The 48,810-nt window shown below is 46.6% G+C and carries 38 protein-coding genes; 22 read left to right on the plus strand and 16 right to left on the minus strand.

Annotated elements, in window-relative coordinates:
• The 7 genes from PSI23_RS14450 to PSI23_RS14480 form a co-directional block, all read right to left on the minus strand.
• On the minus strand, window positions 1-699 hold a 699-nt coding region (locus PSI23_RS14450; protein WP_273555746.1), incomplete at its 3' end, for a phage major capsid protein.
• A 136-nt stretch (window positions 700-835) separates the two neighbouring features.
• Window positions 836-1,219: a hypothetical protein gene (locus tag PSI23_RS14455; RefSeq protein WP_273555747.1), complete on the minus strand. Its 384-nt coding sequence runs from the start codon at window positions 1,217-1,219 to the stop codon at window positions 836-838.
• 2 nt (window positions 1,220-1,221) lie between these two features.
• On the minus strand, window positions 1,222-2,424 hold the full coding sequence (locus tag PSI23_RS14460; protein ID WP_273555748.1) for a hypothetical protein: 1,203 nt from the start codon (window positions 2,422-2,424) through the stop codon (window positions 1,222-1,224).
• A 4-nt stretch (window positions 2,425-2,428) separates the two neighbouring features.
• Entirely contained in the window at window positions 2,429-3,172 is a 744-nt protein-coding gene (locus PSI23_RS22775; RefSeq protein ID WP_306309599.1) for an Hcp family type VI secretion system effector, read from the minus strand.
• Window positions 3,173-3,657: 485 nt separating this feature from the next.
• Window positions 3,658-6,078 carry a primase-like DNA-binding domain-containing protein gene (locus PSI23_RS14470; RefSeq protein WP_273555749.1) on the minus strand — a complete coding sequence of 807 codons (2,421 nt, stop codon included), beginning with the start codon at window positions 6,076-6,078 and terminating at the stop codon, window positions 3,658-3,660.
• Complete coding sequence (locus PSI23_RS14475) at window positions 6,075-6,482, minus strand: hypothetical protein (RefSeq protein WP_273555750.1); 408 nt, start codon at window positions 6,480-6,482, stop codon at window positions 6,075-6,077. Before PSI23_RS14475 ends, PSI23_RS14470 begins: the two co-directional genes overlap by 4 nt.
• Window positions 6,472-6,600 (minus strand): hypothetical protein, encoded by a 129-nt coding sequence (locus PSI23_RS14480; protein ID WP_273555751.1) that lies wholly within the window; start codon window positions 6,598-6,600, stop codon window positions 6,472-6,474. Before PSI23_RS14480 ends, PSI23_RS14475 begins: the two co-directional genes overlap by 11 nt.
• Before the next feature lie 136 nt (window positions 6,601-6,736).
• Here PSI23_RS14480 and PSI23_RS14485 point away from each other — a divergent pair, with 136 nt between their 5' ends.
• Window positions 6,737-6,919: a YlcI/YnfO family protein gene (locus PSI23_RS14485; protein ID WP_273555752.1), complete on the plus strand. Its 183-nt coding sequence runs from the start codon at window positions 6,737-6,739 to the stop codon at window positions 6,917-6,919.
• 191 nt (window positions 6,920-7,110) lie between these two features.
• On the opposite strand, the gene PSI23_RS14490 is transcribed toward PSI23_RS14485, so the two are convergent.
• Window positions 7,111-7,395, minus strand: a complete 285-nt coding sequence (locus PSI23_RS14490; protein WP_273555753.1) for a helix-turn-helix transcriptional regulator — start codon at window positions 7,393-7,395, stop codon at window positions 7,111-7,113.
• 127 nt (window positions 7,396-7,522) lie between these two features.
• Window positions 7,523-8,746 (minus strand): tyrosine-type recombinase/integrase, encoded by a 1,224-nt coding sequence (locus PSI23_RS14495; protein WP_273555754.1) that lies wholly within the window; start codon window positions 8,744-8,746, stop codon window positions 7,523-7,525.
• A gap of 404 nt (window positions 8,747-9,150) precedes the next feature.
• Here PSI23_RS14495 and PSI23_RS14500 point away from each other — a divergent pair, with 404 nt between their 5' ends.
• Window positions 9,151-9,516, plus strand: a complete 366-nt coding sequence (locus PSI23_RS14500; RefSeq protein ID WP_273555755.1) for a DUF1090 family protein — start codon at window positions 9,151-9,153, stop codon at window positions 9,514-9,516.
• Between the two features lie 56 nt (window positions 9,517-9,572).
• Here PSI23_RS14500 and PSI23_RS14505 read toward each other — a convergent pair whose 3' ends face one another.
• A complete protein-coding gene (locus PSI23_RS14505; RefSeq protein WP_273555756.1) occupies window positions 9,573-10,109 on the minus strand; it encodes a hypothetical protein in 537 nt (178 codons plus the stop codon).
• A gap of 474 nt (window positions 10,110-10,583) precedes the next feature.
• Between PSI23_RS14505 and PSI23_RS14510 the strand changes: the two genes are divergently transcribed.
• On the plus strand, window positions 10,584-10,748 hold the full coding sequence (locus tag PSI23_RS14510; RefSeq protein ID WP_273555757.1) for a hypothetical protein: 165 nt from the start codon (window positions 10,584-10,586) through the stop codon (window positions 10,746-10,748).
• Between the two features lie 58 nt (window positions 10,749-10,806).
• Here the strand turns inward: PSI23_RS14510 and PSI23_RS14515 are convergent, their stop codons facing one another.
• The 5 genes from PSI23_RS14515 to PSI23_RS14535 form a co-directional block, all read right to left on the minus strand.
• Entirely contained in the window at window positions 10,807-11,013 is a 207-nt protein-coding gene (locus tag PSI23_RS14515; RefSeq protein ID WP_273555758.1) for a 2-hydroxymuconate tautomerase family protein, read from the minus strand.
• A 91-nt stretch (window positions 11,014-11,104) separates the two neighbouring features.
• On the minus strand, window positions 11,105-12,082 hold the full coding sequence (gene yhjD / locus PSI23_RS14520; RefSeq protein ID WP_273555759.1) for an inner membrane protein YhjD: 978 nt from the start codon (window positions 12,080-12,082) through the stop codon (window positions 11,105-11,107).
• 253 nt (window positions 12,083-12,335) lie between these two features.
• Window positions 12,336-16,748, minus strand: coding sequence for a hemagglutinin repeat-containing protein (locus tag PSI23_RS14525; RefSeq protein ID WP_273555760.1), 4,413 nt, complete (start codon window positions 16,746-16,748; stop codon window positions 12,336-12,338).
• 159 nt (window positions 16,749-16,907) lie between these two features.
• Window positions 16,908-18,596, minus strand: a complete 1,689-nt coding sequence (locus tag PSI23_RS14530) for a ShlB/FhaC/HecB family hemolysin secretion/activation protein (protein ID WP_273555761.1) — start codon at window positions 18,594-18,596, stop codon at window positions 16,908-16,910.
• Window positions 18,597-19,235: 639 nt separating this feature from the next.
• A complete protein-coding gene (locus PSI23_RS14535; protein WP_273555762.1) occupies window positions 19,236-19,754 on the minus strand; it encodes an Hcp family type VI secretion system effector in 519 nt (172 codons plus the stop codon).
• Between the two features lie 920 nt (window positions 19,755-20,674).
• Here PSI23_RS14535 and tssB point away from each other — a divergent pair.
• From tssB to PSI23_RS14630, 19 genes are all read left to right on the plus strand, one after another.
• The gene (gene tssB, locus PSI23_RS14540; protein ID WP_092519771.1) at window positions 20,675-21,172 is read left to right on the plus strand and encodes a type VI secretion system contractile sheath small subunit; all 498 of its coding nucleotides are present in this window, start codon (window positions 20,675-20,677) and stop codon (window positions 21,170-21,172) included.
• A 20-nt stretch (window positions 21,173-21,192) separates the two neighbouring features.
• Window positions 21,193-22,671, plus strand: coding sequence for a type VI secretion system contractile sheath large subunit (gene tssC, locus PSI23_RS14545; RefSeq protein WP_273555763.1), 1,479 nt, complete (start codon window positions 21,193-21,195; stop codon window positions 22,669-22,671).
• A 2-nt stretch (window positions 22,672-22,673) separates the two neighbouring features.
• Window positions 22,674-23,114, plus strand: coding sequence for a type VI secretion system baseplate subunit TssE (tssE, locus tag PSI23_RS14550; protein ID WP_092519773.1), 441 nt, complete (start codon window positions 22,674-22,676; stop codon window positions 23,112-23,114).
• On the plus strand, window positions 23,115-24,947 hold the full coding sequence (gene tssF, locus PSI23_RS14555) for a type VI secretion system baseplate subunit TssF (RefSeq protein ID WP_273555764.1): 1,833 nt from the start codon (window positions 23,115-23,117) through the stop codon (window positions 24,945-24,947).
• Window positions 24,911-25,963, plus strand: a complete 1,053-nt coding sequence (tssG, locus tag PSI23_RS14560; RefSeq protein ID WP_273555765.1) for a type VI secretion system baseplate subunit TssG — start codon at window positions 24,911-24,913, stop codon at window positions 25,961-25,963. Before tssF ends, tssG begins: the two co-directional genes overlap by 37 nt.
• A gap of 5 nt (window positions 25,964-25,968) precedes the next feature.
• Window positions 25,969-27,264 (plus strand): type VI secretion system-associated FHA domain protein TagH, encoded by a 1,296-nt coding sequence (tagH, locus tag PSI23_RS14565; RefSeq protein WP_273555766.1) that lies wholly within the window; start codon window positions 25,969-25,971, stop codon window positions 27,262-27,264.
• The gene (gene tssJ / locus PSI23_RS14570) at window positions 27,248-27,802 is read left to right on the plus strand and encodes a type VI secretion system lipoprotein TssJ (protein ID WP_273555767.1); all 555 of its coding nucleotides are present in this window, start codon (window positions 27,248-27,250) and stop codon (window positions 27,800-27,802) included. Before tagH ends, tssJ begins: the two co-directional genes overlap by 17 nt.
• A gap of 2 nt (window positions 27,803-27,804) precedes the next feature.
• A complete protein-coding gene (gene tssK / locus PSI23_RS14575) occupies window positions 27,805-29,157 on the plus strand; it encodes a type VI secretion system baseplate subunit TssK (protein ID WP_273555768.1) in 1,353 nt (450 codons plus the stop codon).
• 2 nt (window positions 29,158-29,159) lie between these two features.
• Complete coding sequence (gene icmH / locus PSI23_RS14580; RefSeq protein WP_273555769.1) at window positions 29,160-29,927, plus strand: type IVB secretion system protein IcmH/DotU; 768 nt, start codon at window positions 29,160-29,162, stop codon at window positions 29,925-29,927.
• A gap of 9 nt (window positions 29,928-29,936) precedes the next feature.
• The gene (gene tssH, locus PSI23_RS14585; protein WP_273555770.1) at window positions 29,937-32,678 is read left to right on the plus strand and encodes a type VI secretion system ATPase TssH; all 2,742 of its coding nucleotides are present in this window, start codon (window positions 29,937-29,939) and stop codon (window positions 32,676-32,678) included.
• Window positions 32,678-33,475: a Fis family transcriptional regulator gene (locus PSI23_RS14590; protein WP_273555771.1), complete on the plus strand. Its 798-nt coding sequence runs from the start codon at window positions 32,678-32,680 to the stop codon at window positions 33,473-33,475. The genes tssH and PSI23_RS14590 overlap by 1 nt, the downstream gene beginning before the upstream one ends.
• Entirely contained in the window at window positions 33,472-34,161 is a 690-nt protein-coding gene (gene vasI / locus PSI23_RS14595) for a type VI secretion system-associated protein VasI (RefSeq protein WP_273555772.1), read from the plus strand. Before PSI23_RS14590 ends, vasI begins: the two co-directional genes overlap by 4 nt.
• Window positions 34,162-34,166: 5 nt before the next feature.
• Window positions 34,167-35,621, plus strand: a complete 1,455-nt coding sequence (tssA, locus tag PSI23_RS14600; protein WP_273555773.1) for a type VI secretion system protein TssA — start codon at window positions 34,167-34,169, stop codon at window positions 35,619-35,621.
• Complete coding sequence (tssM, locus tag PSI23_RS14605; RefSeq protein WP_273555774.1) at window positions 35,618-39,244, plus strand: type VI secretion system membrane subunit TssM; 3,627 nt, start codon at window positions 35,618-35,620, stop codon at window positions 39,242-39,244. Before tssA ends, tssM begins: the two co-directional genes overlap by 4 nt.
• Before the next feature lie 139 nt (window positions 39,245-39,383).
• The gene (locus PSI23_RS14610) at window positions 39,384-40,781 is read left to right on the plus strand and encodes a VasL domain-containing protein (protein ID WP_273555775.1); all 1,398 of its coding nucleotides are present in this window, start codon (window positions 39,384-39,386) and stop codon (window positions 40,779-40,781) included.
• A 15-nt stretch (window positions 40,782-40,796) separates the two neighbouring features.
• The gene (locus PSI23_RS14615; protein ID WP_273555776.1) at window positions 40,797-42,860 is read left to right on the plus strand and encodes a type VI secretion system Vgr family protein; all 2,064 of its coding nucleotides are present in this window, start codon (window positions 40,797-40,799) and stop codon (window positions 42,858-42,860) included.
• Window positions 42,861-42,906: 46 nt separating this feature from the next.
• Window positions 42,907-43,326, plus strand: coding sequence for a DUF1795 domain-containing protein (locus PSI23_RS14620; protein ID WP_273555777.1), 420 nt, complete (start codon window positions 42,907-42,909; stop codon window positions 43,324-43,326).
• 12 nt (window positions 43,327-43,338) lie between these two features.
• Window positions 43,339-47,751: an RHS repeat-associated core domain-containing protein gene (locus tag PSI23_RS14625; protein WP_273555778.1), complete on the plus strand. Its 4,413-nt coding sequence runs from the start codon at window positions 43,339-43,341 to the stop codon at window positions 47,749-47,751.
• 24 nt (window positions 47,752-47,775) lie between these two features.
• Window positions 47,776-48,375, plus strand: a complete 600-nt coding sequence (locus PSI23_RS14630; protein WP_273555779.1) for a hypothetical protein — start codon at window positions 47,776-47,778, stop codon at window positions 48,373-48,375.
• Between the two features lie 71 nt (window positions 48,376-48,446).
• On the opposite strand, the gene PSI23_RS14635 is transcribed toward PSI23_RS14630, so the two are convergent.
• A complete protein-coding gene (locus PSI23_RS14635; protein WP_273555780.1) occupies window positions 48,447-48,767 on the minus strand; it encodes a SymE family type I addiction module toxin in 321 nt (106 codons plus the stop codon).
• Window positions 48,768-48,810 lie beyond the last annotated feature (43 nt).

The following is a 48,810-nucleotide window of genomic DNA, read 5'->3' on the forward strand; positions in this document are numbered from 1 at the left end:
GTCACGGGGATAAGACAGAAAGCCTTTCGCTTTTTTACTGCCGTCACCGCTCACAAGATCCGTTTCTTCGGTATCGACGAAGGTATCGGCAATCTCTGAGGTCAGCCAGCCCAGAACATCTACATCGCTAAAATCGATAATCTCTTGGGTGGTCTTGGGAGAAGCGTAAATGGGGAACAGCTTGATGCTCACTTCTTCCATCTTCGGTGTGGTTGTCTCGCCACGTGCCTTGCCTTCCTCGCCGTGTGCCACCGCCGCACCACCGACCGAAACTAATTGCTTATATTCGTTGCTGCGTGTGGTTTTAATCGTACAGATTTTGCGCATGACAGATTCATCAGCCAATTGCTGCATGATCTGCTTATTCAGTTCAGGGATAACGGTATAGCCGCCCTCTGACGGAACGCCCGTAGACAAAGTGCGGGTTTCTCCGGTCAGAATATAGTGACGCAATTCGTCATTACTGAGGTTCTTGCTGGTCGGCTGGGTTTTACCTGCCTGACTGCGTTCTTCATCAGACAATGCTTCATAACGGGCAATTTCCGCATTCAGGGAATCGGACTGGCTGCGCAGTTCGTCAAACTGTTTGGCTTCATCATTGGTTAGTGAGCATTTTTCATCTCCAGCTTTGGTGAGAAGGGAACGCATTTGCTGGGTTAAATCGGCTTTTTGCTGGCGTAATTCGAGTAGTTTTTTCATGGTGTTTTTCAGAATAGTTATTTTTTCAGTAAATAACTTTTAACATCATGAAAATAATAAGGAAGAATTATAATTCTGTTGAGCAAGCATACAAATATAGAAATGGCGATGTAAATCGCCATTCTAATAATAAAAATCATTCTTTCACTTTTATTGTGTAGGTTTTATTAAATTTACCTACTTTTGTAAACATATTGCCATAAACACCACCAGATATTTTTATAGTTATTTCTCCAGCATGTATAGGCATTCCTTGAATTTGAATACGGCTATAGTCTTTTTCTGTTGCTGGCAGAACAGGGGTTGTATAATCGCTAGGATTCCATGTTAGACCTGAGTTTGAAGGTGTTATTTTGGCTGAAAAACCCATATCTATAACACCCGGTATTTTTATTATTTCATTATATGGAACTCCTACCTGAGCATCTTTTAAATAGTTTCCATTAGGATAAATGGAAACAGTTTGTCTTGTACAAGCAGAAACAAGTAAGATGGATATAATGAAAAAAATATTTCTCATTTTTATTTTATTGGTTTAAAAACCAACCCTCCAAATGTATGTTTTAAAAAATAATTTAAATTATTATTAGGTTTAACCCGCTCACTAATCCCTCCCCAAGTAAACATATTTAAATTAACTATTTCATTTTCACTATCTAGGTTTATTGACTTTCCTTTTGAGCTAACTTCACCTTCCCATACAATCCAATGATTTTTACCTGAAGTTTCACCAGCTGATCCGTTTAGCATTCCAACCGATATTAAACTTACAACAATATACCCTTTTCTTATATAATCGTTTAAAGTTATTATATCATTGATATTACTATGGGAAAAAATACTTATATTATCAAAAATTTTCTCATAACCTGCTTTCTCAAACCATTCGGTTAATTTCCCCCACATTGTAACTCCCGCTGTTTCAGCTTCAACTTGATTATAGCCAAAAATAGCATTTTCTGAGTCTCTTAAGCTCGCTAATGTTATCCAATCTAAACCTGAAATTGTTGGTGCTCCATTATTATAGAAAGAACCGTTAGGGTGGCGGCAACCATCACCCGGTTTAATTTCTAATCTACCTATTTTAGTCTTGCCATATTTCCATAGCTCACGGGCAGATTGCTCATAAATATCTGGCCTATCCTTCTGTAAGCAATAAAAAAATGCCGCTGGGCCACATAAACTAGCCCATCCTTGTCTTGGATAAGTTTTTTTTGCAATTCTATCCTGAATTTCCGATTCAATTTTACTTTTTTCAAATGGATCTTTTTCGTGACCAACTGGATATTCTTTTGCAATAAATACTCTTTCAGGTATAGTAATTTTTAATTCAATCGTATTATCGCCATCGCTGACGGGTTTTGTTTCAGCCGTACTTTCAAAATAGCAGACATTTTCTCGTTTGTTATCCGAACATGCTTTACCTGCTACAAATTCACCCAGCGTATACATTTTTTTAAACGGGGCTTGCAATGCCTGAATAGTATTCGAACCGTGTTTACGGTAAAGCATAAATTGCATAATATAAATTACAGAAAGATCATCATCTGTTTCCTGAGTAATATGTTTTTGAGTTTCATAATTACTCTGCAATTGCGCTTTTTCAACATCCAGTAATATATGATGATTTCCTTCTGCATCCTGACGAGAAATAATTAAATCGTAAAACAATTTTTCAGCAGGTACATTCGATTTAATTTGAGTGTAAACGCTATAAGTTGGCATGGTATTAATCCTTTACAATATGAAAGCTCAGGTTATTTTTGTCATCCGTAAGATGCCATTGGGTATAACCTTGTTTATCAGTCTTTCCTTCTTTTATCTGACCATCCGGCAGGCAAACCCGATACTTGCATTCGGTTAAAAGATTGCCGTCATCATCTACACAACGATAGCGGGCATGATGTTTAGCGGGTTTTACCGGAGCCTCTTCAACCAGCGGCTTCTTAAGTGGCTTCACATTCGAAAACCCGGATAAAAGCGGCCTGCCTTCTTCACGTCCGGCTAATTGCGTAATGCTGTAACCCGAAGTCCCCGCGGCAATATGGTTACATGATATCGATTTGTAATCGAGCATCACCACTTCATGGGGGATTGCACCGTTATCATTAATGGAATGGGGATAATTATAGGCCAGATCGACAATCGTTGCGCCTGTCAGTTTAATTTCGTAAAAGAGTTCCAGTTGTCCCATCGGACTTGTCCGGTAGTGCATAAAGCGCGCTTCCAGCAATTCGTTTCCGTCGATTGCCATTGCTAACAGTGGTGAGGATTTATCAATGGGTTTGGTAAAGCTGACCGGGTGATGATGCGCGTTCTGGTCGCGACTCACTGAATGGCTGACACTCAGTACCTGTATTTCATCTTCCCGGCCTGTCTGATAGCGATTTCCTATCGATTCAGGTGTTGAACAGCCAGCCGAAATTAATCCCTGTTTCTTGCCCTTTAACGACAAGTAGATGATGTGTGACATCTTGTCTCCTGTGATCTGGTTTCCGATAAATATCGAATGAAACAGGATACAACAGGAATATTTATCTATTCCAGTCAGAGTATAAGCGCAGCAATGAATTTGTGATTAATCTCTGTTTTTAAAGTAAATCAGAAGATTACATCGCTTAAATTTCTGGCAGCACCAAATCAGCCTGATACCTTATTTTACGTCTTTTGATTTATCTGGCTTTTATTTACCTGCCAGAGATCCCCCCCTATAAATCTTTTTTCCCCTCTCAGTTATACACCCTCTGCACAGTCCCCTGAAAGCCTTGCTACATCTGGGTTTGTCGTAATTAATATGATATTCATTGACTGTATCCTCTATTCACCCCTTTTTTATCCTAATGAAGAGAATGTATAGTTGATGTATAGCTAAAAAATAACTATACATCTATTATTTTCTTTTAAATACAGGTAGATATTTAAAATGGTGTATGGAATGCAGACTAAAACCTAAAAGGTTTATAGCGGGGATTTAAAATCCCGGCACTCAGGCACAGACGGCAACCACTCTTCGGCTTCTTCCGACAACTCAACGTTATAAGAGTAACCTTTCTTGGTTCGTACTTTCCGATACTCCTTTTTGTATTCCAGCATAATTTTGGGGAGTGATTCGCCAAACTTAGTCAGTGTGAGCGGTCGTTCAAAGCCGTGTGCTTCCATAAAAGAGAGATAAGCGTGATACAAATACAACCTCGGTGCGCGTGGGCTGATGTTCTTATTTCCCATCTTCATCCCAGTGGCCTCATTGACGATTACCAGATAACCACAAAAGCGATACAACGGATCGGAATTGCTTTTCACCGTTAATGCTTCGTTAGAATCGCGTTGCGCTTGTAGCAGTTTTTTCGCCTTATTCTGGTCGGCAAATTCGTTTAATAAATGGCGAATTATAACGGGCAGTTCCCGACTGATTTTCTCCGGCAAGTGTGGATCTTTCTCTGACTCTTTGACCGGAATGTTAAACGGGAATATCACCCGCCGCCGTGCAATACCGCCATTACGTTCTGTAAAGCTCATCGGTTCGTTATTAGTCGCTAACACCACAGCTTTAATAACGGTAGAGAATTGTTTCTCATACTTCCCGTCAACTTCAATTAGGTCGCCGCCTGTAACAGCCTTAATGCCTGCCCCTTCACCGACATATTTAACCTGATCGGGCAGCGTAATCAGGCTTTTCCCGACAAACTGATAACGGCCTCTTGCCTCATCCAGTGCTCTCATATTGCCACTGGCGGTATTGTGTTCGCCCGCCAATAAGGTCGCAATATACGTAAAGATGCTCTTGCCGCTGCCACCTTCACCCGTCACTTCAATAAATAGCTGCCAGTCATAGCGGTTTGCCAGGATCATAAACAGGGCGGCTTTAATGCGATTCATCTTATTTTCATTGCTTCCCGCCGCATGGGATAACCAGCGATAAAAATCTGGGGCATGGTCTGGTAAATTTTCACCGACAGCAGGCGGGGTGAATGCAATACCGTTATGGTTCATTAACCAGTGTTCCGGCTGGTGCGGGGTAAACTGTTGAACCGATAAATCATACACACCATTACGGAACCCAATTAAATCCTGCCGCTGCTCCCCGATAACCGGCACTTGTAATTTCATGGCATAGATAGCGTTATTAATCCCGTTCGGGCTGTAAGGGGTTTCGTGCTGGTCAAAAATTGCCACCATTGTGCGGCGCAGCTCATTATCCGACACGGTTTCCCATGTTGTACCGTTATAGTAGTAAACCATTTCGCTATCAGGGTTAACCGCCACTTTGCCGTACCGCTCAACCAATAGTGCCCCGCGCTGACTGGCTGCCATTTGTGCCAGATTATTATTGGTCTTCTTTGGCTTCGTTTCGTGAATAACCACCGCTTCTGCTTCCATGAGTTTTTTCTCCCCAACCTGATATAACCCGTTACTGAATGCCTGCTTTGCTGCCTTAATGCCGTGATGCTGGCGATAATCATCCCAATCAGATTTTAATTCCGTAGGCGGTAGTGTTACCCAGCCGTTAATCGCTATAGCGGTCTTTTCTGCCGCTATCTTGCCGACATTCTTTTTTAGCCTACCGTTTTTGTCCTGTTCTCCTTGCTCATGCCAGTCATTATCAGCAGCAATGATGATTCTGGCGTTTGGCCACCGCTCTCTCACCAGTCCGGCTACCACCGATAAATTACTTTCATCAATGGCCGCCAGTACCACGCCCTTATGCAATTGGCGAACAGTTAAGGCTGTGGCGTAACCCTCGGTAATGATGATTGTGTCCGGTGTTCTGGTAATTTTGGAGACGGGGATAAAACTGCCTTTTTTCTGAGTACTTGCAACAAGGCGCTTTTCACCGTTCGGCTTAATGGTTTGTGCGCCCGTAATTGTGCCGTCCAGCGCCTGAACCACCAGCAATAACGAACCATCTTTCAATAACCGTTGATTGGGGCATTGCAGCCCCTTTTTCACCAGATATTGAGATTCACCTGTAACAGTAGTGGCAACCAGTGCCGCAATGCGTTCAGCAATCGGCTTTGCTGCTCGTGGCTGTTCTTTGACGTGTTTAGGTTCGGGCAAAGGTATTGCCAGCACATCCGCCACCAGTTTAGCCGCTGCAAAGACGGTGATCCCTTTGGTTCTTGCCACCAAATCCAGCCCGTCACCGTGATTTGGCTCATCACACTGGCGGCAATGCCAGTCGCCGTTATGGTTATCATCTATAAAATGAAAGCGATCAGTGCCGCCGCATATCGGGCAAGCGCCATGCTTTCCCCTAGCCGGAACGTGGATGCCACAAGCTGGCAACAGATTTTGCCAATTATTGACAGCGGATTGCTTCACAGCTCGGATTATGTCAATCGGGAGGCTTTTGGGGTTATGATTTCCCTGACCCATGATCATTCTTCCTCACCATTAACCACCGCATAAAGCGAATAGTAAGCTTCCTGATTGATATCACAGGCCAGCGAAAGCAAATCATGTAACTCTTCTGAACAATGTTGGCTGGCCTGCTCAAGAATCACTTCGTATAAAGAAGTGCATAAACCCGCACGAAACGCGGCCTGATCTAATGAGCCGGATTGTCTATGTATCACGGAATTTAATAATTTATTCGCAAGAGGCTGCGGGGCATGTTTCAACAGAGCGCGGTGAACTTCCTGATTGATATCGCACGCCAGTGCAATCAGGTTATTTAAGTTGGTTTCGCACTCGTCGTTCGCTTTTTTGATAATGAACGTGAAGAGTGAAGTGCTCAAACCTACGCGATACAGTGCCTGCTTTAGTGAGATAGGTTTATTGCTCATGGTGTGCCTCCTGACGTGATACGAAGATCAGCGAGAACATACCAGCCAGCCGCTGAGTGCCGGATGCAATTAGGAATGTAAATTTTAGGCGAGTTTGGTTAGACTGTGTGTCAGCCATGATCGTTACCTCGATTAACGGTTTGGTTAGATGCCTCGTCAGTGTTCCACCACTACGGGGCATTGCTTTTTTATGGCGCTCATCTTTATAATGGTTCGCACCACTGTTTAATAAACTAACATAATGGTTCGAACCGATGCAAGATGAAAAAAGCAAAAAATCATATGAACGAAATAACAGCACACGTCGAACAATTCGCTTTGAAGACGATCTGCTTGAGCAAATTGAAGAGATAGCTGATAAAGGTAATTTCAGTTCATGGGTTAAAGATGCTTGCCGCGAAAAACTCCTGACTTTAGGAATAAAGCCTAAAATCTGAACCAACCAGTAATAACTGTGATTGTTAACTAACCCTCTTAAAGAGGGTTGTTTATCAAATTGATAATTGCTTAATCTCAAAGAATCTCTATAGCTATTTACCATCACACCACCTATTCCCCAAAATCAAACTATTTTTAGAGTGAGTTTGACCGCTGCCAATCAAGGCAGTAATTTTTTTCCATGATGTTATTAGTTAGCAGGTTTACGGCTATATGGGTTATTTACATTGTCTACAGTGGGCGGGTTACGTACCCAGTGCAATAGATCACTGAGCAGCCACGCACAAGAATTGCGGCCTAGTGGCTTACGGGCAGGAAAGCGGCCTTCATTTTCCAATTTCCATGCTGACGTTCTGGAAATAGAGGTAATGTGCTGGCGTTCCTTTTCACGTATAAGACGATCATAAGGTTCGCCATACTCAGAAAGGATTGAGCGGCGTTCTTCAGGTGTAGGAGTACTGTATTGAATGGTCATGTTACCCTCACTGTTTAATTGTTTTTATGAGGGTATTTTACTTAAATGAAATCATTACAAAAGAAAGCAACATTGTTGCGTGTCTATCACAATTATCCTGCTTATTCATCAAATCAATTAAACCCTATTATTGAACTGCCTTTAATATAACCACATTCTCATAATTACCCGCCAATACATCCAGTCTCTCGCACCATTTGTTTAAAGCATCTAGCTTCTCTGGTAGGTATTGGCTCCGGTTATAAACCGCTAGCACACCACCTAAAGTATGCCCTAACAGCAATTCAACAATGTGTGGGGCGATTCCCGCATCACTTAGCATGGTTGCAAATGTACGCCTAAAGTCATGAAGAACCCATTTTTCATTATGTTTTAATCTTTCCCATACTCTGTTCCCAGTTGAACTAACAGCCGTATTTTCTTTATATTCTCCTAATAAATATTCAGAATGTTTATTTTGGGATTTTAATCTATGTATTTTCGTTACCATAGCATCGGGGATAGGCCTTACTATTTTCTCTCTCGTTTTACTGTTAATTTCAGGAACAATCCATAACCTTTGCTCCAAATCCCACTCATTCATTTTAGAACGACGAACTTCGACAGTTCTGGCACCAAACACAATTAATAAATAAAAAAGATCTGAATAATAAGGAATAAAAAAATCACTATGTACCGCTCTAACTACATCAGATAATTCTTTTTCAGTTAAAACTTTTTTTCGCTTATTTAATTTTACGCCTATATCCTGCTTCGTAATACCTTCCAAAACATGGGAAACAGCAAAGTCCCTGACTCGGCAAAACTTAAGAGCCTGCTGTGACATTTGCAAAAGCATTCCTGCCACACTGGGGGCTACCTTTTTCACTTGGTCAAAGCGTCGAAGCCAATAAGGTGTATCACAATCAGAAAGTGCCATATCACCAATATAAGGGAACAAATGTTTATTAAAGCGTTCTCTATATCTATCGGAATTCACTAAATTATTATCAGCATATTCAGTTAACCAATATTCAATAGCGTCCTGAACAGTGACTGGTTTTAATGTCTCTTCCCTATCCAGCTTTATCATTCGTTGGGGATCTTTGCCACCTGCTAGCCATGCTCGGCATTGAGTGCGCATCTCTCGGGCTTTTGCTAAAGACAAATCAGGGTATCTTCCAAGAGTCAGTAATTTTGCTTCGGTATTCCTTCCACCCAATCGATACTTATAAATCCAGCTAATGGAACCTGCCTTTGTGATGCGAATCATCAACCCAGCACCATCAGATATTTTTCTCACTTTGTCAGAGTGAGTTCCCAGCAATGCTTTGAGTTTTTTATCTGATAATCGATTTATTCCAGTAGTCATTTGAATCTCTAATTCAAGATATTTTGTTACCCCACCGATTACCCCACAGTGTGATGTAAAAGTGGAAAAACGTCAATAAGCACTGGAACAATATACAGTACAAATATCAGCATAATGATTTGATATATAAGTAAATTTAGTAAAAATACGGTAACACCAGAACACCAAATCTCATTGGTGGCGATAACTTAGCATTCGATTTAACCCCGAGAGCAGAATATTGATAACTTGCCTGATGCCCTACCAGACAACTAAAGAGGCATTATAGCCTCATTCTCAGCAAAAAAGATAAAAGCCTCCTTCTGCACCCTCTTCGTTGTGAATCCAGAGGAATTTTCAGGATTAAATCAAGATCAGAGTATAAAATTTTGGATAAGTAACCTCAATGATCTTAGGAATAATCCATGATGTCGAAAACCGTGATCTTATCTGTATTGATCGTTTTCAGTATGAGTGCAGCCTATGCAAACCAAGGTAAAGCGGGATGTGAGATTAAGAAAACAACGTTGGAAAAACAGCTCGAGTATGCTCAGGCGGATAAAAATGAGCGTCTGATAAAAGGATTAACTCGCACTTTGGAAAATATCAAGATCACCTGTGCTCTGGAAAAGCGCCTAAAAGAGCAAAACAATAACCCAGAAACCGTAAAAAATAATTTGACCGATGGTTCTCCGCCATTAAAGCAGAAAAACAACAAAAACCAATTTCGCAAATCCACCAAAAGCAGCACAATAAAGACAAAAAAAGAAGTGCAGGCCAATAAAAAATAGCAAACCTGCACTCAATCTTGTAATTTTTCTTATTTTCTTAAAGAAGCCGGAGAAATTTACAAATTTCCCCCTCTAATTTGCTGCACATTAGAAGGGGAAATTTTGTAGTAAACTTTATCGCTTATAAATGGATTATGTTTAATTTCTATTGAAATAATAGAATTATTTTTTGAGATAGCATAGTGGCTAAAATAATTTTCTTTTCTTTCATATGGATAATGAAAGCTAGGCTTAATAAATTTTTTCTCGTAAGATTTATCCGAAGAATTATACTCATCTGAATAAACCACCTTATTATCTCTGACAAAGATAATTTTATAAAAAAGACTGGCTTTCTTATTAAATGTCGCACCGATAATGTCCTCTATCTCTTTAGGTTCCATTTCTTTATCGATGATATACATTTTATCCCAGTCAAAAGGAGTGATTTCGTTCATATCAATAAAACAGGCTGTATTTTTCTGACAATGCTTATCAGCGTAACCAACAATCCTCACTCGACTGTTATCAAAAGATAAAAATAAAATGACAACCCCCAATATTAAAGTAAATACGATAATATTATTTTTGTTGATAACATGGAAAAACATCATTCCCCCCTTCATAATCAAACCTGATATGAGAAAACGGCTATGGAATTTTAACCTTGAAAATCAACCAACTAACGTAAATCCTGCAACTTAAGCTTTATCACTATTCCCTTATGTCATGAAGGTATATCTTGAGTTTTGAAGACAACTTAACATCACTTATTAGTTATAAGCGATTGTTATACAATTGCTATTTGATATCGCAAGTGAGGTTTACAAGATAAAAAATTGACACTTATTTCTGTTTTTCATCCCTAAGACACGATAAACAGAGACTCTGGACAGTGAAAAAGTACAGTAATTGTACTAGCAATTTTTTTGATTTCAAATAGAAAAATATGGTCAACAAATAATAAATGAATTAAATAGTTGCTAACGTGATTTAATGATCCATATGTTAAGGCACTGGAAATGCTATAACAAAAATAAAGAATTTTTCAATGCTGTGTTTGATGAATTTGTGGAAGAGTTAGGTACATGAAAAGAATACAATTTTCTGGATTATTGGCAAAGATGGCAATGTATCTATTGCAAAGCCTTATTATAAGTCTTAGCTCAACTTCATTTATCCTTGCAGGTATGGGCGTCATGATTCGCAGTTTAGAGATAGTCATATTCCATAACAAAAAATCAGCTAGTTAAATGAACTAGCTGATTTTAATATGATTATTCTTATCTAATACTAACTGGATTTTTCAGCTTACTTCTTCGCCGCAGCCCTTAATTCAGTGACGTTCTTACCGCCAACTCCCCAATTGTCCGTTTCAACTTCATCAATGATCACAAAGGTCGTTGCGGGATTTTTTCCGAGCACATCCACCAGCAGCTGGGTTGCACCTTCGATCAGTTGTTTTTTCTGCTCAGCGGTGGCACCTTCTCGGGTAATTTTGATGTTCACAAATGGCATAAAAATGACTCCTTTTTTGGTTTTTATATAACTAGTTATATGACAAGTAGGTACAGCAAAAAAACAGCCTTACTTATTAATATATGGATATTTACTCGGTTTTCTTCTCTTCTGCGGTAGCGATCCACGCGGCGCAAAACAGCGTCAGGCGGGCGAAGAAATAGAAGAAAGCCATTAAGCCAATCACCGAGCCAAAAGCAGCGCCAGAGGGTGAACTGGCAAGGCGTGGCAGCATCATGGTCATAATGTATTTGATGACTTCAAATCCAATGGCAGCCATTAAAGTTCCTTTGAACAGCGCTTTTCTTTCAGGGCGATGACGCGGCAAGATCCACAATATCCATAGAAATAACAAATAATTGGCAGAAATGGAAATGGTCATGCCAATCGATGTCCATGCTGGGCGCAACCATTCTATGCCTTCCAATCCAAGGGCATGGACGATGGAAGCTTGGGCTGAACCAGCAATGGAAGTCAGTGAAAGGGTCATTACCAACGCAAAAAGCAGACCGAATAGAGAGAAAAAATCGCGAATATACTGAAAATAGATTTTCTCTTTATCTTCATGATTGAGTTCCCAGATATCCCGGGATTGGGCAAGTATCGCTTCGCGTAAATTACCGACCCAATTCAAACCTGAATAAAGAGCAATCGCCAAACCTGTCAATCCTACAGTCGTTCTTTGGTTGACCGCAGTGTCTACGCTGTTTTTCAATGTGTTGGCGAGAGCGGGATCACTGATGCTATTGGCGATACCATTGATCAAGCGAGCCAGCAAATCAGGATTGGAAGCCAGCACAAAACCCGCGATGGCAAAAGAGAGCATCAGGATTGGGATTAAGGATAGAAATGAGAAATAGGTGATTGCAGCCCCAAATTGGCTGCCCATTCGGTCGTTGAAACGTTGTGCCGCCCTAATTAAGTGAGCGATAAAAGGAATGCGGCGGATGACATTGCCCATACGAATTGTTATGGAAAGCGCTTTTTTACTGCCATGTAGCCCTTTCTCTAACGATGTGAAACTCTTCCCCATATTGGGTTGTTCCCTTTTTTCATGGTCACTTGGCATTACATCCCCCTTAAATCTGGTCGTGCCTGATGTTACTCGTTATATCACTTTTAAAGATAGCACTTAAGATATATGCCCTGAACGCTGTTCGATAATGTTGTTCGCTATATATAAGCGAAATATAAGCGAAAAAATACGTAAGTGAAAAAAGAGTAACAGGCAAAATGGAAAAGGCAACTGATGAGAGGATTTGAAAAAGTACGGTAGCCAATATAAGGCTACCGTACAGAAGATCAATCGTTGATCATGATGATCAATCTAATTGACGACCCTTGATTTCACTGTGGACAGTTGGGATCTCAGTATTGTGGCTCTCATTTTTCACAAAAGGTACTTTACCGGAGAAAATATCTTTTTGTGCAGAGACTGCCAGACTTGCCATGGAATCTGGCACGTTAACCCCTAAGTTTTTGCCCTTGTCGTATCCCGCAACAGATTGTTGATTAATTTGCGGGGTATTCAGTGAGACAGCTCCTTGGGTGCTGTCAATTTTACTGCCCACCAAATACGTTGTTCCAGAAGCATCCAGATTAACCCCTTGAGCACCAGTCAATGTTGTTTGCTTGCTGACAGCTTCTTGGTCGATAGTATCGTAATTGCCTTTGAATTTGCCATTGAAGCCCTTGAACGCGGCTTTCAGTTGATCTTTCAAACTTGGTGCTTCACCGTCAGTTTTGGCATTACCGGTAGCCACTGCGTTTTCTGACAAGCCTTCCGTTGCGGTAGGAACACTTTCTTTAGAAGGAGCATCTCCTTTGACGGTTTTGCTGTAACCCAAGCCAGCATCCAGACCTACATTCAGGCTATGGGTGCTGTCTTTGCGGCTTTCGACATTGAAATTACCACCGACTTTGCCCGTTACCTGATCAGCAACCACATTCGCGCCTTTGAGTGAGGTGTCTCCCGCACTGGTCAGCGTAACATTGCCGCCGGAAACATGGGTATTACGGTGAGTGGTTTGATCCAGATGGTTGACACCAAATTTCAATTCACCGCCAATGTTATATTTGCTATCGATGATTTTGTTAGCCGAATCGTCTGCCGCGCCATCACCTCCTTCATTTTTGCGGGCTGTGGAAGACATGCCACCTTTCGCTTTCGCACCGACATTCCAACCATTGGCGTTGGCAGTATCCTGAGCCGAAGTCAGTTCTATTTTTCCACGCTGTGCGGTTAAATCTACCTGCTTGCCAGAAACGTTGGCACCTTGTAACGCCAGATTATTACCCGCATTCAGGTTTACACCTTGCCCACCAGTAAGATTGCTGGTTTGAGCTGTAGTATTGTTTTGATTGTCGGTGTTATAACCGCCACCAAGGCTACCACTGAAATTCTTACCATCAGGGTTGGTTCCTACGGTCAGGGAAATCTCTCCATTGTAGCCATTGCTTTGTTTCTCATTGCGATTGGTGGCTTGATTGAACTGAATATTTCCACCTGCATTAACATTGGCTGAACCTTTGCCCGCATCCATTGAGGTGCCTTGGTAGCGTGCGTCTCTGGTCACCTGGACATTGATGCCGTTTTGGGCTTTGATGCTACTGGTGGCTGCGCTGGTAGTATTGTTGGATGTTTCCTGATAGCTGCCATTGCCTTTGCCACTGACGGAAATATCTGCGCCTGTTGTGGTGTAGACACGCAAGCTTGCATTGCCAGTGGTATCAGAGGAATGAGTGTTTTGGCGGTTGAGTGCCGCTTCACTGGTATGGCTGCCAGCGGTCAGGGAAACACCGCCTTTCTTGGCTTCATATTGCGTACCTTGATCGTAGACATCACCGTTCGTTGTGACTTTGATATCGCCAGCCTTGACGGTAGTCACTACGGCATTGGACTGGTGGTTATTGGTGTAATGGCTTTTACCATCCATCGCCAGTTCAATACCCGCATTAGGCAGGCCAGTCTTTGTGATCGCAGTATCCAGTTTCTTATCTGCGGCGGCTTTGGCCGTTTTTTCCACAGGACGGGTAGTTGCACTGTAATCGGCGGTTCCGCTGATCTCACCACCAACCTGTAATTGATTGGTTGAGCTGGATTCTGTATTGGCTGTTGCTACATTCTTAATACTGCCAGCATTGGCCTGATAGGAGCCTTGCACCTGATGGTGCGTGCCCTGTTGCTTCAACTCACCCATTGCGTTCAGCTCAAGGTTGCCAGTGACCCGAGTTTTTGCCACTTCTGCGGTTGTTTGGCCTTGGGATTTCCCACCATTATTGTAATTTCCGTCAACGCCACTGCCGAGCTTGTCCATACCACCAGTGACAAACACGCTGCTACGCAGTTTCTCTTGTGAGGTTGACGTTGATGTGCTGTTTTCTCCGGCCAGTAAGGCAATATTATCCCCAGTGATTCTTGCGTCTCCCTGAGTTGTAACCAATTTTAAGCCAGTCACGGTGACATTTTGGCCGGCATTTATAGTGAGATTGCCACCACTCAATTCTGATGGACGTTGTGTTGTGCTTTCATCCTTCTGTTTATCGGTAACATGCTCAAAACCTACACCAGCACGATATTGTTTATCTTTCATATCCTTGGCGTAGTACAGCCAGTCAAGGTTGGTTTTTTCCCGTTGGTACTGATTTTTCTCACCATAATTCAGGATATTGATGTTACCCGAAGTATCCAGTTGCAATTCTTTGGCGCTTTTCACCAGGCTATCAACAACAGTGATATCTTTATTGCTGAATAATTTCAGGTCTGTATCAGAAATCAAATGACTGCCGGAAGATTTTTGCTGCTGGTTGTGTTCTTGGTTAGTATTTTTGGTGATATTGAAAATTGTTCCTTTTCTTTCATCCACCTCTTTATAAGTATGGCTGACCGCGTTATCGATAGTTAATTGTCCATCATTGGCTTCAACATAGGCACCTTTTTGGGCTTTGATTTTACTACCCGTAATGGTGACACCATTCATGCTGTTCAGCAGCACATACCCACCAGCCGTAACTTCGGAAATATGATGAGTTTCTGATTTATCGCGATTATCTTTCTTGCTACCACCAGCAATGCCGCCCCAATAAGTTTTATCCTTGACAAGGCTTTGATCATCAACAAGGGATTGAACAGTAATATTGGTTTGTTGTCCCGCCAAAACCATCAGGTTTTCGCCTGAATTAATGTGCGTTCCGGTAATGTCAACATTTCCACCTGCCCGGATGACCAAATCTCCGCCTGAGCTTAATTCATTGCCAGTGCTTCTTTGCGTGGTATTGACCTCGTTCCAGTGACCCGTCTGCAATGATGCAGAATGGCGCTTTTTATATCCCTTCTCTGAGGTCATTTCTGATTCAGCCAGTCCAGCCAGCTTCACATCTTTCTCAGCAGATACGAACAACTTATTTCCGGCTTTGATCTTACTGGCAAACACTTCTGCATTGCCTTCACTGGTAGTCAGCTGAACCTTTTCATGAGCGTTGATGGTATTGCCTTCGTACTGATATTTTTCATTCTCATTGGTGACATCATACCGCCAAACTACTTTCCCTTGATTATTGATGCTACGGTAAAGTTGATGAAGTTTTTGCCCATCCAGTTTCAGATTGGCACCAGTCAGTTCGACATTGTTCCCTTCAATATCGGTTGCCATTACTTGATTGTTTTGTTTGGCAACCAGCATGATGTTCTTGCCTGCCAATTGGGTACGGGCAACAGATTCACTGATTTGCTTTTTTTCGGTATAAATGTCACTGAAGATACTGTCGTGATTATCACTGCCTTTTTTGTTTGATAAAGATTGATGCAGGCGTCCTTGAGACAGCACATTATTGCCTGTCAAGTTGATATCCCCGCCTTTTAGAACCGCAGCTTCCAACTTCACATCGCCGTAAGATTCAATATCAATGCCATCATCAGCCGTCATTTTGCCCCGTAAATTGACGCCGCTTCCTTCCGCCGTATTCAGCAGACGGATACGCCCAGCCTGCATACTGCCAAAATAATAGCTGTCGAGTGCACCAGTATTCGCTTGCTGAGAATCCAAAATGTGGCCATCGGCGGAGATTTTGTTATTCCCCGTCGTGATATTGAGGTTTTTTGAGGTAATCACCTGACCATTGATATCAACTTTAGGCGCGATCAGATTCAACACATCATTATGAGATAATCCCTTGTTTCTGATATCCAAAGCCTTTTGGTTATCAAATGTGCTAAAACCTTGGAGGATACCATTTTCCACCAGCGGGTTACCGACAACCAATGACGCCTGATTAGTATTGATAAAACCACAGCCGTTACAGGTGATGCCGTTAGGGTTTGCCAGTATATAATCAGCAGCTATGCCAAACACTTCCTGTTCTCCGAGCAAAAATGAAGGGTTACGGCTAATAACCTCATTTAAGATCACGCTTGCAGCTTGCCCATTTAGGTTACTGTTGGCAGATAATTCGCCTGCCAGTTGTGATTGCCCATTCTCCAGGGAGTTATTGAACACCGCCCCCATTTGGTCAACGTTGAAATCCTGATATTGGTTATGTGATAGCCCTGAGTCCGAAGGTGCAACAATATTTATTACCGTTGCACCGGTGTCAGCCTGGATAACACCCGGGCTGTGTGCAGCATCGCCTCCGGGAGTAATTCCATTGGCGAAACTGGCTGAACAGGTTGCCAAAATAATTGCCATGGATACCGCGAGTTTTCCCGTAGGAGATAACTTAAATTTTTTACTTTTCATATAATTACCCTTATTTACTTCTTTATTGCCATATGCAGTGCCCTGGGGACCATTGTTCTAAAAACAAGAGTTCTAGAGACAAGTGTTTTAGAGACAATCGTTCTAGGATTAATCCCCACAACTGACTGCGGTTAAAAAAACATCAAATGGTTCAAAAAACTAAAAAGTATAAGAAAAGCGGGTTAACAGTTGCATAGGCTCATCCGTGATCCTATTTTGGTGAGAAAGAAATTTGCCCCGGCTGACTTCAACATCCGCAAACAAGCTCTGATAGCGCAGCGTCAGACCGGCGCTCAAGCCGGCATTGCTTTTCCAGTCATCCTGACTGAGATAACTTTTAACTTGACCGATATCCACACCAGCCCGCAGTGCAAGTGAGCCTTTGGGAATGGGGATTGAGTGGGAGAGTGTATTTCTCCAGTACCAGCCGTTATCAGCCGATGACACATTTTTGCTGAATCCTCGTACGGCATTACGGTCGGTCACATTGAGCCACTCAATACCCGGTAACCCACTTCGACTGTACTGAGCATAAAATTGGCTATTAAACCGGTAAGGCATATCAAAGAGGGTGAAACGCTGCTGTAAATTTGCCGAAAATTTCCCTTTGGTAAATTGTTTATTCAGGCTGGCTGTTGCTGCTTGGGCACTAAACCACGGCATTCCCCGCTCAATACTTATATTGAGGGAGATCAGCCCTGAAGGAATGAGTTGTAAATGGTTAATACCCAGTTCGAGAACACTCAATGTCTGGCTACTGACATCGATTCTGTTGTCTGCGGCATAGTTGTTGTAATTCTTATAAACAAACTGGGTGTTTAATGTGCTGATTTGCGATTGATTACGATGAAAGACCCAATCAGTACGAATTCCTGTTTGCTGTGAATTCCCGTGCAATTTGATTGACTTTATCTGTAAATGGGGATGGCTGGCGTATTGGGAATAGCTGTTGAATCCGCTGAACGTCATTGCCCCATAAGGGAGGGAATAGAGCAGGGTATAGGCACGATTGTATTGAGTATCGGGCTTATCAATGGTACTGCTGCCGCTAAGGCTGACAAAATCAGATAACCCCAATGGGCTATCAACGCTGGCATTGAGTCGGGTGATCCATTTTCCTGTACTTTTTTGCCCATAATTATCGGTGGTCGTGGTTATTCTCCACGGAGAAGAATGCCGATTATATAGCTTGACGATGGAACCACCATTGACTGTACCGGGTAGAATATCGAGAGTCGTTTTGTTTGATTGCAGGCGATTTGCCTGATCCAATCCTTGATCAAGCTGATTCAGGTTGAGTGGTTGCTTTGTCAAACGTGGGAATAGTGTTTGGCTATTGATCCAGCGGTCACTCCCTTCTATTGCCTCGACAAAACCTTCAACAACATTAATCCCCAGTTCACCATTCGCGTTGGGAGGAATAAATTGTACCCGCGCCGTAATGTAACCTTTCGCTATATAAAGGTTAGTGATTTCCGCCGACAGCTTGTTGATGTCATTGCTGGTGATACAGTTATCGGACAAGGCACTGAGTGTATTCAGGTCACCCAGAGAGAGTAGGGTAATACCTTGTAGATAAACTCCTTTGACAGCCAAACAAGATGGTGCTTCTTCCAGCACAGGTGAAACAGTTTGTGGCGAAACACTGTCTGCACGATTAATCAACCCTTGATGGCGGCGCTCTTCAATTAATTGGTCTATTTCCCGTGAACTATCCTGTAAGGTTCTTCTTATTTCATTTGTAGAGAAAGTTTCATCCATAGGTAAAGTAGGGTTAAGCGCGTCAGACGAAGCGCTTACCTGAAATGCAGTACATAATAAGATGAAGATTGTCGTCCTTTTAAGCATGGGAATACCCAAATGATAATAGTTGATGGGAAATGTATCGTGTTGGGTTATGGTTAAACTTCCTAGTTTATTAATTCAGCATTAAAGCATAGAAAATATTTTATGTTGCTCTGATTAACGATCACTTTTTGTTCGATAATATAATTTTCAATTATAAATTTACCTTAGTGATTTATGATTATTCATTTTAGTTATGTATTAATCCAATGTGTGGAGGTAAGTGAAATTCAATTTTGGTTTGGTCAATATTAAGCAAAATAATGAAACAGAATTAGGGATCTTGCTCTATTTTATTTTTTTATTTAAAAATTTTACTTATTGCATCTTGATGTAATGTATTGAATAGAAGGGAAGGTAAAACATAAGAAAGGCATTTTTTAATCAATTGGTTAATTGAGTATTAATCATGCATGTAATTATGAATACATTTATCTTTATTTATTATGAATAATAATTACTATATGAAAATCTGACAGCGGGAAAAAAGCAGAAAAACAAATATAAAAAAGAAAAATGGGAATTAAAGTAAATTGGCAGGAGTTTTAAGAAATATCCGATTGATTCATCCAGTATTGATTCAGCCAATGAATAATATTCATTGGCTGAAAGATTATTACTTAATACTTAATGAATAAGATATTAAGCAACAATTGGCGCACGCCAGTCGTCAGAACCAGAAGTACCAGCAGTAGTGTGTTCCCACTCAATCTTACGGTAAGAAAGAGAAACACGAATCAACTGAGTGAATTCAGATTTTGCTGGATCTTGGCAATGTGGCATTTTGCAGTCGATATCAACGATAGTTGCATCTACCAGTTTAGTAGTGAAGAAATGCTCTTGTTTACCTTCGATTGAAGTACGGTACCATTTCAATTCTACAGTAGTCAGCATCTCGCCAGAAGCCAGTGCGTTGTAAAGCAGAGGAACTGCTTTATTTAATGCAACGGTAAAGCGGAATGGCTTATGCGCACGCTGGCCAGAAGGTTGTCCTGACTGTGGATCAGTTGGAACAGTTACAATGTGGTCAAATTCTTGAACCAGCATTTCGTCTTCGTGACCTTGAACAAAGATATTACCTACGGATTCAGCAGTGAATGCGCTAGCAGTAATATTGCCCTGAGTTTTACCATTGATAGAAATATAACATGGAGTTGGCATATGAATATCCTATAAAAATTTACCAATATTTAGTGTAAGTGTTCATTCCTTGCGTGATAATTCCATTTATTCATCAAAATGAAATTTTAGCTTGCCAAACACTCGGAGCGAATAATAAAGCTGAAATTGTCTGATGCAAAGTCATTTGAAAAAAGCAACACACGCTTTAATTCAATGACAAATAAAAATTTTATAATTATTGCCGTTGTGAACGTTATGGCTGACTTTTTATAAAAAATCAGCCTCTTTAACTGGTCTAAAAATGAGCACCGATATTTATACAACCCTAATGAATTGATATATAACGTCTTTTATTTTTTTATTTACATGTTTTCTATGATCATTTAAAAAGTGTTACCTAGATCAAGAAAATGAAAATAATTTAGATTGTTGTGATACATAACTAATCAAAATAGAATAATAAATGACATTGATGCTGATTATTAATATAGATTTTGATGGTTATATTTTATTCAGAAGGAAATGAAAAATATTTATTTTTATGCAATTTATAGGTAATGGGGTTACATACTCTTACAAAGAGTAAAACCAAACTTTTCCCTACTTTGAGAGAAAAAAATATTTATAATTTGCTATGCGTTGAGATAAATAGATTAAAAGCTTGAATAGAGGACTTTATCAATTTGTGTTTTGGCTTTACATCAAAAAAATAAAATGTCAAACTCTAACTTGACGATTTTTCATATCGATGTTACTTCCTCGATTGGATAGGATATATCTGATTATTTAACTATATGTTGATATAAAACTATTCGTACCTACAAATATAGTTATCTTCTGTTGCCTATTTTTTTAGGGAGATTCACTGTATTTGTTATATGAGTAAACATTGGAATCATTCTCTCACCAATAATGGGTTGTTAGACAGTTCATGGTTGTATTAGCCAAAGGATTAAAATATGAGTAAGAATAGTCCAGGTAGCGTAGCTCCAAAAGAAAGAATTAATATTAAGTACGTCCCTAATACCGGTGACCAGACCGCAGAAGTTGAATTACCTCTGAATCTTCTAGTTGTTGGTGACTTGAAAGGCAAAAGCGAAGATACACCAATTGAAGAACGGCAAACAGTTTCTATCAATAAAAATAACTTCAATGCCGTAATGAATGAAGCGAACATCAACCTGACTTTTAACGTCCCTAATCGCCTTGATGAAAAAAGCGAAGAAGATCTGCCAGTTAATCTGGAAATAAAATCACTGAGCGATTTTTCACCAGATAATATCGCGAAGAAAGTACCTGAATTAAATAAACTTCTCGAACTTCGTGAGGCATTGGTTGCATTAAAAGGCCCATTGGGAAATATCCCGGCATTTCGTGCTCGCTTGCAGTCACTGCTGGAAGATGAATCCGTTCGTGAGCAACTCCTGAAAGAACTTGAAATCGTCAATAAAAAATAACTGGTTAAAGGAATTTTTAAATGGCTCAGCACGAAGAAAACAGCACAGCTATTGCTTCTGGCGCAACGACCTCCTTGCTTGATGAGATTATGTCTCAAGCGAGAATGACTCCGGAAAATGACGGCTACTACATTGCAAAACAAGGTGTTGCTGCGTTTATCGGTAGCATTCTGGATACTGGCTCTAACGAAGAACCAATCAACAAACTACTTGTTGATAAAATGATCGTTGAGTTAGATAAAAAGCTCAGCGAGCAGATGGATGAAATTATGCACGCTAAGCAGTTCCAGGAATTGGAATCTTCTTGGCGTTCACTGAAAATTTTGGTGGATCGCACTGATTTCCGTGAAAACATCAAAATCAACATTATTCATGCCACTAAAGATGAAATGCTGGAAGATTTTGAATTCTCCCCTGAAATTATTCAGTCCGGCTTCTACAAGCACGTTTATTCCACAGGCTACGGTCAGTTCGGTGGTGAGCCTGTTGCTGCTGTCATCGGTAACTACGCGTTCAGCAACACGACGCCTGATATTAAATTGATGCAGTATGTCAGTTCAGTAGGTGCAATGGCTCATGCGCCATTCTTGTCTTCCGTTTCACCAGAATTCTTTGGTGTTAACAGCTTTACTGACCTGCCAGCCATTAAAGATCTGAAATCTGTCTTCGAAGGCCCTTCACATACTAAATGGCGTGCGCTGCGTGAGTCTGAAGATTCACGTTACTTAGGTCTGACCGCACCACGTTTCTTGCTGCGTCTGCCTTATTCCAACGTTGAAAATCCAATCAAAAACTTCAACTATCAGGAAAATGTCAGCCGTGACCATGAACATTTCTTATGGGGCAACACTGCGTACTTGCTGGCTAGCTGCCTGACTGACAGCTTCGCTAAATATCGCTGGTGTCCAAACATCATCGGTCCACAGAGCGGTGGTGCAGTAAGCGATCTGCCGGTTCACCTGTACGAAGCAATGGGCCAGGTTCAGGCTAAGATCCCAACAGAAGTTCTGATCACTGACCGTCGTGAATTCGAACTGGCAGAAGAAGGCTTCATTACTCTGACCATGCGTAAGGGTAGCGATAACGCAGCATTCTTCTCTGCAAACTCGGTTCAGAAACCAAAAGTATTTCCAAATACCCGTGAAGGGAACATTGCAGAAACCAACTATAAGTTGGGCACGCAACTTCCATACATGTTCATCATCAACCGTCTGGCTCACTACATCAAAGTGTTGCAGCGTGAACAGATCGGCTCTTGGAAAGAGCGCCAGGATCTGGAACGCGAACTGAACATGTGGCTGAAACAGTACATTGCTGATCAGGAAAACCCACCAACTGACGTTCGTAGCCGTCGTCCTCTGCGTGCAGCTGAAATCAAGGTTCTGGATGTTGAAGGCGATCCAGGCTGGTATCAGGTTGCGATGCAGGTTCGCCCGCACTTCAAGTACATGGGTGCAAGCTTCGAACTGTCTCTGGTTGGACGTTTGGATAAGGAATAATCATGGCTGCGCTGTACAGTTGGAACAGAGGCAGCTCTGCCAGTCTGTTCGAGCGCATTCAAGGGAAGAGCTCCGGCTCTTCCCGTCAGTCAAGGATGCGTTCACTGCTTGATTCTATCAGGAAGCATTTGAATGAAGTGCTGAATTCCCGTCCCGGTGCCTGCCAAAGTGCTGTTGAATTAGGGGTCATTGATCTCAATGATGCGACCGCGACATCGGTGGATTTCAAGCAAAGTATCGAATGGGCGATTGAAGAGTGCATCAGAAATTATGAACCCAGGATATCAGCGGTTTCTGTCAGCGCCATCAATGATGACTCAGATCCGTTGCTGTTGAGCTTTCATATCAGCGCTGAAATCTCTCTGGATGATATCAACGACCTTGTGGAATTTAGCATCCAGTTGGATAACAACCGGCGCTATTGCCTGGAGCGAACTCAATAAATGTCATTTGAAAAATATTTCAGAGATGAGTTGAACTATCTGCGACAACTGGGGAAAGAAGCCGCAGTTGAGCGCCCTCATCTTGCCGCATTTCTGTCAGAACAAGGCTCTGACCCCGACGTTGAGCGTTTGCTTGAAGGTTTTGCCTTCCTGACAGGCAACCTGCGGGCAAAGATTGATGATCAGTTCCCTGAATTGACCCACGGCCTGCTCAATATGCTTTGGCCGAACTATCTGCGTCCAACCCCCAGCATGACCATCATCGAGTATACCCCCGATGAGAGCGTTGTGACGAAAGCGACACAGGTCAAGCGTGGCACACAGATTATGAGCCATACGCTGTCAACTCAAGATGATATTTATTCGAGCGAAAAATCGGGTGGCAAAAAAGACGATCATGGTCGCTGTACCTTCACGCTCTGCCGTGATGTGTGGTTGTTTCCGCTTTCTATCCGTGACATCTCCGTCAATAACAGTAATGAGACCGGGATTATCGGCCTGAATTTTGCGTCGAAAACGGAGCTGAACCTGCATGAGTTAGAACTGGGCAAACTGCGCTTTTATCTGAGTGGTGATGACTATACCACTTCCCAGCTCTATTTCTGGCTCTGTTATTACTTCAGAAAAGCAGAATTGGTGGTAGGAGATACCGTGATCCCTCTGCCAGATTTTGATTTTGTTCCCGTAGGATTTGAGCGGGAAGATGCATTACTGCCATACCCGAAAAACGCCTATATGGGGTATCGCATTTTGCAGGAATATTTCTGTTTTGCAGAAAGCTTCCTGTTCTTTGATGTGAAAGGCTTCCCAGAACTGCCTGAAGATCTCAAGACCAAAGATTTCAAACTGAATTTACATTTTTCTCAGGCACTGCCACCCGAAGCTAAGGTTCGTCATGACACTTTCCGTCTGCACTGCACACCCGCAATCAACCTGTTCCCAATGGACAGTGAAGCGATTGAACTCAATGGCAGCCAGACTGAATATCCGTTGAAAGCCAGTTACAGCTTTCCTGATAACTACGACATTTTCTCTGTCGATGGCGTAGAAAGCTGGCTGACAGGAGAAAATGGTGAACGCAGCCGTGCCCGTATTGGTGAGCGAGTTTATACCCCGTTTGAAAGTTTCAATCACCAAATTGATAACGAAGACGAACGCTCAATGCGTTATTACCGTCTTCGGGTGAAAGAGTCACCTTTCCGCAGGGGGCTGGAACATTTCATCTCATTTGTCCGGGGAGATGAATCAGATTTGCTCAGACTCAAACTGAAAGAAAATGTTTCGATCAGATTGACCTGTACCAACCGTGAATTGCCTTTAGAGCTACGCGTTGGCGACATTAATTACCCTTCAATCGGCAGCCCGTCATTTGCGACATTCCGCAATATCACGCGCCCATCAGTGCCTCTCTATCCTCTGCTGGATGGCGGTTTGCACTGGTCACTGCTGTCAAATATGTCGCTTAACTATATGTCATTACTGGATAGGGACGCGCTGAAACAGGTGCTGCGTACCTACGATTTCCCAAGTATTCATAACCGACAGTCCAAGCGTTCATCGCAGAAACGGCTTGATGCCATTGAGAAGATTGAAACAGAACCGACAGATCGTCTGTTCCGTGGGCAACCTGTACGTGGGTTGCGCTCAACACTGTATATCCGGCAACAGGCATTCAGCTCGGAAGGCGAGCTTTATCTGTTCAGTACGGTTCTGTCACGGTTTTTCTCACTGTATGCCAGCGTCAATGCTTTTCATATGTTGAAGGTAATCAATTTAGATAATCAGGAATGTTATGAATGGCCGGTACAGATAGGTCAACACTCGTTGATGTAACCATTGAGCAGGACCCTGCCACATCGTTGGCATTGGACATCTCACAGTACAACTTTTACCAGTTGGTTGAGCTACTTAACCAGCTGGCGGTAGCGTGGGATAAAACAGGGGAGACAGATCGTCCCGATCTGGAATCTATCCGTTTCCGTTCCAGTGCCAGTCTGGCATTTCCGACTCGTGATGTCATCTCGCTTGCGCAATCTAAAAAGGGGTACTTCGAACTGGAAGTTTCCTTTATGGGGTTGCACGGAAGCCAGTCTCCGATGCCGGGCTATTATCTCGATTCTCTGGCATGGGAAGATGCTCAAGGGGAAAACCGCCTGACGGATTTTCTCAACCTTTTTAACCATCGTTTAATTACGCTCCTGCATCAGATTTGGCGGAAATACCGCTATTACATCTGTTTCAAGAAAGGTGGGGAAGATAATTTTTCCCAGCGTATGTTCTCTCTCGTTGGGCTGGGCAGTGATGTCAACCGCCGGATGCTGAACATCAATCACAGCAAAATGCTGGCGTATGCCGGATTGCTGGCAAGCCCCGGGCGCTCACCAGAAGTGATATGCAGCCTTGTTTCCCACTGTTTTGATTTGCAGGACGTTACGCTGCTCGGTTGGCAATTCAGGAAAGTCACCATTCCGGTGGATCAGCAGAATCGGCTGGGGGGAACCAATAAAGGCCAAAAAATCGGTGATACCGAGCTGTCCGTATTGGGACAAAACTTCACCATCGGCTCTTGGGTTGGGGATTATAGCGGGAAATTTCTACTCAGTATCAACGACCTGACCCGCGATCGGTTTCTCTCATTCCTGCCTGATGGCAAGAACTATCTCCCGTTGGTGATGTTCATTTCTTTTGTCATGCGCAGCCAGTTCGCTTGGGAGCTGCGCCTTGGTCTGGCTGAGAATCAGGTCAGCGGCATGGTATTGGGGGCGAAGCAGAATAACCATCTGGGGTGGACCAGTTTTCTCGGCGAACCGGAAAAGAAACCCTTTGTCACAATTTCAGTTATGGAATAACGACTATGGAAAAACATCAACCAATCCTTTCATTGCGGGTTCTTAACAGTGAACAGCTAGAAAGTGGTAAAGCCGCCAATTGCCAGTTCTCGACACAGGGCGGTACGGTCGGTAGCAGTGAAAGCCATCTTTGGTCTGTACAGGATCAGCAGGGCAATATCCACCCGTCACAATTCAGCATTAAGTGGCAGGATGGGGCATTTTGTCTGCAAGTACTTGCTGAACCAGTGCAGGTCAATAATGCAATGTTGACGCCTGAGTCGAGTTTGATCCTGTTACAGCAAGGCGATCAAATCAAGGTCGGCAATTTGTCGATCAAAAGTCACATCAGTCTTTCTGAGACAGATCGCGTTGATCCTTCAACGGTATCACCTGAATCGCTGGTTTCCAGCTACAGCAATCCGCTGGATGCCATGATGGAAGGCGCACCCGCACAAAAATCTGTATTTGCTCACGATGAAAGCATTGCTCCGACGGTTATGCACCGTTTCAGTGATGATCCACTGCGGGTACTTGATAGCGAGAGCCTGACCACATTGAAACCTCAGGTTGAGGCTGATGATACGGAACAACTTTTGCCACCGGATCATTACCAATCCCCCCCATTTGCTAACCCTATTTCTGATAACCGAGGCAGTGTTATGGATCAGGAGTTCCTTGATTTACCGGATATCGATTCCGATAGGCAGTACGAAAATATGGATGTTGACCATGTAGCCATTACTCCTCTTATGCGTGGGCTGGAAGCTCGCTTGCCTCTGCAAGACAGCCAGCAGGCGAATGATTTTCTGCAAGAGATGGGCAAAACCATGAAAGCCGCCATTGCAGGGCTATTGGCTCTTCAGCGTGAACAACATGGATTGCGTGATAAACAACTTCGTCCTATCGAAGATAACCCGCTGCGCCTGAACATGGATTATGACACGACCATGCAGGTGATGTTCTCTGATCAGAAAAGCCCGGTTCATCTCTCCGCTCCGGCAGCGGTAGCGGAAAGCCTGCAAAACCTGCAATTGCACTATCAGGCCAACCGGGTTGCCATTTCTGCCGCACTGGACACCATGCTGGAAGCCTTTTCCCCAGAACAATTGCTCCGGCGTTTCTCACATTATCGTCGTAGCAACGAAGTCAGGAATAAAGATTCATCCTGGGCCTGGGAAATGTATACCAACTATTACCGTGAATTAGCGTCCAGCCGCCAGCAAGGATTTGAAAAGCTATTCCGCGAGGTATATGAACAGGCCTATGACCGCGCATTACGTCAGGGCTTGGAGGAATCCGGCAATGACACATTCCGCTAGTCGCCGTATATGGGCTGTAGGGATTTTATTGCTGTCAGTGATGTTGCTGAACGGCTGTAGCAGTGCATGGAACGCAACAAAAAAAGTAGGTCAGGTCATCTGGGATCCTTCCACACCGGTAGGTACACCCGATGAGCAGGCTTCTGTTGCCAACATTACATTGCTGGCCGAATCCGACATCAACCCCAATGAAAGTGGTGAAGCGGTCCCTGTTGAAATGAATTTGGTTTATCTCAGTGAAGATTCACGTTTTCTGGCTGCCGACTATGACCAACTTGAAAGCGACAAACTCGAAAAGGCACTGGGGAAAAACTACATCGATCATCAGGATTACACCCTGTTGCCGGGGCAATATAAGCCTCTGGAAGCAATCACATTGGAAAAGAAAAACCGTTACATCGGTGTCATCGTTCACTATGCAGATGCTAATCAATCTGAATGGAAAAAGATCATCCGAGTCAAAGACATCGGCCGCCATTATCACATCTTGGTGCATGTCAGAAACAACGACGTCGAACTTAGAAAAGAGGAGGAGTAATCATGCCAGGTAAAAATCGGGTGATTTGGCACGAAGGGTTATTCATCAAACCACAACATTTTCAGCAACAACAAAAACACATAGATTATCTGGCACATAGCCTTGTTTCAGTATTGACACCTTATGCTCATGGTTTCAGCTCCCTGAGCATCAATGATGATTTGCTCAAACTGGGGCGTATCGGGATTACCGAAGCCAGCGGCATCATGCCTGATGGCACCATTTTTTCTGCGCCCAGCCAGGATTTGCTGCCAAAACCGTTGGATATCGAAAATATCAATGACCTGAAAAGCAAGGATATTTATCTGGCGTTGCCAATGTCCAGCGATACCATTCGGGAAATTGCTGATCGGGATGCAGAAACCCAAAGTGCGGTGCGTTATCGGGAACTTCCTGCTGATGTCCGTGACCTCCACACCAAAGGTGGTGATGCCTTTGCCCTTAACCTTGCCCAACTGACGCCAGTTCTGATGCAAGGCTCCGAGGACATGAGTGCTTACACCGCCATTCCGCTGTGCCGCATCAAAGAAAAGCAAAAAGATGGCACTATCATTCTGGATAACGAATTTATCCCGACGTGTTTGTCGATCTTCGTGGCCGACAAACTCAAGCGTTTCATGGTGGAAATAGATGGCCTGCTGACCGAGCGTTCAAGAACATTGGCTAAACGCATCGGTTCACCGGGTCAGCAAGGGGTGGCAGATGTCGCAGAATTTATGATGCTGCAATTGCTCAACCGCGTTCAGCCGTTGTTCAACCATTATGCAAAACAAACCGTTCTGCACCCACTGTATTTATATACCGAGCTACTCCAGACTTGTGGTGAGTTGAGAACGTTCACCGATGCAAGCCGCCTGCCAGGGAATGTCTTGGCGTATGACCACAATAACCTGACAGATACCTTCCAGGATGCGATGCACGCAATTCGTGATGCGTTGAACGTCGTTCTGACCCCGCGTGCAACTTCGATTGCACTGAAACTGAACGAAGGTGGTATTCGTGTGGCAACGCTCCACGACAACGATCTGCTGCGCAAAGCCGAATTCGTACTGGCAATCAGCGCCAGCACACCGCAGGAACAGCTGCGTCGTCAGTTCGTCCAGCAAACCAAAGTTACCTCGATGGAAAGAATCCGCGATCTGGTCAGCGTTCAGTTGCCGGGCGTGCCACTGATTGCATTGTCCGCAGCACCTCGCCAATTGCCGTACCACTCTGGATATACCTACTTCCGTCTGGATCAGAAGAGTCCGGCATGGAAAGAAATCCAGCAAGGAAATTCCATCGCGTTCCACGTATCAGGGGATTTCCCTGACTTAGATATGCAGCTCTGGGCTATCAGGGGTGGTAAGGAATAATCATGAGTGATATCAATGTTGACAGTCTGTCGCTGGAAAAATCTGAAACGCTGAAAGCATTTCAGCGTCAGTACCAGCTACCGTTGCGTGGTGAAAGTCTCAACCCAATGATCGATGCCGCCACCCCCTTGCTGGGGATGGTTTTGCGTTTACAGGACATGAATGATCAGGCACTGCCGGACAAGCTTTACCAACAAGTTGTCACTGATATTCGAGCCATTGAGCAGTACCTGCAAACCAAAGGTTATGAGCCGGGCGCGATTGTTTCATTCCGTTACGTACTGTGCACCTTCATTGATGAAACCGCGTTGGGGCACGGCTGGAACAGTCAGAATGGCTGGTTGAAGCAATCACTGTTGGTGCACTTCCACAATGAAACCTGGGGAGGTGAGAAAGTCTTCGTATTGCTTGAACGTTTGATGGGAGAGTCCCAGCGCTATCAGCACCTGCTGGAATTTATTTACCTCTGCCTCTGTCTGGGATATCGCGGACGCTACAAAGTCAGCGCCCAGAAAAGCGATGACTTTGAGCGCCTGTTCCGTCGCCTACAGCAACAGCTTCACTCACTGCGCGGAGATGCTCCGCCGACCACGTTGTATGTCAACATCAACGAAAGTGATGCGCGTTATCGCCTGAGCAGACGATGGACGATCAAACACCTGTTCGCTATCAGCGTGGGCTTGATTGTGGCTATTTACAGCTTTTATGCCATTCGCCTCGGTGATCAGAGCCAAGACATATTAAAGCAGCTAAGTAACTTATTAAGATAGGAAGTCGCCATGATCCAGATTGATCTGCCTACCCTTGTAAATCGTTTAAACCCGATGACCCGCCATGCACTGGAAGCGGTGGCGGCATCTTGCGTCAGTCAGCAACAACCTGAAATCACCGTTGCGCAGCTACTGCTTCAAATGATCGATACGCCACTCAGTGATATGCGACTGATCCTAAATAAAGTAGACATTGATAAAGATCTGCTGAAAGAACAACTCGATCAGGTAATGATGCACCATCAATCGATTGTGCAGACTTACCCGAATTTTTCCCCGATGCTGGTGGAATGGTTACAGGATAGCTGGCTACTGGCTTCCACAGAGATGCAGCACAGCGAATTGCGCAGTGGCGTTATGCTGATTACGTTGCTGTTCAGTCCGCTGCGTTATCTGGCACCACAAACCGCGCGTCTGTTGGCAGGTATCAACCGAGAATTATTGCGTCAGAATTTTGCGGAATGGACAAATGGCTCGGCAGAGCAGCCTTTTGCTGTCAGCGATAAAGATGGGCAGAGCGTACATCCAGCAAACAGCGATAGCCTGCTGGCACGCTTTACCCAGAACATGACCGAGCAGGCGCGTCAGGGCAAACTTGATCCGGTTTTGTGTCGCGATAATGAAATCGATCTGATGATCGATATTCTTTGTCGTCGCCGCAAAAACAATCCAATCGTCGTTGGTGAAGCAGGTGTGGGTAAAAGTGCCCTGATTGAAGGTCTGGCACTGCGCATTATTAACAATCGTGTACCGGATAAATTGCGCAACAGCGAACTGATGACACTGGATCTGGGGGCATTGCAGGCAGGGGCAGCGGTTAAAGGTGAATTTGAAAAACGTTTCAAAGGCATCATGGCGGAAATCAGCCAATCCCCAAAACCAATCATCCTGTTTATTGATGAAGCCCATACCCTGATCGGTGCAGGCAACCAGGCAGGTGGTCTGGATATCTCCAACCTGCTTAAACCCGCTCTGGCTCGTGGCGAACTAAAAACCATCGCAGCCACCACATGGAGCGAGTACAAAAAGTATTTCGAAAAAGATGCTGCGCTCTCCCGCCGTTTCCAACTGGTGAAAGTCTCTGAGCCGACAGCGGATGAAGCAACAGTCATCATGCGTGGCTTGCGTGCCATTTATGAGCAGGCGCATGGCGTACTGATTGATGATGAAGCACTGAAAGCTTCTGCGGTATTGAGTGACCGTTATCTTTCTGGCCGCCAATTGCCGGACAAAGCCATTGACGTACTGGATACCGCCTGTGCTCGTGTTGCTATTAACCTGACTTCACCCCCGCGCCAAATTTCCTCGTTGACGACCGAATTGCACCAGATGCAAATGGAAATCGACGTGCTGAAAAGAGAGCAACGCATGGGGCTGAACGTTCATGCTGAGCGATTGGATGAATTGCAGAACCAGCAGACCGAAGTTCAGGAACAGCTCACCGTGTTGGAAAGTAGCTGGCAACAACAGCAGGAGTTGGTGAAACAAATCATCGAACTGCGTAGCCAATTGCTGGCTGATGATGCCCCAGTTGAAACAGAATCCGAAACTGCTGAAAAAGTGGTAGAGGAGATCGTGGAAGAAAAGCCTGAACAGGCGGCTGAAAATGCTGAAGAAAATGAAACCATTGAGCAAGCTGAATCTACAGTCAATGGCGAACGATCTTTGGAAGAGCAATCTTTGATCGAAAAGCTGGCAGATCTCAATGCACAGTTAGCAGAACTACAGCAGAAGCAAACACTGGTTTCCCCGCACGTGGACAAAACCCAGATTGCAGCGGTAATTGCCGAGTGGACTGGCGTGCCATTGAACCGCTTATCACAAAGTGAACTGTCCATCGTTACTGAATTGCCTACCCACTTGGGACAGAGCATCAAAGGGCAGGAAATGGCGATCCAGTGCTTACACAAACACTTACTGACCGCTCGTGCCGATTTGCGTCGTCCGGGACGTCCTCTTGGTGCATTCCTGTTGGTAGGGCCAAGTGGCGTCGGTAAAACCGAAACCGTCCTGCAAATTGCGGAACTCATGTTTGGCGGTCGTCAATACCTTACCACCATTAACATGTCTGAGTTTCAGGAGAAACACACGGTTTCCCGCCTGATTGGTTCACCTCCGGGCTATGTGGGATACGGCGAGGGCGGTGTACTGACCGAAGCCATTCGTCAGAAGTCATACTCTGTCGTCTTGTTGGATGAAGTGGAAAAAGCGCACCCTGACGTACTGAACCTGTTCTATCAGGCTTTCGACAAAGGGGAACTGGCGGATGGAGAAGGGCGCATCATCGACTGTAAAAACGTCGTGTTCTTCCTGACTTCAAACTTGGGCTATCAAACCATCGTAGACAATGCCGGGCAGCCAGAGCAGATCAACGACTTGCTGTATCCAGAACTGGCGGCATTCTTCAAGCCGGCACTGTTGGCGCGTATGGAAGTGATCCCTTACCTGCCGCTGGGCCATGAAACGCTGAAAACCATCATTCAGGGCAAACTGGCGCGACTGGATACCCTGCTGACTCAGCGTTTCAATGCAGAAGTCACCATCAGTGATGGAGTATCCGAAGAGATCCTGCAACGCGCTACCCGTGCGGAAAATGGCGCCCGTATGTTGGAATCCATCATTGATGGTGCACTGTTACCACCAGTTTCATTATTGCTGTTGCAGAAAATGGCTGCGGGTACACCAATCAAAGCTATTCGCTTAACTGTAGCTGAACATGAATTCCATGCAGAGGTTGAGGAGGCAGAATAATGAAACAGCGGCTGAAAAGCGCGTTAGCGTTATTGGAAGATGACACTATAGGACAACTGGTTGACCATTTTTTGCAGGTCAGCCATAGCTCGCGTTTTGATGCCCTGTTAGTTTTCCTGCTTAACATCAATGAAAACAGGCTGGAATGCTACAACTTGCCGGAGCCTCAGCAAACCAATTCGCGCCGATTGCAAGTGGACATTGATGACGTCAATAACCCATTGATACAGGTATTACGCAAGGGAACCCCAATTGTTTGGGATTCCCTTAATCACGGGGCACGCATTGACGATCCACATTTCCGCTCGTTCATTGCAGAGCTGCCGCATAACTGTGGGTTATACGGCACGCCTCTGTTTGACTGCAATGGGCAGGCTTGCGGTGTCATCGCCATCTTTGCCGAAAATGTCTTCCCTTTCACCAACAATGAAAACATGTTCGGCATTTATTGCCATGTTATGCAGCATCGCCTGAAAAAATTGCAGGAACTCGAACAACTGCGCGGACAGTTACGCCAAATCCGTCAGGTATTTCAGGTTCAACGCCAAAAAGAAAAACAATTGGATGAACTGCTTGCTTCCCTGAGTGAATCGAAAAACCCGGCGGCGGTCAGCAGTATCTCCGTGGATTACAGTCATATCGATAATCTGCCAAAGGCCATAGAAGAATTTGAAAGCGCCGTGTTGATTCAACGTCAGCGTCAGTTTGGCAACGACACCAGATTGATCGCACAAAGTTTGGGAATTCCCCAGAGGACGTTGGTTTACAAACTGGCTAAATACGGGTGTAGATTATGAATATTGTTTTAATTATCAGTTCATTGCTCGCTTCATTGACAGGGAACCTCAAGCTTACAGAGATGGTAAAACCAACGGAAATGGTAAACACAACGGAAGCAGCCGCGGTAGTAAAGGAAGAGCAAAATTTAGATGAATTGCATAAATGCCGCTTTGAGCCGTCTCCTCTTATTCGGCTGGCATGCTATGACAGGGCGTTGAATAACCTTCAGTTCAAAACTGTACAAATTCCTATCGAAAATATGGGGCCTTCATGGCGGAAAGCGATGGAACAGGAGATGAAACGCACCGATTACTCCACCAGCTTTATGATGACGCAGGGAGAGAACGGCGCAGCACCGATTATTCTGACCACGCCCGCAATTGGGGTTCCTCCCCCACGTCCTGTATTAATGCTGAGTTGCATTGACAGTATCACCCGCTTGCAGGTGGCACTGCCTAAGCCCGTGGAATCAGGGGTAGTTACCGTGGCAACAGACAGAACCGAGTATCGTACTGAATGGTTCGTACGGGAACATGGTTACTTATGGGAATCCAGCCGTGGCTTACCGGGCATTGAGGAAATCAAGCGCCTGATGGACAGCGACCGGATGAGCATTACCGGCAGTAATGGTAGTCAAGTAACCTTTAACATTTCTCAGTTGGAACAGGCAGCGAAGCCATTACGCTCTGCCTGTCGTTGGTAATCGACATGGACATCAGAACACAATTCGATTGGTTCGGCTCTCTGCTGGCCCCCCTGTCTGATGAACAGATCGGCAAAGGGCTGGGAGACAATGAACCTGCATGGGAATACATTGACAGCGAGATGATCAAATTTGGCTCACTGTCGCATGGCTCGCTGGATGTTGAAGAGATCCAGCGGCAGGCCTTGCAACTGCTGAGTGAAAAGAGCAAGGACTTCCGGCTGATGGTGCATTTGTTACGTACATTGCAACATGCCAGCAATTCTGCTGAGTTGATCCTTGCCATGGAACTACTGACCGAATATGTCAAAAATTACTGGGAAAAGGCCTGGCCAACCAAGCCACAGTTAAAGCGTCGACTGGCACAGCAAGTACTCAAGCGTTTTGAATCATCCCAAGGCAGTTTTACTGAACAGGCGAGCAAAAGTGAACGGGATGATGCACAAGGCGCATTTGCACATCTCGCCCAATGCTGGCATGCCAATGAACCTGATCTTGCCAAAGAAGTTGACCAACTGCGCATTCGTTATAACCGTCAGCCAAAAGCTGTGTCCGTGGAGACAAAACCTGCTCCAGTCGCGGCATCAGCATCCACAGCCGAATCTCTGACGCAAGTGCCCCAGAACTATGAAGCTGTGCCAATGCCAGAAGTAGACGTCAACAGCTCGAGCGAAAAAGCATGGAAACAGACCCTGATGACCGTCGCGGATTTGCTGTGTGAACGGCATCCCGAATCGTCAGTGGGGTATTCTCTGCGCCGCCACGCGGTATGGCACACCATCACCACGGCACCGATGGCGAACGCAACAGGTAAAACCCCGTTAGCACCAACTTCCGCAGATCGCACTGCTGACTATTTGGCAAGATTGCCGATGGCAGACAACAAATTGCTCCAACAAATCGAGCAAAGCCTGACGTTTGCCCCTTACTGGCTGGATGGTCATGCCATCGCAGCTCAAGCGGCATTGCAATTGGGTTACGTAAACGTCTCGTTGGCCATTCGCGACGAACTGAATGCTTTTCTGGAACGATTGCCCGTACTGAAAACCTTAAGTTTTTCTGACATGAGTCCGTTTATTTCTCCTGAAACTCTCGACTGGCTCGCACCTGAACCAGTGGCAACGGGCAATGGTTCCGTTTCTGCTGATCAGGAGGTTATCTGGCAATGTTTCCAGCAACAAGGATTGGAAGCAGCCCTGAAAATGCTGGAAGAACATCAGCAACAGTTAACTGAGCCACGGGATCAATTCTATGGCCAACTGCTCAATGCTCAATTGCTTGCAGAAGCTGGCATGACAGCGCTGGCTCAACAGCATTACCGGAATTTGTTACACACGGGGCAACACATGCAACTTACTCAATGGGAGCCGGGCCTATTGGCTTTATTGGCTGAAAAATTAGCTGAAAAACTCCCTTCTCCTTCTAAGGATACGGCTTCAAACAGGAGCGTTAACCCATGAAATGGCCCTCTTTGTCATCTTTGGCACCATTGAAATCAGCCTTGCCGGCGCTGGCGAAGTTTAAGTCCCTGCCACGCCTCAAGGCATTGATGACTCTGATTCTGGCGCTTATCCCCTGCTTGCTCTTGATTGCAATCTGGTGGTGGGGGCCAGAATGGAAACTCCGCAGCGACTATCCGCTGGAGAGCCTCGCGGCACGCTGGTTGGCAACCGCCATCATCATCATGGTGGTGTTGTTCTGGATCGGCATGAAAGCGTGGCGTCGCTTGCGGACACTGGAAAAACTTAACCTTGACGTTGAACTGAAAGTGGTTGATCCGGTACGGGTAGATATTGAACATCAAGATCGCTACCTCGACCACTGGAAATCCCAGCTGCAACGCCATCTGGACACCTATAATTACCTGTATGATCGTCCGTGGTACATGGTCATTGGTAGCCAGAAAAGCGGTAAAACCTCACTGATAAAGGAAGGTTATAAACTATCCGAGATCGCGGCACCGGAATATTTGCGTCAGGACGGAGAATTGCCCCTGATGCTGCGTTGCTGGTTGGGGGAAAAAGCGGTCATTATCGATCCGAAAGGTCAGTTGATTGACCAGCCAGTCCCGCTTAACAGCGATAAACCACAAATCAACAGCCGTCTGTGGGAATCGTTGCTGAACTGGCTGACTGAAAACCGCCAGCGCCAGCCACTCAACGGGATTATTCTGACCGTGGATACCCTGCGCCTGCTGACCGATAATCGCGAACAACGCGAACGTTACGTGAGGGAGATCCACCAGCGCCTGCAAGACATTCGCCTGACCTTCCACAGTCAGTTGCCGCTCTATCTGGTGATGACCAAAATCGACCTGCTGCACGGCTTTGAGGCGATGTACCAGTCACTGGATCGCAAACTGCGTGACCAAATTTTGGGTGTGACATTCAGTCTCAATAACCGCGATGAGAAAGCGTGGCACAGTGAACTGGAGCAGTTCTGGAAACAGTGGATGAACAACCTGAATACCGCGATGCCGGACATGATGCTGAACAATGTGGATGCCAACCAGCGCAGCGCCCTGTTTAGTTTCACCCGTCAGGTTCAGGGCTTGTACAGCTACATTGTCCAGATGCTGGAAGATATTCTGTATAACGACGAACATCAACGTTCGACCCTGCGTGGCGTTTATTTGACGTCGGCGCATCAGGTGGGACAGATGGATGACCTGTTCACCCAATCGGCTTCGGCTCAGTACCACTTGGGTTCTCAGGCGTTCCCAACCTGGCCGGCGGGCGACACCCTACCGTACTTCACCCACTCCCTGTTTGAAAATGTCTTGCTGGCAGAGCCGAATCTGGCGGCTGAAAACCGGATCTGGTTGAGCCGGAACCGCCGCCAGTTGTATACCTTCTCCACCATCAGTGCGTTGGTCATCGTGGCGATGTGGGGCGGCTGGCATTATTTCTACCAGAAAAACTATCGGGCGGGTGAGGAAGTATTAGCACAGGTGAAAAACTTCCTGTCTGTCCCACCACCGAAAGGTGATGACCACTATGGCAATCTCCAGCTGCCACTGATGAACCCGATCCGTGATGCGACATTGGCTTACGGTAACTATCACGAGAACAAATCCTTCCTGACGGATATGGCACTGTACCAAGGCGATCGCGTCGGGCCGTATGTGGCAAAGACCTACCTGAAATTGCTGGAACAGCGTTTCCTGCCGTCCCTGATGCAGGGGTTGCTGGATGACCTGAATCAGGCAGCGGTGGGCAGTGAGGAAAAACTCGAGATCCTGCGTGTGATGCGCATGATGGAAGATAAAAGCAAGCGTAACAACGGGCTGGTAGCACAGTATATGCGTGAGCGTTGGAGCAAGGAGTTCATGGGTCAGCGTGGTGTACAGGATGCGTTACTGACCCATCTGGATTACGCCCTGGATAGTACCGACTGGAAAGCAAAACGTGATAAAGGCGAACAGGATGCCATCGATCGCTTCGCACCGTTTGTTAAGCCAATCCATCAAGCCCAGCAGGAGCTGAAAACACTTTCCGTCAAGCAGCGGGTATACCAGAACCTACGTATCAAAGCACAGGATGCGTTGGCAGCACCGATCAATCTGCGTGATCAGATTGGTCCAAGCTTTGACAGCGTGTTTGTTGTCAGCAACGAAAAACGGCTGGTTATTCCACAGTTCCTGACCCGTCACGGCTTGATGGATTACTTTGTCCGGCAAGGCGAGCAGTTGGTGGAACTAACCGCGATGGACAGTTGGGTATTGAATATAGAACAGAGTAACAAAGAGAAGTACAGCGAGGCAGGGGCGTCACAGAATAACGACAAGAACAAGAGTCACGACGATTATAGTCAAGCAGATCAGAATATGATCAAGGATGAAATCACCGAACTGTACCAAGCAGAATACACCGCAACATGGCGGGCGGCGATGAACAACCTCGAAGTGCGTGACTTTGATGATCTGCCGCAGGCTATCAGTGCCATCGAACAGGTGATTAGTGGGGAGCAACCTATCAAGCGAGCGCTGCAAATCCTGAGTGATAACACTAATCCGCCGATGATAAACAATTCGCTGAGCAGCAAGGAAAAAGGGCTGTTGCTGGATAAAGAAGACTACAAATTGTTGAACAGGATCAGCCATGGCTTTGCCGCGGAAACCGGCGTACTGATTGAACATGGTGACAAAGGCAGCACGCTGCAAAGCGTCTACCAGAAACTGATGGCGTTGCACCGTTACCTGCTGGCGATCCAGAACTCGCCTGTACCGGGTAAGGCCGCACTGCAAGCAGTACAGATGCGTCTGGACAAGAATAACAGTGATGCCATTTTTGAAGTACAGCAGATGGCGAAAAACCTGCCAGAGCCACTGAACCGTTGGATTGGTGATTTGGCTGAGCAGGCATGGCGCGTTGTGATGATGGAAGCCGTGCGTTCACTGGAAGTGGAATGGCAAGACACCGTAGTCAAACAGTACAAGACCTATCTGGCGGGTCGCTATCCATTCAACCCCAATGCCCGCGAAGAAGTGCCATTGAGCGAATTTGACCGCTTCTTCCGGCCGGGTGGGACACTGGATGCCTTCTATCAACAGAGCCTGAAACCGTTTGTAGCAAATAACCTGACCATAGGCACTGACGGTAAGATGCTGATCCGTCCGGACGTGATGAAACAGTTGGAAGTGGCAAACCGCATTCGCACTACCTTCTTTACACCACAAAACGGCCTCGGTGCCCAGTTCGCCATCGAACCGATGAGCCTGACCGGCAATAAACGCCGTGCCTTGCTGAACCTTGACGGTCAGCTGGTGGATTACTCCCACGGGCGCAGCAATATAGCGCGTCTGATCTGGCCAAACTCAATGCGTACAGGCACAGAAAGCAAACTGACCTTGATGCCGGCGAAAAGCAACCAGGCACCGCGTTCCACCAGCTTTAGCGGCCCATGGGCACAGTTGCGGCTGATTAACAGCGGCAAACTGACCAACGTCCAGCCGGGCTTCTTTGACGTACGTTTCAGTGTCGATGGCGGTGAGGTGACCTACCGCATCTATATGGATGAATCGGACAATCCATTTGCGGGCGGACTGTTCAGCCAGTTCAAACTGCCGGACACCCTTTATTGAACAGAACATGAAGACCTTCTATTGAAGGAAAGCTATTGAAGGGAAGTACCTCCAATTGAGGAGAAGGTAGCAGGTCAATCTTGAAAACAAACCACCCCCTGCCTTCGGGCGGGGTTTTTTTTAAGGAGAAAAACCAGATATGAGCGGGCACCCTGAAAATCTTATCATCCGGGCGGGCGGCAGTCCGCTGAATCTGCCGGAATTTGCCGTTATCCGCGATGAAATCAACAAAACCAGCCATCCAGCGCAACCGGAAGTGAACTGGCCGCTGGTGGAATCCCTGTCCCTGACGATATTCAAAACCAATGGCGTCGATTTACAGACAGCGATTTACTACACATTGGCGCGGATGCAACTGAACGGACTGGCAGGGTTCACTGAGGGTTGTGAACTGCTGGCGGGGGTTATCGTCAGTGAATGGGATGCCCTGTGGCCGCCCCAGCCGCAAGTGCGTACTGACTTGCTGGAATGGTTTCATTCCCGCACCGGCAGTGTGTTGCGTCAACAGGATTTTGCCGCCAGCGACCTGCGGATGATTTACCGTGCCGAACGGGCACTCCAGCTGATTATCGACCGGTTGCAGCAATCCGACCTGAAGCGCCTGCCGCGCGTGGAAAATCTGTTGTGGTTCTTCCAGAACGCAGCGAAAAAACTGGAAAAACCACGACAGGCCGCCAAACCGGCATCGCAGCCGGTGCAGATGCCGCCACTGGTTTATCTCTCCCAGTCGGAAGCAGAGTCGGAAATGCCTCCTCCTCCGCCACCGCGTCATGATCCTCAACCAGCGGCCGATAATAACCAACAGAGGGTAAGAGTACAGTTTCCCGAACAGCCGCCGAAGGGGTTAAGTGCGTGGCAGGGCTTTGGCCTCGGCGTCCTGTTGGGTGGGTTGGTGTTGGTAGGGAGCTGGCTGCTATTCTACAAGCCGTTGCAACAACAACTTAATGCCATCACCGACCAATCGGCTGGAGCCCGGCTGGCGTGGCTGTACCAGCCCGAACTGGCACGCTATCAGAATCAGTTGGATCGGTTGGCGGAAACCTCGCCACTCGCGACATGGGAAACCGCCCGCACGGTGACCGGAACGGCGAAGCAACTTTGGCCCACGTCACCGGACCAGCGGAATATCACCCGTCAGTGGGAGCAGGAGATGAGCGCCCGTATTGACAGCGTACCCTTAAAAGGCAGCTGGAATGCGACCCGCGACCAACTTCAGCAACTGGCGGACAAAATTCTGTTGCAGGAGCGTACCCGTGGCAGCTTCACGCTGTCCTACCTGAAAACAGCCATCTATGACATCCAGCGCAGCCACGGCAGTGAAGTGCCACTGGAAGAACTGCTGCGCCAGCTGGGCGTCTATGCAGCAAAAGGGGACACGGCGCCTCCGGTGCTGCTGAAAAGCATTGATGAGCGCTTTAATGCCCTGCTCGGCCGTTATGACCGGCTGCGGCAAGCGACAGAAAACCAGAGCAAAAACGAGACCGAACGCCAGGCCAAAGATCATCAACAAACCGTCACCCTTGACGGTGGGCATTAATCAGGGAGACACCTCATGTCAGTAAAAAAGAGCATTGCGAAACTTCAGAAAGGGCAGGCACTTGTCCAGCAGGGACAGCAGGCAGCCCAAATGGCTCAACAAACCGCCGGTATGTTGGGCGGATTAGGGGGGGCGGTTCCACAAGGCGGTAGTGGCGGTCAGGGGCTGGCAGAGCGGGCTGCGAGCGGCCAGCATGCTGCTGCCAAGGCGCTGCAAAAAGCCAGCCAGATGTTGGGCGGTGGGGGCGGTGTCAGCACACCGAGCGGACTGCAATTTATCCTGACGGCGGGTGGTTTGCCACCGCAGACCTTTGTCGTCACCGACTTCACCCTGACGGAAGGCTTTTCCCAGCCGTTCCACCTGAATGTGGCGCTGGCCAGTGCCGACCCGGCTATCGATTTTCCGGCGGTACTCGACCGCACCGCCACCCTGACCATCCTGCAAGAAGGGGTTGAGCAGCGCAGCATCACCGGCATGGTGGCTCGCTTCGAGCAGGGTAACACCGGGTTGCACCAGACCACCTACCAGATGACCATTCGCCCTGACCTGTGGCGTACGACCTTGCGCCAAAACTCACGCATCTTCCAGCAGCAGGACATCGCCACGATTGTCACCACCATCCTGAAAGAGCACGGCATCCGTGATGTGGTGTTCAGCCTGCGCCATCCGCATCCTGAACGGGAATTCTGCGTCCAATATCAGGAAAGCGACTTTGTGTTCCTGCAACGGCTGACAGCCGAAGAGGGCATCTTCTACTTCTTTGAATGCGGCCGCGGGCGTAACACACTGGTGTTTGCCGATGATGCCGGCTCCGTTCCGCCGGGCATTGTTGTCCCGTATCAGCCGGGGGAAACCAGCACATTGGGCGAACCTTCCGTGAGCAGCCTGACATGCAGCGCGCAGGTGCGTCCGGCACAGGTAGAGCTTAAGGATTACACCTTCAAAAATCCGGCCTGGGCGGCGGAATTCCGCGCGCAAATGAAGGAAGAAACCTTGCAAGAGATGTACTACGAGCACTACGACTATCCGGGGCGCTTTAAGGACGAAGCCCACGGGGAAGCCTTTACCCGCTACCGCCTCGAAGCCCTGCGTAACGACGCTGTGATGGGACAGGGCAGCGGGCATGCCATCGCCGTGCAACCGGGCCGGTTGTTCACCCTGACCCAGCACCCGCGTCCTGACCTGAACCAGCCATGGCAGGTAGTGGGCGCGAACCACACCGGCAGCCAGCCGCAGGCACGGGAAACCGCGTCCGGCGACAGCGGCACCACGCTGCACAGCCATTTCAGCTTTATCCGCCATAACCAGAGCTGGCGCCCGACCCCGCTGCCGAAACCGACCATTGACGGCCCGCAAATCGCCAAAGTCGTGGGTCCGGCGGGGGAGGAAATCTTCTGTGACCAGTACGGCCGCATCCGCCTCCAGTTCCCGTGGGACCGCTACGGCCGCAGCGATGACCATAGCTCCTGCTGGATACGGGTGACCCAACCGTGGGCCGGTCAGGGCTGGGGCATGCTCGCCATCCCGCGTATCGGCCAGGAAGTGGTGGTGGACTTCCTGCACGGCGACCCGGACCAGCCCATCGTCACCGGCCGCACCTACCACGCTAGCAACATCCCGCCGGGTGCCCTGCCGGGCAGCAAAACCCAGATGGCCTTCCGCTCCAAGACCCACAAGGGAGAGGGGTATAACGAATTGCTGTTTGAAGATTCCAAAGGCAGTGAAAAGCTATCAATGCATGCGCAGAAAGATATGAGTACAGAAGTCCTCAATGACAGGTCAACCCGCGTGGTGCATGACCACACAGAAAGTGTCGGTAACAATCAGGCCATTACAGTGCGTAAAGACCGGCATAAGGAAATCATCGGCACGGAAGTCAGCAGCATCGGGACACGACAGGTGACCGTGGAGAAAACCAGTGTGCTCAGTGCCAAGGGCGCCATCACTATCCAGTCCACCGAAGAGGGTATCCATATCGGCAATACCAAAGGCAGCATTTCGATCGATAAGGAAGGCAACATCCATATTACCGGCGACACCGTCATTATCAATGGCCAGAAAGTGATCACCCTGAACTGATCCCGTTAACCATTTTAAAAAAGTGAAAAGTGAAAAAGGAAACACGATGAGCGCACAACCTTACCGGATGAATGAAGGCACCCTGACTCTCCCTGCCAACTGGCGCGATGAAACCATGCAGGTTTTTGTCCTGCCGGATGACAGCGGGGTCAATCTGGTGATTAACCGGACACCTGTACCGCTGGGAACCGATGCGGCAACGTATTACGAACAAACGCTGGCACAATTTGCCACCCACCTGCCGGGTTATCAGGAGCATCAGCGTTTACCAATGGCACTCAGTGGCGAAGACGCGTGGCGGCTGGATTACCACTGGCAAAGCCCGGAAGGGGAAATGCACCAGATGGTGGTATTGCAAATCCGGGGCAGCCAGTTACTGGCCTTTAACCTGACGTCACCACAACCTTTTGAAGAAGGGCAACGCACTGCGTTACTGGCGGTGATCACCAGTTTTCAGGCCGCGTGACAGGAGATCATCATGGGACTGGGTGACGAAATCGTAACACGGATTGCCCGTGTGGGGGCGACTCATGCGGTGGGCAGAGTCATGCCACCTTCACAGCCACGCGGCCCGGCGGCGGCACGTGAAGGGGATATTATTCAGCACTCGAGCTTTTTGGGTGCGTTGGCGGGGGCTGTTGTCGGCGCATTAATTGGCGCCGCTGTCTTTGCGGCAGCATCGGCCGTGATCGTGGGCACGGGTGGGTTAGCCACAGCAGCGGTATTGGCATTAGGCACAGCGGGTACCCTCGCACTGGGCGGGTTTATCAGCGATGTCAGTTCGGCGGTAGCCAATATGGTAGACAGCATCGGGCCGCCGGATGGCGCAATCAGCAAAGGTTCACCGAATGTATTGATTGAGGGGAAACCTGCTGCCCGGGCGACCGTGGATTTAGCCGCGTGCAGTAAACATCCGCCACCGCTGATAGCACAGGGCAGTGAATCGGTGTTTATCAATGGCGAACCCGCCGCGCGGAAGGATGATAAGCTAGTGTGCGGCTCCACCATCAAAAGCGGGGCGAGCAAGGTCTTTATCGGCTCCGGTCAAGGCTCGTATCTGGAAATCGAGGAAGAATTTTCCGGCTGGCAACGGGCATTACTGATCGCCGTGGAATTTATCGTTCCACCTTCGCGCGGGCTGGCAAAAGGTATAGGAAAGCTCTTTACCAAAGCCGGACAGAAAGCGGTTGTAAGGGGCGCATTTAAAGGCGCGAAAAAAGTCGGGGAGATTGTCCGAGGCAAAACACTCAAGTGCGCCAAAACAGCCTTTAAAGAAACCAAAGGATTAAAACGTTACTGGGCCAGTACGAAAAAATTCTTTAGCGGTGACCCGATTGATGTCACCACCGGGGCGCTGTTTGATCAACGTACCGATATTGAGCTGGGACAGACGCTGCCGCTGCTGTTTACCCGTAGCTGGTCACCGGGGTTGCGGGGATATCTGGGCGAGAACTGGTTCGACAACTTCTCAGAATGTGCCATTGTCACAGGAGACAGGATAGAAATCCTGACCACCGAAGGGGCTTCCCTGCATTTTGCCCTGCCACAAAGCGTTAACCACAGCATTAACCCGGAGCATCCCGACTTTACCTTAAGCCGGGAAAAGTCCGGCTTTGTTCTGGCAGAACGAAATAACCCGGTACGCAAATACTTCACCCGATTGGCGTCCACTGGGGAGAAAACGATACAGCGCTGGTTACTCACCGAACACCGTGACCACAATGGCAATGCCGTACGTTTTCAGCATAACGATGCACATCAACTGGAAAAAGTGACCCACAGCGATGGTTCGGAACTGAGGCTGTTCTACCGGGAAGAGGGCCTGCTGGAAGCGATCCATCGCACTGACAATGGGCTGAATGACGTGATGGCACGCTATGCCTATCATGACAATGGCTGGCTGGCAGAAGCGGACAGTACCCAGCAATTTCACCTGTTCTATGACTATAACGAACAGGGGCTGATTAGCCGCTGGTCAGATGGTGACCAGACTGCTGTTGATTATACCTATGATGCACAAGGTCGTTGTATCCACAGTATCGGCAGTGGCGGGTTCTACCCGGTGCAACTGACCTATGAACCGGGCATCACCCGTTCAACGACGCCACAAGGGCACACCACAAGCTGGCATTACAATGACCAACAACAGGTGACTCAGGTTGAAACCCCGTGTGGCCATATCACGCGTTATGAATATGATGAATGGGGTAACCTGCGCCACCAGATTTTACCGGAAGGGCAAACCCTGACGTTAGATTATCTGGCGGATACCGGGCTGGTGACCGCCTTTACTGATGCCACCGGTGCGGCATGGCAGTATCACTACGATGATTCAGACCGGCTTATCAGCATGACCGATCCGCTGGGACGAGTCTGGTGGCAGCAATATGACGATAATGGCAATGCGGAGTGCTTTATTGCACCGGATGGCAACAAAACCACGCTGACGCGCAATGAGTTCGGGCTGGTGATTGCGGCAGAGGACACAGAGGGATACAAACGGTCGTGGGAATATGACCCACAGAAACGGCTGACCAGACTGTTTGATGAAGAGCACCGCAGCCTGCGGCTGGGCTACGACAGCCATGACCGCTTGCAACGGCTGGCCTCGGGTGGCGGTGCACTGTGGCTTTGGGAATACGATCGCCATCATCGCGTATCTTTAAGCGATCGCCCGAACAACAGCCTGGAACGATTTCGCCATGACCGCCACGGCAACCTGACCGAGTGGACGGATGCCCGTGGCGTGCAATGGCATATCGAATACGGCCCGTTCGACCTGCCAGTAGGACGCATCGATGGGGAAGGCCACCGTTGGCAGTACCGTTATGACCCCGATAGCCTGCAATTACTGGAAGTCATTAATCCGCAGGGTGAAAGCTACCGTTATACACTGGATGCAGACGGACGGGTTATCACTGAAACCGATTATGCGGGCACGCAGTGGCACTATGCGTATGACGGTAACGGCAACTGTATTGAAAAACGGGATGCGTTGAGCAATATCACACGCTTTGAGTATGATGCTGCCAGCCGCATGACCGCCATGCACACCCCTGAAGGCACCACTACCTACTGTTACGATATTCTGGGGCGTTTACTAGAAATCGCGACTCCTGACAGTACACCGCTGACGTTCGAATATGATGATAAAGACCGCATCGTGAAAGAAACGCAGGTACACGGCGACATCCAGCGTGATTACCCGGATAATAAAACCGTGGCAAGAACACTGAAAACATCGGAGGATCAATGCTGGCAGGTAAAATCCGAAGCCAATAAGGTGGGTGAACTTCGGCGATTTAATCTCAACGGTGAACACACGCTCAAGATTGAGCGGGATGACGACGGCCATGAATGGCATCGCCAGTCAGATAAAGGTTTCATCCTGCGCCAAGAACATTCCCTGATGGGACAGCTGACTGCACAACGTGCCGGGCGTAACACTGAGTTTTTTGCCGCCCATGAAGTGGCAGATATTCCCCAGCCGACACTGGCTGGACTGGATAGGGAATATCGCTACGATGCGGCACTCAATCTGGTGGCCGCAAACGATGAGCGGCAATGGCTGCGTTATGTCGTGAACGGCAACGGGCAGGTCACCTCGGTCAGTGACGGTGAACACCTGCGCGAACACTATCAATATGATGCCTCCGGCTACCCTGCCCGCCGTTTTGACGGCCTCAATGAGATAGACGGGGAACGGCTGTACCAGAAAGGCCACCGCTTACGGCAGCTTGGGCAGCACCTGTTTGAATATGATGATGCGGGGCGGATGACCGCGATGCAGTTGTGGGAAGACGGTCACCGTCCACAACTGACCAAGTTTCGCTGGAACAGCCAGAACCAGCTTATTGGGGTACAAACCCCGGGCGGCCAGCAGTGGGCCTATCGTTATGATGCCTTCGGCCGGCGCACGGAAAAAGTGTGTGAGCGGGCGGGAATGCGTACCACCTATCTGTGGGATGGCGATGTTCCGGCGGAAATTCGCGAGTACCGGCACAACCGCTTGTACAGTATCCGCCATCTGGTGTTCGACGGCTGGCAGTTGCTGGCGCAGCAGGTGCAGTTCTTTAGCCTGAACCCGGAAAACCGGCATGAACTTATCGCCGGAAAAGTTCAGACGCAGTACGCGGTGTGTGCCCCGACCGGGGAGCCGCTGGCGTTGTTTGATGCCGCCGGACACCGGGTCTGGCGCCAGCCGCCGCAGAGCCTGTACGGGCTGCGCCTGGGGGTTCTGGGTGAAAATGCGGAACTGAATCCGGGGCTGCAATACGCCGGGCAGTGGCTGGATGAGGAGAGCGGGCTGGTCTATAATCGGTTCCGGTACTATTCACCAATAATCGGTATGTACCTGACGCCGGATCCCATTGGGCTAATGGGGGGAACTAATCCGTATGCCTACGTTCATAACCCCACAGGGCAGATCGACCCACTGGGATTAAATCCAAAAGATTTAATGCGGTACAAAGTTCGTGACACTATAAGCCCTCAACGAGGAGCGAGGGGAACAGCAATCAATAGAGCATGGGGGCAAGAAAGAGTTCTTGTTGAAGCAGGCGGTGGTTCTCGCAATTGGTCTGATGAAGAAATTAAAATAATCAAAGAGACGAAAAGTAATGGCAAATTGTCTTCCATCATGTCTCAGAGAGGATATACAGGACACCATATAAACAGTGTTAAGGGTAATGGTGCCTTGGGAGGAGCTTGGAAAGGAGACCCTAGAAATATTGTTTTTCTACAGAATGGTAAACACCCTAGTGGTATTGATGAACACTTATATAGTAATCAAGGACATAGGGGAGTTTATGAAAATTCAGGAAAAGGTCGCCTCATTGATAGAGAAGAAACAGCAAGACAATTGCAGTTGAAAAAATGTAAAGCTAAATAAATTCTACTATTCCAAGAGATTAACATGAATAAATTAGAAAAGGCGTTAAATGAACTAGTTAACGTTCATAACAAATTTAATCTTCAAGGCAAATTTGAAGAACGATACGGCATTGAGCAAGAATGGCCTGATTATATTAAAAAATCTGACGATATATTATTCTTGTTTGAAAAGTTTTCGCCTGTCGATATGGTAATAGAAACTGGTTTTACTCCAATCAAATTTTGTAATTTTGATGAAATAGAGGAGGCTCAATATGGCTATGGTTGGATAAAAAATCCAGATGGGATAATAAAAAATCCTAATTGGCCGGATAATAATTTAGTATTCATGGATGATATTGGTGGAGGAAAACCAATTATTGCTTTATTAGATAATCAAGATATACCTGTTTATGCTAATTATGATGCTGGAAAACCATTTAAAATATCTGATTCATTAGCTGATTTTTTCATCTCATTATCAAAACTAATAGAGATAGTATATGGTGAATTTGATATTTTTGAAATTTGTGATGAAGATGATGAATTGAAACCAGAGTTTGTTGAAATGATTGCCAAGGAAATTGAGCCATTAATAGGTTCAGATAATTTTGGGAATTTCTTTGACTATTTCTATGGTTAATAAGCGCACTTTCGCACAATAGCCATATTAAAAAGCCGGAAAGATCCTTGTGATCTTCCGGCTTTTTATCATCATCCTGCCTGATAATCCCCAATCAGTTCCCGCATTCGCAGCTTAATCTCACTGAGCTGGTCTTGCTGGCGTTGATACTGTTGCTTGATGGTGCAGGTGTCGTCGCTGTCAGGAATAAGCACCAGACAGCCGTCCATAATCTTGACGGTGAGTGTGCCGCCAATCTCGAATCCTGCCTGTTTAAGCCATCGTCCCGTTAAATTTATCGCGGGCCGGGGGTTCGGTCTGCCATTTTGCGGCACGTATCCCACAGTGTAATAACGTTCTGTTTTGGCGGCTTTATTTACCGCCCGGTTTTGCTTAGAATGCGCCTTAGCCATAGTCACTACTCCTAATAGTTGGTTATGGTCAGCGGGGTTAAGG

The sequence above is a fragment of the Xenorhabdus yunnanensis genome (assembly GCF_028598805.1).
Classification (GTDB): Bacteria; Pseudomonadota; Gammaproteobacteria; order Enterobacterales; family Enterobacteriaceae; genus Xenorhabdus; species Xenorhabdus yunnanensis.

What these genes read in the sequence shown, in the direction of transcription:
- PSI23_RS14455 (WP_273555747.1), bottom strand. Translation starts at nt 1,219, where the DNA reads ATGAGAAATATTTTTTTCATTATATCCATCTTACTTGTTTCTGCTTGT.
- PSI23_RS14460 (WP_273555748.1), bottom strand. Translation starts at nt 2,424, where the DNA reads ATGCCAACTTATAGCGTTTACACTCAAATTAAATCGAATGTACCTGCT.
- PSI23_RS22775 (WP_306309599.1), bottom strand. Translation starts at nt 3,172, where the DNA reads ATGTCACACATCATCTACTTGTCGTTAAAGGGCAAGAAACAGGGATTA.
- PSI23_RS14470 (WP_273555749.1), bottom strand. Translation starts at nt 6,078, where the DNA reads ATGATCATGGGTCAGGGAAATCATAACCCCAAAAGCCTCCCGATTGAC.
- PSI23_RS14475 (WP_273555750.1), bottom strand. Translation starts at nt 6,482, where the DNA reads ATGAGCAATAAACCTATCTCACTAAAGCAGGCACTGTATCGCGTAGGT.
- PSI23_RS14480 (WP_273555751.1), bottom strand. Translation starts at nt 6,600, where the DNA reads ATGGCTGACACACAGTCTAACCAAACTCGCCTAAAATTTACATTCCTA.
- PSI23_RS14485 (WP_273555752.1), top strand. Translation starts at nt 6,737, where the DNA reads ATGCAAGATGAAAAAAGCAAAAAATCATATGAACGAAATAACAGCACA.
- PSI23_RS14490 (WP_273555753.1), bottom strand. Translation starts at nt 7,395, where the DNA reads ATGACCATTCAATACAGTACTCCTACACCTGAAGAACGCCGCTCAATC.
- PSI23_RS14495 (WP_273555754.1), bottom strand. Translation starts at nt 8,746, where the DNA reads ATGACTACTGGAATAAATCGATTATCAGATAAAAAACTCAAAGCATTG.
- PSI23_RS14500 (WP_273555755.1), top strand. Translation starts at nt 9,151, where the DNA reads ATGATGTCGAAAACCGTGATCTTATCTGTATTGATCGTTTTCAGTATG.
- PSI23_RS14505 (WP_273555756.1), bottom strand. Translation starts at nt 10,109, where the DNA reads ATGATGTTTTTCCATGTTATCAACAAAAATAATATTATCGTATTTACT.
- PSI23_RS14510 (WP_273555757.1), top strand. Translation starts at nt 10,584, where the DNA reads ATGAAAAGAATACAATTTTCTGGATTATTGGCAAAGATGGCAATGTAT.
- PSI23_RS14515 (WP_273555758.1), bottom strand. Translation starts at nt 11,013, where the DNA reads ATGCCATTTGTGAACATCAAAATTACCCGAGAAGGTGCCACCGCTGAG.
- yhjD (WP_273555759.1), bottom strand. Translation starts at nt 12,082, where the DNA reads ATGCCAAGTGACCATGAAAAAAGGGAACAACCCAATATGGGGAAGAGT.
- PSI23_RS14525 (WP_273555760.1), bottom strand. Translation starts at nt 16,748, where the DNA reads ATGAAAAGTAAAAAATTTAAGTTATCTCCTACGGGAAAACTCGCGGTA.
- PSI23_RS14530 (WP_273555761.1), bottom strand. Translation starts at nt 18,596, where the DNA reads ATGCTTAAAAGGACGACAATCTTCATCTTATTATGTACTGCATTTCAG.
- PSI23_RS14535 (WP_273555762.1), bottom strand. Translation starts at nt 19,754, where the DNA reads ATGCCAACTCCATGTTATATTTCTATCAATGGTAAAACTCAGGGCAAT.
- tssB (WP_092519771.1), top strand. Translation starts at nt 20,675, where the DNA reads ATGAGTAAGAATAGTCCAGGTAGCGTAGCTCCAAAAGAAAGAATTAAT.
- tssC (WP_273555763.1), top strand. Translation starts at nt 21,193, where the DNA reads ATGGCTCAGCACGAAGAAAACAGCACAGCTATTGCTTCTGGCGCAACG.
- tssE (WP_092519773.1), top strand. Translation starts at nt 22,674, where the DNA reads ATGGCTGCGCTGTACAGTTGGAACAGAGGCAGCTCTGCCAGTCTGTTC.
- tssF (WP_273555764.1), top strand. Translation starts at nt 23,115, where the DNA reads ATGTCATTTGAAAAATATTTCAGAGATGAGTTGAACTATCTGCGACAA.
- tssG (WP_273555765.1), top strand. Translation starts at nt 24,911, where the DNA reads ATGGCCGGTACAGATAGGTCAACACTCGTTGATGTAACCATTGAGCAG.
- tagH (WP_273555766.1), top strand. Translation starts at nt 25,969, where the DNA reads ATGGAAAAACATCAACCAATCCTTTCATTGCGGGTTCTTAACAGTGAA.
- tssJ (WP_273555767.1), top strand. Translation starts at nt 27,248, where the DNA reads ATGACACATTCCGCTAGTCGCCGTATATGGGCTGTAGGGATTTTATTG.
- tssK (WP_273555768.1), top strand. Translation starts at nt 27,805, where the DNA reads ATGCCAGGTAAAAATCGGGTGATTTGGCACGAAGGGTTATTCATCAAA.
- icmH (WP_273555769.1), top strand. Translation starts at nt 29,160, where the DNA reads ATGAGTGATATCAATGTTGACAGTCTGTCGCTGGAAAAATCTGAAACG.
- tssH (WP_273555770.1), top strand. Translation starts at nt 29,937, where the DNA reads ATGATCCAGATTGATCTGCCTACCCTTGTAAATCGTTTAAACCCGATG.
- PSI23_RS14590 (WP_273555771.1), top strand. Translation starts at nt 32,678, where the DNA reads ATGAAACAGCGGCTGAAAAGCGCGTTAGCGTTATTGGAAGATGACACT.
- vasI (WP_273555772.1), top strand. Translation starts at nt 33,472, where the DNA reads ATGAATATTGTTTTAATTATCAGTTCATTGCTCGCTTCATTGACAGGG.
- tssA (WP_273555773.1), top strand. Translation starts at nt 34,167, where the DNA reads ATGGACATCAGAACACAATTCGATTGGTTCGGCTCTCTGCTGGCCCCC.
- tssM (WP_273555774.1), top strand. Translation starts at nt 35,618, where the DNA reads ATGAAATGGCCCTCTTTGTCATCTTTGGCACCATTGAAATCAGCCTTG.
- PSI23_RS14610 (WP_273555775.1), top strand. Translation starts at nt 39,384, where the DNA reads ATGAGCGGGCACCCTGAAAATCTTATCATCCGGGCGGGCGGCAGTCCG.
- PSI23_RS14615 (WP_273555776.1), top strand. Translation starts at nt 40,797, where the DNA reads ATGTCAGTAAAAAAGAGCATTGCGAAACTTCAGAAAGGGCAGGCACTT.
- PSI23_RS14620 (WP_273555777.1), top strand. Translation starts at nt 42,907, where the DNA reads ATGAGCGCACAACCTTACCGGATGAATGAAGGCACCCTGACTCTCCCT.
- PSI23_RS14625 (WP_273555778.1), top strand. Translation starts at nt 43,339, where the DNA reads ATGGGACTGGGTGACGAAATCGTAACACGGATTGCCCGTGTGGGGGCG.
- PSI23_RS14630 (WP_273555779.1), top strand. Translation starts at nt 47,776, where the DNA reads ATGAATAAATTAGAAAAGGCGTTAAATGAACTAGTTAACGTTCATAAC.
- PSI23_RS14635 (WP_273555780.1), bottom strand. Translation starts at nt 48,767, where the DNA reads ATGGCTAAGGCGCATTCTAAGCAAAACCGGGCGGTAAATAAAGCCGCC.